50 protein-coding genes (1 of these 50 running past the window's edge) are annotated in these 57,671 nt (G+C 66.5%); 29 read left to right on the plus strand and 21 right to left on the minus strand.

All coding sequences use genetic code 11. The annotated features are described in order from the left end of the window. From VL15_RS15750 to VL15_RS15780, 7 genes are all read left to right on the plus strand, one after another. Positions 1-1,817, plus strand: a 1,817-nt coding sequence (locus VL15_RS15750; RefSeq protein WP_196319596.1) for a YadA family autotransporter adhesin, incomplete at its 5' end; no start/stop codon positions are given. 124 nt (positions 1,818-1,941) lie between these two features. Then, the gene (locus tag VL15_RS15755) at positions 1,942-2,604 is read left to right on the plus strand and encodes an OmpA family protein (RefSeq protein ID WP_048246583.1); all 663 of its coding nucleotides are present in this window, start codon (positions 1,942-1,944) and stop codon (positions 2,602-2,604) included. Between the two features lie 394 nt (positions 2,605-2,998). Further along, positions 2,999-4,144, plus strand: a complete 1,146-nt coding sequence (locus VL15_RS15760; protein ID WP_048246585.1) for a DUF2827 domain-containing protein — start codon at positions 2,999-3,001, stop codon at positions 4,142-4,144. A 14-nt stretch (positions 4,145-4,158) separates the two neighbouring features. Then, positions 4,159-5,313 carry a DUF2827 domain-containing protein gene (locus tag VL15_RS15765; RefSeq protein WP_048246587.1) on the plus strand — a complete coding sequence of 385 codons (1,155 nt, stop codon included), beginning with the start codon at positions 4,159-4,161 and terminating at the stop codon, positions 5,311-5,313. Positions 5,314-5,338: 25 nt separating this feature from the next. Beyond that, positions 5,339-5,806, plus strand: a complete 468-nt coding sequence (locus VL15_RS15770; protein WP_048246588.1) for a DUF4019 domain-containing protein — start codon at positions 5,339-5,341, stop codon at positions 5,804-5,806. Between the two features lie 31 nt (positions 5,807-5,837). Beyond that, entirely contained in the window at positions 5,838-6,974 is a 1,137-nt protein-coding gene (locus VL15_RS15775; RefSeq protein ID WP_048246590.1) for a DUF2827 family protein, read from the plus strand. 23 nt (positions 6,975-6,997) lie between these two features. Then, positions 6,998-8,971, plus strand: coding sequence for an FkbM family methyltransferase (locus VL15_RS15780; protein ID WP_048246591.1), 1,974 nt, complete (start codon positions 6,998-7,000; stop codon positions 8,969-8,971). An 81-nt stretch (positions 8,972-9,052) separates the two neighbouring features. Here the strand turns inward: VL15_RS15780 and VL15_RS15785 are convergent, their stop codons facing one another. The 3 genes from VL15_RS15785 to VL15_RS15795 form a co-directional block, all read right to left on the minus strand. Continuing rightward, positions 9,053-9,469 carry a hypothetical protein gene (locus VL15_RS15785; protein WP_048246593.1) on the minus strand — a complete coding sequence of 139 codons (417 nt, stop codon included), beginning with the start codon at positions 9,467-9,469 and terminating at the stop codon, positions 9,053-9,055. A gap of 88 nt (positions 9,470-9,557) precedes the next feature. Beyond that, on the minus strand, positions 9,558-10,361 hold the full coding sequence (locus VL15_RS15790) for an EAL domain-containing protein (protein WP_048246594.1): 804 nt from the start codon (positions 10,359-10,361) through the stop codon (positions 9,558-9,560). Between the two features lie 784 nt (positions 10,362-11,145). Beyond that, on the minus strand, positions 11,146-12,288 hold the full coding sequence (locus VL15_RS15795) for a DUF2827 domain-containing protein (protein ID WP_048246596.1): 1,143 nt from the start codon (positions 12,286-12,288) through the stop codon (positions 11,146-11,148). A gap of 297 nt (positions 12,289-12,585) precedes the next feature. Here VL15_RS15795 and VL15_RS15800 point away from each other — a divergent pair, with 297 nt between their 5' ends. Together VL15_RS15800 and VL15_RS15805 are read left to right on the plus strand one after the other, a co-directional pair. After that, positions 12,586-13,278 (plus strand): class I SAM-dependent methyltransferase, encoded by a 693-nt coding sequence (locus VL15_RS15800; RefSeq protein ID WP_053077660.1) that lies wholly within the window; start codon positions 12,586-12,588, stop codon positions 13,276-13,278. Continuing rightward, positions 13,275-14,597 carry a galactosyl transferase GMA12/MNN10 domain protein gene (locus tag VL15_RS15805; RefSeq protein ID WP_048246601.1) on the plus strand — a complete coding sequence of 441 codons (1,323 nt, stop codon included), beginning with the start codon at positions 13,275-13,277 and terminating at the stop codon, positions 14,595-14,597. The genes VL15_RS15800 and VL15_RS15805 overlap by 4 nt, the downstream gene beginning before the upstream one ends. Before the next feature lie 76 nt (positions 14,598-14,673). Here VL15_RS15805 and VL15_RS15810 read toward each other — a convergent pair whose 3' ends face one another. From VL15_RS15810 to VL15_RS15835, 6 genes are all read right to left on the minus strand, one after another. Beyond that, complete coding sequence (locus tag VL15_RS15810) at positions 14,674-16,788, minus strand: phosphocholine-specific phospholipase C (protein ID WP_048246603.1); 2,115 nt, start codon at positions 16,786-16,788, stop codon at positions 14,674-14,676. 42 nt (positions 16,789-16,830) lie between these two features. Then, positions 16,831-17,034 carry a hypothetical protein gene (locus VL15_RS15815; protein ID WP_048246605.1) on the minus strand — a complete coding sequence of 68 codons (204 nt, stop codon included), beginning with the start codon at positions 17,032-17,034 and terminating at the stop codon, positions 16,831-16,833. 322 nt (positions 17,035-17,356) lie between these two features. Beyond that, positions 17,357-19,354: an acetyl/propionyl/methylcrotonyl-CoA carboxylase subunit alpha gene (locus VL15_RS15820; protein ID WP_048246607.1), complete on the minus strand. Its 1,998-nt coding sequence runs from the start codon at positions 19,352-19,354 to the stop codon at positions 17,357-17,359. A gap of 39 nt (positions 19,355-19,393) precedes the next feature. Further along, complete coding sequence (locus tag VL15_RS15825; protein WP_048246610.1) at positions 19,394-20,179, minus strand: enoyl-CoA hydratase/isomerase family protein; 786 nt, start codon at positions 20,177-20,179, stop codon at positions 19,394-19,396. 17 nt (positions 20,180-20,196) lie between these two features. Next, positions 20,197-21,804: a carboxyl transferase domain-containing protein gene (locus VL15_RS15830; protein WP_048246612.1), complete on the minus strand. Its 1,608-nt coding sequence runs from the start codon at positions 21,802-21,804 to the stop codon at positions 20,197-20,199. 31 nt (positions 21,805-21,835) lie between these two features. After that, positions 21,836-23,017 carry an isovaleryl-CoA dehydrogenase gene (locus tag VL15_RS15835; RefSeq protein ID WP_048246614.1) on the minus strand — a complete coding sequence of 394 codons (1,182 nt, stop codon included), beginning with the start codon at positions 23,015-23,017 and terminating at the stop codon, positions 21,836-21,838. A 170-nt stretch (positions 23,018-23,187) separates the two neighbouring features. On the opposite strand from VL15_RS15835, the gene VL15_RS15840 reads away from it, so the two are divergent. Further along, positions 23,188-23,934 carry a TetR/AcrR family transcriptional regulator gene (locus VL15_RS15840; protein WP_080970850.1) on the plus strand — a complete coding sequence of 249 codons (747 nt, stop codon included), beginning with the start codon at positions 23,188-23,190 and terminating at the stop codon, positions 23,932-23,934. Positions 23,935-23,973: 39 nt separating this feature from the next. On the opposite strand, the gene VL15_RS15845 is transcribed toward VL15_RS15840, so the two are convergent. Next, a complete protein-coding gene (locus tag VL15_RS15845; protein WP_048246617.1) occupies positions 23,974-24,420 on the minus strand; it encodes a hypothetical protein in 447 nt (148 codons plus the stop codon). 414 nt (positions 24,421-24,834) lie between these two features. Here VL15_RS15845 and VL15_RS15850 point away from each other — a divergent pair, with 414 nt between their 5' ends. Then, complete coding sequence (locus tag VL15_RS15850; RefSeq protein ID WP_048246619.1) at positions 24,835-27,012, plus strand: TonB-dependent siderophore receptor; 2,178 nt, start codon at positions 24,835-24,837, stop codon at positions 27,010-27,012. 45 nt (positions 27,013-27,057) lie between these two features. Here VL15_RS15850 and VL15_RS15855 read toward each other — a convergent pair whose 3' ends face one another. From VL15_RS15855 to VL15_RS15875, 5 genes are all read right to left on the minus strand, one after another. Further along, on the minus strand, positions 27,058-28,350 hold the full coding sequence (locus VL15_RS15855; RefSeq protein ID WP_230684469.1) for an MFS transporter: 1,293 nt from the start codon (positions 28,348-28,350) through the stop codon (positions 27,058-27,060). 121 nt (positions 28,351-28,471) lie between these two features. After that, entirely contained in the window at positions 28,472-29,488 is a 1,017-nt protein-coding gene (gene yiaK / locus VL15_RS15860; protein WP_048246620.1) for a 3-dehydro-L-gulonate 2-dehydrogenase, read from the minus strand. An 89-nt stretch (positions 29,489-29,577) separates the two neighbouring features. After that, a complete protein-coding gene (locus VL15_RS15865) occupies positions 29,578-30,609 on the minus strand; it encodes a Zn-dependent oxidoreductase (protein ID WP_048246623.1) in 1,032 nt (343 codons plus the stop codon). Between the two features lie 29 nt (positions 30,610-30,638). Continuing rightward, positions 30,639-31,847: a D-mannonate dehydratase ManD gene (manD, locus tag VL15_RS15870; RefSeq protein ID WP_048246624.1), complete on the minus strand. Its 1,209-nt coding sequence runs from the start codon at positions 31,845-31,847 to the stop codon at positions 30,639-30,641. 21 nt (positions 31,848-31,868) lie between these two features. Continuing rightward, positions 31,869-32,597 carry a GntR family transcriptional regulator gene (locus VL15_RS15875; protein ID WP_048246728.1) on the minus strand — a complete coding sequence of 243 codons (729 nt, stop codon included), beginning with the start codon at positions 32,595-32,597 and terminating at the stop codon, positions 31,869-31,871. A 158-nt stretch (positions 32,598-32,755) separates the two neighbouring features. Between VL15_RS15875 and VL15_RS15880 the strand changes: the two genes are divergently transcribed. The 3 genes from VL15_RS15880 (at position 32,756) to VL15_RS15890 (ending at position 37,284) form a co-directional block, all read left to right on the plus strand. Further along, a complete protein-coding gene (locus tag VL15_RS15880; RefSeq protein WP_155420239.1) occupies positions 32,756-34,222 on the plus strand; it encodes a mannitol dehydrogenase family protein in 1,467 nt (488 codons plus the stop codon). A gap of 93 nt (positions 34,223-34,315) precedes the next feature. Further along, positions 34,316-35,590 carry an MFS transporter gene (locus VL15_RS15885; RefSeq protein ID WP_048246628.1) on the plus strand — a complete coding sequence of 425 codons (1,275 nt, stop codon included), beginning with the start codon at positions 34,316-34,318 and terminating at the stop codon, positions 35,588-35,590. A gap of 365 nt (positions 35,591-35,955) precedes the next feature. Beyond that, positions 35,956-37,284 (plus strand): multidrug effflux MFS transporter, encoded by a 1,329-nt coding sequence (locus tag VL15_RS15890; RefSeq protein ID WP_230684470.1) that lies wholly within the window; start codon positions 35,956-35,958, stop codon positions 37,282-37,284. A 33-nt stretch (positions 37,285-37,317) separates the two neighbouring features. On the opposite strand, the gene VL15_RS15895 is transcribed toward VL15_RS15890, so the two are convergent. After that, entirely contained in the window at positions 37,318-38,193 is an 876-nt protein-coding gene (locus VL15_RS15895; protein ID WP_048246630.1) for a LysR family transcriptional regulator, read from the minus strand. Positions 38,194-38,416: 223 nt separating this feature from the next. Between VL15_RS15895 and VL15_RS15900 the strand changes: the two genes are divergently transcribed. The 9 genes from VL15_RS15900 (at position 38,417) to VL15_RS15940 (ending at position 47,143) form a co-directional block, all read left to right on the plus strand. After that, a complete protein-coding gene (locus VL15_RS15900) occupies positions 38,417-40,252 on the plus strand; it encodes a thiamine pyrophosphate-binding protein (RefSeq protein ID WP_080970851.1) in 1,836 nt (611 codons plus the stop codon). A 38-nt stretch (positions 40,253-40,290) separates the two neighbouring features. Next, the gene (locus tag VL15_RS15905) at positions 40,291-40,728 is read left to right on the plus strand and encodes a cupin domain-containing protein (RefSeq protein WP_053077661.1); all 438 of its coding nucleotides are present in this window, start codon (positions 40,291-40,293) and stop codon (positions 40,726-40,728) included. A gap of 17 nt (positions 40,729-40,745) precedes the next feature. Beyond that, positions 40,746-41,036 (plus strand): putative quinol monooxygenase, encoded by a 291-nt coding sequence (locus tag VL15_RS15910; protein ID WP_048246632.1) that lies wholly within the window; start codon positions 40,746-40,748, stop codon positions 41,034-41,036. A gap of 149 nt (positions 41,037-41,185) precedes the next feature. Beyond that, positions 41,186-42,859, plus strand: coding sequence for an MFS transporter (locus VL15_RS15915; RefSeq protein ID WP_230684471.1), 1,674 nt, complete (start codon positions 41,186-41,188; stop codon positions 42,857-42,859). A 58-nt stretch (positions 42,860-42,917) separates the two neighbouring features. Beyond that, positions 42,918-43,337, plus strand: coding sequence for a DoxX family protein (locus tag VL15_RS15920; RefSeq protein WP_048246635.1), 420 nt, complete (start codon positions 42,918-42,920; stop codon positions 43,335-43,337). A 276-nt stretch (positions 43,338-43,613) separates the two neighbouring features. Next, complete coding sequence (locus VL15_RS15925) at positions 43,614-44,405, plus strand: transcriptional initiation protein Tat (protein ID WP_048246637.1); 792 nt, start codon at positions 43,614-43,616, stop codon at positions 44,403-44,405. Between the two features lie 8 nt (positions 44,406-44,413). After that, positions 44,414-45,469: a molybdate ABC transporter substrate-binding protein gene (locus tag VL15_RS15930; RefSeq protein ID WP_048246736.1), complete on the plus strand. Its 1,056-nt coding sequence runs from the start codon at positions 44,414-44,416 to the stop codon at positions 45,467-45,469. 64 nt (positions 45,470-45,533) lie between these two features. Then, entirely contained in the window at positions 45,534-46,220 is a 687-nt protein-coding gene (locus tag VL15_RS15935; RefSeq protein ID WP_053077662.1) for a c-type cytochrome, read from the plus strand. After that, positions 46,217-47,143, plus strand: a complete 927-nt coding sequence (locus tag VL15_RS15940; protein ID WP_048246638.1) for a c-type cytochrome — start codon at positions 46,217-46,219, stop codon at positions 47,141-47,143. Before VL15_RS15935 ends, VL15_RS15940 begins: the two co-directional genes overlap by 4 nt. Before the next feature lie 25 nt (positions 47,144-47,168). Here the strand turns inward: VL15_RS15940 and VL15_RS15945 are convergent, their stop codons facing one another. From VL15_RS15945 to VL15_RS15955, 3 genes are all read right to left on the minus strand, one after another. Continuing rightward, positions 47,169-49,094: an SMP-30/gluconolaconase/LRE-like region family protein gene (locus tag VL15_RS15945; RefSeq protein ID WP_048246640.1), complete on the minus strand. Its 1,926-nt coding sequence runs from the start codon at positions 49,092-49,094 to the stop codon at positions 47,169-47,171. A 469-nt stretch (positions 49,095-49,563) separates the two neighbouring features. Further along, positions 49,564-49,995 carry a GFA family protein gene (locus VL15_RS15950; RefSeq protein WP_048246641.1) on the minus strand — a complete coding sequence of 144 codons (432 nt, stop codon included), beginning with the start codon at positions 49,993-49,995 and terminating at the stop codon, positions 49,564-49,566. Positions 49,996-50,077: 82 nt separating this feature from the next. Next, entirely contained in the window at positions 50,078-51,271 is a 1,194-nt protein-coding gene (locus VL15_RS15955; RefSeq protein WP_048246643.1) for a porin, read from the minus strand. A 278-nt stretch (positions 51,272-51,549) separates the two neighbouring features. Here VL15_RS15955 and VL15_RS15960 point away from each other — a divergent pair, with 278 nt between their 5' ends. The 4 genes from VL15_RS15960 (at position 51,550) to VL15_RS15975 (ending at position 54,219) form a co-directional block, all read left to right on the plus strand. Then, positions 51,550-52,182, plus strand: a complete 633-nt coding sequence (locus VL15_RS15960) for a LysE family translocator (RefSeq protein WP_048246645.1) — start codon at positions 51,550-51,552, stop codon at positions 52,180-52,182. 12 nt (positions 52,183-52,194) lie between these two features. After that, positions 52,195-52,731 (plus strand): GNAT family N-acetyltransferase, encoded by a 537-nt coding sequence (locus VL15_RS15965; RefSeq protein WP_048246647.1) that lies wholly within the window; start codon positions 52,195-52,197, stop codon positions 52,729-52,731. Between the two features lie 89 nt (positions 52,732-52,820). Beyond that, positions 52,821-53,555 carry a metallophosphoesterase family protein gene (locus VL15_RS15970; protein ID WP_048246650.1) on the plus strand — a complete coding sequence of 245 codons (735 nt, stop codon included), beginning with the start codon at positions 52,821-52,823 and terminating at the stop codon, positions 53,553-53,555. Between the two features lie 52 nt (positions 53,556-53,607). Then, on the plus strand, positions 53,608-54,219 hold the full coding sequence (locus tag VL15_RS15975; protein WP_048246653.1) for an alpha/beta fold hydrolase: 612 nt from the start codon (positions 53,608-53,610) through the stop codon (positions 54,217-54,219). Between the two features lie 78 nt (positions 54,220-54,297). Here the strand turns inward: VL15_RS15975 and VL15_RS15980 are convergent, their stop codons facing one another. Further along, positions 54,298-55,620, minus strand: a complete 1,323-nt coding sequence (locus VL15_RS15980) for an ATP-binding protein (RefSeq protein WP_048246654.1) — start codon at positions 55,618-55,620, stop codon at positions 54,298-54,300. Beyond that, on the minus strand, positions 55,617-56,357 hold the full coding sequence (locus VL15_RS15985; RefSeq protein WP_048246656.1) for a response regulator: 741 nt from the start codon (positions 56,355-56,357) through the stop codon (positions 55,617-55,619). Before VL15_RS15985 ends, VL15_RS15980 begins: the two co-directional genes overlap by 4 nt. A gap of 238 nt (positions 56,358-56,595) precedes the next feature. Here VL15_RS15985 and VL15_RS15990 point away from each other — a divergent pair, with 238 nt between their 5' ends. Then, positions 56,596-57,168, plus strand: coding sequence for a thioredoxin family protein (locus VL15_RS15990; RefSeq protein ID WP_048246658.1), 573 nt, complete (start codon positions 56,596-56,598; stop codon positions 57,166-57,168). Between the two features lie 162 nt (positions 57,169-57,330). Next, positions 57,331-57,671, plus strand: partial view of a PAAR domain-containing protein gene (locus VL15_RS40175; protein ID WP_080970852.1) — the 5' portion only. It continues 241 nt past the right edge of the window; 341 of the gene's 582 nt are visible here — the first part of the coding sequence; the start codon lies at positions 57,331-57,333; its stop codon lies off the right edge, out of view.

The raw sequence follows: 57,671 nt of genomic DNA on the forward strand, positions 1-57,671 counted from the left end.
CGCTGTCGACTTCGACCTCGACCGGCATCAGCTCGTTGTCCACCGGCCTGAGCAGCACGGACAGCACGATCCTGTCGCTGTCCACGTCGACGTCGACCGGCATCGGCTCGCTGTCCACCGGCCTGAGCAGCACGAACAGCTCGGTGACGTCGCTGTCCACGTCGACCTCGACCGCGATCAACGCCGCGAAGACGCACTACTACAGCGTCAACGACAACGGCACGCAGCAAGCCAACTACGACAACACCGGCGCGACGGGCACCAACGCCCTCGCCGCAGGCGTGAACGCCAGCGCGGCGGGCGCAAGCAGCGTGGCAGTCGGCGACGGTTCGAACGCGCAGTCGGCAGGCGCGGTCGCAATCGGCCAGAACGCATCGGCGACGGGCGGCAAGGCCGTGTCGATCGGCTCCGGCAACACCGCGACCGGCGACGGCGCGGTCGCGATCGGCGACCCGAGCATCGCGACGGGCACCGGCGCGGTGGCGATGGGCGCGAACGACACGGCGACCGGCAACGGCGCAGTGGCGCTCGGCAACGCGAACACGGCAAACGGCGCCAGCGCGCTCGCCCTCGGCAGCTCGAACCAGGCCACCGCGGACAACACGATCGCGCTGGGCAACCAGTCCACGGCCAGCGCCACCGGCGCACAGGCCTACGGCTCGGCTGCCAAGGCCACGGCCGCCGACGCGCTCGCCTTCGGCACGAACGCGCAAGCCAACGTCGCCAACTCGATCGCACTCGGCGCGAACTCGGTGACGAGCGCCGCGAACCCGACGTCGAGCGCCACGATCGGCGGCGTCACGTACTTCTTCGCGGGCAGCTCGCCGGTCGGCGTGGTGAGCGTCGGCGCGCCGGGCCAGGAACGCCAGATCACGAACGTCGCCGCGGGCCAGATCTCGGCCACCAGCACGGACGCGATCAACGGCAGCCAGCTCAACGCGACGAACAACGCGGTCAACGCGCTGTCGACGTCCACCGCATCGAACGTCTCGTCGCTGTCGACCGGCATCGGCTCGCTGTCGACCGGCCTGAGCTCGACGAACAGCAACGTGGCCTCGCTGTCCACGTCGACCTCGACCGCGATCAACTCGCTGTCGACGGGCCTGAGCACGACGAACAGCAACGTCAACTCGCTGTCGACGTCGACCTCGACGGGCATCGGTTCGCTGTCCACCGGCCTGAGCACGACGAACAGCAACGTGGCCTCGCTGTCGAGCGGCGTGTCGAACATCAGCAACACGCTGAACTCGCTGTCGACGACGATCAACAACAACACGACGCGTACGGCGAACAACAACGGCGTCGCGGCCGACATGAACGGCAAGGGCACCGACGTCCCGACCGTCACCGCCGGCTCGAACTCGGTGGCGATCGGCGCGAATTCGACGGACGGCGGCCGCTCGAACGTGGTGTCGGTCGGCAGCGACACGCAGCAGCGCCAGATCACGAACGTCGCGCCGGGTACGCAAGGCACCGACGCGGTGAACGTGAACCAGCTGACGCAGGTGCAGACGACGCTGTCGACGGCACTGTCGGGCCAGCAGGCGCAGATCAACTCGCTGGGTTCGCAACTGCAGCAGACCGACCAGATGGCGAAGCAGGGTATCGCGGCCGTCGGTGCAATGGCCTCGATCCCGCAGCTCGATCGCGACGCCAACTTCGGCATGGGGGTCGGTACGTCGACCTTCCTCGGCCAGAAGGCGATGGCGGTCAACATGCAGGCCCGCATCACGGAGAACCTGAAGGCGTCGATCAACGGCGGTTTCAGCGGCGGTCAGAAGGTGATCGGCGCCGGCATGCTGTATCAGTGGAAGTAACGCGTCGCGCCGCCAGGCCGCCCGGCTCGCCAGCCGGACGGCCCGCGGCGGCCCCGACGGCAGGACGAGCCCGCCGCGCCACCCGCGGCGGACCTCGGTCAACCCAAGCTTTAAGGACGTAATCGTGAACAAACTCGCTCTTGCACTCGCGCTTTCCGCCATGACCCTCGCCGCGTGCTCGACCGCATCCGGCCCGACCTTCAGCGCCTCCGAACTGCAGCCGCGCGATGGCGTGCGCACGTTCCAGGTGGACTGCCACGGCCTTCTGTCGGGCCCGCAGACCTGCATGAAAGCCGCCCGCAAGATCTGCGGCGACCAGCCGGTGCGCACCGTCGACTCGGCCCGCGCGCTGCGCGACGGCTCCGACCCGGCATCGCTGGTGTTCCAGTGCGGCGCCGCGCCGGCGGAACCGGCCTCGGCCGCCGCGCCGGCGTCCGCCACCGTCGAACACGTGAACCTGTCGGGCGACGCGCTGTTCGCCACCGACCACGCGACGCTCGCGCCGACCGCGCGCGAATCGCTCGACCGGCTGCTGAGCGAGCACGCGGACCACACGTACTCGCAGGTGACGATCACCGGCTTCACGGATTCGGTGGGCAGCGACGACTACAACCTCGCGCTGTCGCAGCGCCGCGCCGAAGCCGTCGCCGCCTATCTGAAGGCGCACGGGCTGAAGGCCGACTCGATGACGGTCACGGGCCGCGGCAAGGCCGATCCGGTTGCCTCCAATGCGACGGCCGAAGGCCGCGCCAGCAACCGCCGCGTCGAAATCACGCTGCAGCACTGAGCAGGCGGCCGCCGCGCACGGCGGCCCGCTCCCGCCGGCCGCCAGCGGCGCGCCGGACACCCGCCGGGCACCCCGCGCGCCGCCTCGCCGACGCCCCGCTCCGGTTGGGCCGGCGACTATGTCAAAGTTCGTCACATCCCGCCACAAACCGGCGATTTCCGTGCCACAATCGCCGCAGACAGTCGCCGGGGCAGCCTGCCCGCATCGCGCGCCGTGCCAGGCGCGCCCGACGACACGCCGGAATCCGGCTGCCGCCCCCGCGATCCACGTTGCACGATTCGCCGGCCGCGGCGCACCGGCGCGAATGCAACCATGACAATCCACGGCGCGCCGCTTCCGGTCCACGCGTTCGACGCCGCGCCCGGACGCACGACGCCGCAGAGGAAACCAACCGGTGACGGACATCAATGAAGCCGCTTCGGGCGGCACCCGCAAGCAACGGCCGGCCGTCGGCATCTCGCTGTTTGCGCGGGACGGCCAGGCGATCTGGGAAAACGGCATTCACCAGAACATCGCGTTCCTCGCGATGATGCTCAAGCGCTCGGATCGCGTCGGCCCGGTCTATTTCCTGAACGGCGGCGACGCCAACGCGCTGCCGGCCGGCCTCGAACTCGACGGCCTCGACATCCCGCTCGTGAAACCCGCCGACGTCACGCACGAACTCGACGTCGTGATCGAAATGGGCGCGCAGTTGCCGGTCGAATGGCTCAGGCACATGAAGGCGCTCGGCAAGAAAATCGCCGCGTTCTTCTGCGGCCATGTCTACGCCGGCCTGTGCGAAACCCCAATCTTCGAAAAGCCGTCCGGGCACATCTTCAACGGCGCGCCGTTCGATGAAGTGTGGCTGCTGCCGCAATACGACAAGACCGCGGCGCCGATGCTGCAGACGATCCTGCGCGCGCCGGTGCACCTGATGCCGCACATCTGGTCGCCGTACTTCCTCGATCGCCGCATCGCCGCGCTCGCCGGCGAAGGCGCGACGTTCGGCTATCGGCCCGGCCGCCGTCCGTGGCACCTGGCGACGCTCGAACCGAACATCTCGGTCGTCAAGTCCTGCCACTACCCGATGCTCGCGTGCGACGAGCTCTACCGCGCGCGGCCGGACGCGGTACAGCACATGTTCGTCGTCAATTCGATGCACATGAAGGAGCATCCGACCTTCGTGCACTTCGCGAACAGCCTCGATCTCGTGCGCCAGCACAAGGCGACCTTCGAACCGCGCATCGACCTGCCGAGCTTCATGGCGCGCCACGCGGATGCGGTCGTGTCGCACCACTGGGAAAACGGGCAGAACTATCTGTATTACGACGTGCTGCACGGCGGCTATCCGCTGATCCACAACTCGACGCTGCTCGGCGACGCCGGTTATTACTACCCGGACTTCGACGCCGCCGCGGGCGGTCGCGCGCTGCTCGATGCGTGGCTGCATCACGACGAACGCCTCGACGACTATCGCGCGAAGGCCGGCCGGCTGCTGCAGTCGGTCTCGATCGACAACCCCGCGAACCTCGACGCGTTCGTCTCGCGTCTGGTCGCCTGAACCGGAGAATACGCATGTCGGACTCCAATGCCCGTCAAGCGCCCGGCGACGGCAAACGTCTCGTCGTCGGCGTGTCGCTGTTCGTGCGCGGCGCCGGCCAGTCGCTGTGGGAAAACGGCATCTTCCAGAACTGCCTGCTGCTGATCCTGCTGCTGCGCCAGTCGCCGCTCGTCGCGGAAGCCGTGATGGTGAACGGCGGCGAACAGGTCGCCGATCCGCAGATGATGCTCGGCGAATGGGACGTGCCGCTGCTGACGATGGACGAAGCGCTGCAGCGCTGCGACGTACTGATCGAAATGAGCGCGCAGTTCGGCGCAGACTACCTGCGCGCATTCCACGAGCGCGGCGGCAAGGTCGTCACGATGCGGGTCGGCAACGACTACGTGATCGACATCGAACGCGCGATGTTCAACAAGCCGTCGGGCTTCCTGTTCTCGGGCGCGCCCTACGACGCAGTGTGGACGATTCCCGAGTTCGAGCGCTCGTGCCTCCACTATTACCAGACCGGCCTGCGCGCGCCCGTCACGATCGTCCCGCACATCTGGCATCCGATGCTGTTCGACAAGGCACGCGCGACGCTCGGCGGCGGTTTGTCGTACGGCTATCAGCCGGGCAAACCGCGCTGGCGCGTGACGATGTTCGAGCCGAACATCTGCATGGTGAAGACGAGCATGATCCCGATGCTGGTCACGGAAGAGGCGTACCGCGCCGATCCGCGATTCCTGGAGTTCGTGCGCGTGTGCAACACGATCCACATCAAGGAGCACGCGACCTTCGTCCACTTCGCGAAGAGCCTCGACATCGTGAACCACGGGATCACGACGTTCGAGAGCCGTTATGCGGTGTACGAGTTCATGGCCGCGTACGGCGATGCGGTGGTGTCGCACACGTGGGAAAACGCGCAGAACTACCTGTATTACGAGCTGCTGTACGGCGACTATCCGCTGATCCACAACTCGCCGTTCCTCGGCAAGGCCGGGTATTTCTATCCGGACTTCGACTGCCAGGCCGGCGGCCGTGTACTGCTGCAGGCGTTCGCCGAGCACGACGCGAACCTGGAAGCCTACCGCGAGCAGTCGAAACACGTGCTGTCGTCGGTCAGCATCTACAACCCCGCGAACGTCACCGCTTACTCGGACGCGATCGCCGCCCTCTATCGCGACGCGTGACGCGCCGCCCTTTCCGGACCCCGACATGAACGCACGCTCGACCCTTACCCGCACGAAATGGCTGATCGGCTGCGCCGTCGCGTCGATCGCGATCGGCGCGCACGCACAATCCGCCGGCGAATCGGCCGACACGCTGCTGCGCGACTCGAACGCGGTGTTCAAGCTGCTCGACGCCGGCCAGTATGGTGCCGTGTGGAGCGATGCCGCCGCGTTCGTGAAGGCGCGCATCAAGCAGGATCAGTTCGCGGCCGACATGCAGCGTGCGCGCCAGTCCTTCGGCGCGGTCGACCATCGCGGCTGGGCGCAGATCACGCGCATCCGCTACACGAATTCGTCGACGACGCCGGATGGCCTCTACGCGAACGTCGACTACGCGACGACGCTCACGAGCGGCGCGACCGTGTTCGAGAAGCTGAGCTTTCGTCTCGACGACGACGGCCGCTGGCACCTGACAGGCTACGTGCCGCGCCAGTCGCAAGGCGCCGTGCAGTAAGCGAAGAACCGCCCGCCTCACCGGAGCCGATATGAAACTCAATGTCGCGATAACGATGAACGTGCAGCGCGACGCGACGCAGTCGATCTGGTACAACGGCGCGAACCAGCACTGCGTGTACCTGTACATGCTGCTGAAGCAGTCGCCGCTGATCGGCGAGGTCTGGCTCGCGCACGACGACGGCATCACCGACTATCCGCAGGCGCTGATGATGGACGCATTCGGCGACGCGCTGCGGCCGCTGTCGTCCGTCGTCCACCAGACCGACCTGTTGATCGAGATGAACGCGTTCGTCGATCCGTCGCACACGGAGGTCGTGCGCCGGCGCGGCGGCAAGTGCGTGTCGTACCGCTTCGGCAACGACTACGTGATCGCGGTCGAGACGATCAACTTCGAGAAGAACGACTGGCGGCCGAACCCGCACCGCGTGCAGTTCGACGAGATCTGGACCAACCCGCAGCACATGCACACGTGCGCGGCCTATTTCCAGGCCGTCTATCGCGCGCCGGTGATCGAGCTGCCGCACATCTGGTCGCCGTATTTCATCGAACGCAGCCTCGCGGCCGACCCCGAACTGAAGGCGCGCTTCGGCTATCGCAACCACGGCCCCGCGAAGCGCATCGCGTTCTTCGAACCGAACCTGAACGTCGTGAAGAGCTCGATCGTGCCGATGCTCGCCGCGAACGCGTGCTACGTCGAACACCCGGAGCTCGTCGAACACGTGTACATGACCAACACGTTCGACAAGAAAGAAAACGTCGCCTTCAAGCATCTCGCGCTCGGGCTCGAGATGGTGCGCGACGGCAAGGCGACGGCCGACGTGCGTGCGCCGTTCGTCGCGTGGGCCGCGCATCACACCGACATCGTCGTGTCGCACCACTGGGAAAACGGCCTCAACTACCTGCTGTACGACGCGCTGTACGGCAACTACCCGCTGGTGCACAACTCGCCGTTCCTGCGCGACGTCGGCTACTACTACCCGGACTTCGAGATCTTCGACGCGGCGCGCGCGATCGCGACCGCCGCGCAGACGCACGACGCGCGGCTCGACGACTACGCGACAGCCGCCCGCCGCTGCCTGCACCAGGTCGACACGCTCGCCGAACACAACGTCCGCGCCTATTCCGCGCAGATCCAGCACCTGTTTGCCGGCCGCGCACTCGGCTGACCTCTTTCGCCTGCCCCCCGCCCATGAATCAGACCGTCCGCAACTTCGTCGTGATCGATTCGATCCACGGCCCGTTCGTCATCAACCGTCACTGCGCTCTCCAGGCGGAGGCGCTGATCAAGACCGGCCGGCCGCATATCCAGGGCGAGCTCGACGTGATGATGTCGGTGATCGACCAGTTGCCCGACGGCGCGATCGCGGTGGACGGCGGCGCCAATGCGGGGCTCGTGTGCGTACCGCTCGCGCATCGGCTGCGCGAGCGCGGCGGCCGCGTCTATGCGTTCGAGCCGCAGCGCACGCTGTTCCACGCGCTCGGCGGCACCGTCGCGCTCAACCAGCTCGACAACCTCCATCTGCTGAACATGGGGCTCGCGAGCGCCAACGGCACGATGAAAGTGCCCGACGTCGACTACGGACAGGACGCCGACTTCGGTCAGGTCTCGCTCGTCGACGCACACGCGGCGGGCGGCACGCCGACGCCGGTCGTCAGGCTCGATTCGCTCGGCCTGCCGCGGCTCGACTTCCTGAAGCTCGACGTCGAAGGGATGGAGATCGACGCGCTGCGCGGCGCGCGCCAGCTGATCGAAACGCATCTGCCGTGGTGCTGGATCGAATACTGGAAGGTCGGCGAAGCGCCGATCATCGCGACGTTCGCCGGTCTCGACTACACGTTCTACCGGATCGACGGGCTGAACATGCTCTGCGTGCCGAACCCGCGCTGGGACCGGCAACGCCTGATCATCACGGGCGAACCGCTCGCCGTCACCGCGGCGGCCGAGAGCGGCGCGGACAGCCCGGCTGCCGCCGACGCCGATACCGACACGCCCGAAACGAACTGGAACCGAGCGCTCGACCACGAATCGCGCTGCGAGTGGGGGCGCGCGATCGACCGCTGGCAACGCGCGCGCGGCCGCGGGCTCGACGACGATGCGATCGCGCTGCAGCTCGCGTCGTGCTACGGCTTCGCCGGCGCGCCCGAGGCCGGGCTCGCGGCACTCGAGCGCTTCGGCGATCCGGCCGCACTGCCCGACGCGACGCGCGGCCGGATCGAACTGGCGCGCGCGGGGCTGCTGCTGCGCGCCGGCCGGCGCGACGAGGCCGCACGCGCCACCGTCGCCAGCGAAAACGTACTGACGGCCGCGCAGTTCGTACTGCCGACGGAACGGCTCTATCAGGGCCAGCCGCTGCAAGGCAAGCGGCTGCTCGTGCTCAGCTACGGCGGTGTCGGCGATCAGCTCCAGTACGCGCGCTACCTGCATGCGCTCGACTCGCTCGGTTGCGCGAGCGTGACCGTCGTCGTTCCGGACGCGCTGACGGGCCTGCTGCGCCATACGTTCCCGCGCATCGAGTTCGTCGGCACGCACGGCGCGTGGGTCGAGGCGCCGCAGATCGCGCACGACTACTGGTGCTCGTTCCTGATGCTCGCAGCGCGGTTCGGCTACGCACCGGCGCCGGAAGGCGTGCCGGCCGCGTACCTGTCGTGCCCGCCCGCGCACGCGGCTGCGTGGCGCGAGCGCGTATCGCGCGACGGCCACTCGGCCGACACGCGCCGCATCGGGCTCAACTGGCGGGGCCGCGACGACAGCGACGCGCGCTTCCATCGCGCGGCCAGCCTGCGTGACTTCGCGCCGCTGACCCGGATGCAGGGCCACGCCGCGTACTGCATCAACCGCGACCTGTCCGTGCAATCCGAGCAATCGGACCTGCCGGTGACGTTCCCGCATCAAGCAATCGGCGATTTCAGCGATCTCGCGGCACTGACGCTCGCGATGGACGCCGTGGTGACCACCTGCACCGCGCACATCCACCTCGCCGGCGCGCTCGGCGTGCCGGCCGTGCTGCTGCTGAGCCCGAAGGCCGACGCACGCTGGGAAACCGGCTCGCGCACCGCGCTCTATCCGGGCATCCGGATCGTGCGCGCCGCGCACGTCGGCAAATGGGACGACGCGATCGACCGCGCGATGGCGCTGGTGCTCGGCGGTTTCGGGAAGGATTGATCGATTTGCCGCGCGTCCGGGCTGCTGCGCGCGGACGATGTCGAAGCCGGCCGCACGCCGGCCGGCACGCGCATTGGCGCGCTACACCAGCACCCGATCGCCGCTTTGCGCGGCGAACACGCGGCCATGCCGCCGCCCCATGTGCGCGAGCACCGCGAAGCAACGGGCCACCGGCCGGCTGGCGCCGGCGGATTGCTTGACGAGGTTGTCGGATACGCCGCGCGCGATCGCCGAATCGTCGCCGCACGCGCCCGCGATGACGCCGGCGTAATAGTGCCGCGCCGCCAGCTCGCGGCCGCCGGCGTCGAGCGGCTTCATCCGCCGAATGCGACGCGCGACGGCTTTCAGGCCGTCGAGATAGGGCGCGACATCGATCGGCACGTCGGTCGATTCGGCGCCCAGTTGCCACAGCATGTCGGCCAGCTCGGCGAGCGCGACCAGGTCGCGCGCATCTGCCGCCTGCATGCCCGTTCCGACTCCGGCCTTCGTCTCCGCCATGCCCACGCCCCTTTTGTCATTCGTCCCGGCCCCGCGCCGGCCCCGCCCTGCACATCTCACGCGCGCCGTCACGCCTGTTCGCGCGCCGTCACGCGGCGGCCGGCGACCGCCATGAAAAGCGGATGCCCTGCGCCCATGCGACGCCGGCATCCACGACGATCTGCCGGTCGATCTCGGTCTCCACGCCTTCGACGACGACGTGCCGCGCACCTTCTTGCGCGAACGCGATCAGCCGGCGGAACTGGTAACGCCCGATCGAGTTGCGCTTGACCATCGACAGGATCGACCTGTCGAGCTTCACGATGTCGGGATTGCCGACCACCAGATTGTTCAATGCACTGAAGCCGACGCCGAAATCGTCGATCGCGACGCGGCATCCGGCCTGCCGGAAGCGGTTCACGAACGACCGGCCCGCGACGGGATTCAGCGGCCCCGTCTCCGTGATCTCGATCACCAGCCGCGCCGCAACTGACGGTTCGCGCTCGAGCCGCCTGAAAATAGCCAGCCACGCGTCGTCGACGACCGCGCTCGCCGCCGCGACGTTGCAACCGTAGACGGCGTCCGGATCGGCGCGCAGCGCGTCGATCGTCCTGCCCACCACGAGCCGGTCGAACCAGCGCATCAACCCGAGCGACTCGAGACGCGGCAGGAAGGCGAGCGGCGGCAGCACATCGCGCTCGCCCCATCGCAATCGCGCCAGGCATTCCCGGTACAGCACGCCACCCGACAGATCGGCCCGGCACACCGGCTCGTGCGCGAACCCGAGCCGGCTTTCCACGAAACTGCGTACCGACGCGAGGTCGGGGTGATCGTCGGGTGCGCCGAACACGAGATCGATTTCGTCACGATTCGCTTCCCGATTCGCCTCCAGGCGAGCTTCGACCGCATTCATCCGGCGCTCCGGCAAATGGCGAGCCCAGACCACGGCTCGACCTCAAGAAACATGCGGAGCAAGCCGATCCTGACGTGCTCCGCCGCCTACCCGGCCCATCCTGTTATGTCGATCTTTTCCGGGGGCGTACTGTTCGCTTCGGCGCGCCGTCAAATTCGATATTTTCGACAATATTCAGTATCTGGGAATACACCATGCGCACCCGATGCCGACAGTGCGACAGGTTACACAACATCAATTGCAGAACCCCGAATCGAAACCGTTTCTCTTTTTCGCCTAAACAGTTTTGTCCGAATCGATTTTTCCGCGATTTACTGGTCTCGAAAATCGGAAATTCGCCAATTAATATGACGAATAACGGTTCGTGAAGCATCGCCCTCTACTCATGTCCGGGCTTGCTGCACTGGCCTTCTGCACGGCTGCCATTCACCGGAATCCCGCCGCCGCGCATCATTCGATCGTCGCAGCATTCAATTTTCTCGTTTCAAACGATATTATGAATTCTCAAAGCAGAATCAAACCGCGTTGAATCAATAATAGCGCGCTTAATTATATGATGATTAACGATTGAAACATCTTTAACAATCTTCCGGACTTGTTAACCTATAAACTTATTTCCGACGGACTTCCCTCGGAGCCGTCAATTTCGTGCCTTCGAAAACCGTCGAACCGACCCGGTTCGGCGGTTTCTTTTTTTAACGGCATTATTTCGTCAGACATTAGGGTGGGACAACCCCGAGGGCGGCCGGCGGCGCAACGAATGTGCGCCGCGGAAAAACGGGCGTTATGCGGCCGTCGCGCCGACCAGGTTCGCGAGCAGCGCGTCGTACTCGGCGACGAGCGCGGGATTCGCCGACGTATAACGGCCGAGGATCTCGCGCTGGCGTCGCGTGTACGCTTCCCAGTCGTCGTCGTGCGTATGCAGCGCGCGCAGCAGCGCATCGGCGCCCTGCTGCACGTCGTTGTCCGGGTAGTAGTAGCCCAGATCGGGCGCGAGGCTCGCGTTGTGCACGAGCGGATAGCCCTGCCAGCACACGTCGAAATAGAAATAGTTGAGCGGGTTCGACCATTGATGCGACACGACGATATCGGTCAGGTCGGCCAGGAACAGCGGCGTGTCGAAGCGCCCGACGAAGCTCGCCTTGCCCGCACGCACGATGTCAAGGTAGTTCATCAGCATCACGAACTCGGGGCTGTCGTGCGCGAGGCGATCGGCGTTCGTCACGTGCGTGAAGCAGATCGCATCGGGGTCGCGCCGATACGCTTCGTCGATGATCAGCATCGGATACACGCAGAACTTCACGACGTTGTGGTTCGGCTCCATCACCGTCAACCGCTTGCCGGGCTCGCTGCGCGGCCGGTATTCGCCGTGCTCGGGCAGCGACTGCGCACGCGCGCTCAGGAACATCGGATCCCACACGAACGGCACGACGCGCCCCGGGCAGCGGCGCAGCGACTGCAGGAACGGCAGCGACGACGGCGCGATCTGCGGAATCGCCCACACCTCGTCGTAGCCGCGGTTGATGAAGAGCGCGTCCCACATCCGGCGGCCGAACAGCATCGACTCCATCGCGTTGATGTACTCGACGCCGCAGCAGTAGCTGACGATCTTCGCGCCGCGCGCTTTCAGGTAGGCCGTCTGCTCGCCGTCGATCTGCCCGCCGAGCTCGATCACCACGTCGAGCGCATCCTTCATGTCGGCGAACGCGCGCGTGTCGTACACGCCGCGATCCCACGGCAGCGCATCGGTAAGCGGCACGTCGGTGGTGTTGACCAGCGTCACGCGGTAACCGTGCGGCGACGCCATCAGCAGCTTCGCGAGAAACAGCGCGTTCTGCTTGATGCCGTTGATCCACAGGCTTTCGTCGGGGGCACGCAATCCGATCGTGATACCGATGCGCAGGCCGTTCAGGGCAGGAGACGTCATCGTCGGCGGGCTGGAAGGTTGGAAGAGGTGGAATGGACGCAGTGTAGCGCGCGAGGCGCCGCCCGCGTCAAGCGGCGGCGCACGCCGGCGCCAACCCGGCATTCTAGCGAAGCGCCGGCCCGCACACTGTCATGGATGGTTAGTGCCCGGCGCGCGGCGCGGGCTGGCCGCACAAATGCGCAAGGCCGTTATACGATACTCGGGCCGCCCGCCGCGCCGCCAGGTTGCGGCTTGTTTTTGGCATTCGAACGGACAACCCACGACCTCGCCGCAACACGATTGAAAAAGGCTGACAAAATGGAACACGACGCCGCGCAAGTCTTCCAGAAAATCCATGACGAAAAGGGGTGGCACTCTCAGGAGAGCGTGTCCGGGTGGGGTTCGGAGCTGAAGAACACCGCGCAGATCATTCGCGAGCTGCCCGGGTTGCTGCGCCGGTTCGGGGTACGTTCGATGCTCGATGCGCCGTGCGGCGATTTCAACTGGATGCGCCATGTCGACCTCGACGGCATCGACTACATCGGTGCGGATATCGTACAGAACCTCGTCACGGCCAACCAGGCGACCTGGACCGCGCCGAACCGTCGTTTCGTGCACCTCGACCTGCTGAAGGATCCGCTGCCGGACGCCGACCTGATCCTGTGCCGCGACTGCCTGTTCCACTTTTCCCATGCCGACGTGTTTCGCGCATTCGAGCGCTTCGCGGCCACCAACGCGCGCTACCTGCTGACCACGACCTTCATCTACCGCAGCTATCCGCGCAACGCGAGCATCGCGACCGGCCAGTGGACGCCGATCAACCTCGAAATGGCGCCGTTCGATCTCGATCCGCCGCTGACGCTGATCGTCGAAGGCAGCAACGAATGCATCATCTACGGCGGCGATCTCGGCACGGTGCCCATGTCCGATCGCTGTCTCGGGCTCTGGAGCATGGAGAGCGTTCGCGAGCGCCTGCGGCGCCCGCTTCCCGACCTTGCGGGCGCACGATGATCGTCCTCAGCCATTTCAGTCACGACGCACCCGCGAGCCTCGAGAATCACCGCCGCTACGCGCAGGCGCACGGCTATCGTCACGAGATCGTCGACGCAGCCGCGATGCCGCAGGCGCTGCCGCTGCGGCCGCTGTATCGCTACGAATCACTGCTCCACGTGCTGCGCGGCGCACAGCCCGACGAACTCGTGCTGCTGCTCAGCGAAGACGCGGCGATCGTCGAACCCGTCGCGCTGGATCGCCTGATGACCGGGCGCGACATGCTGCTCGTCGACGCCTTCGCCCACCCGCTGCCGCAAGTCGACGTGCAGGTCTGGCGCAACACGGCGGCCGTGCGGGCGATCGTGATGCAGCTCGTGCAGCGGTGCAAGCTCGGCAGCGAGCCGCGGCTCACGTCGGAAGCCGCGCTGTTCGCGGATCTGGACACGCATCACTACATGACGCTGATCGACGGGCTGTGCCCGGTGATGCCGACCGGCCCCAACCTCGATCCGATGTGGAGCCGCGTACCGACGTTCGCGATCAGCATCGACGACACGCCGCACGATCCCGAACGCAAAGGCGCGACGCCGCGCTTTCGGGACGCGCTGGTCGCGTATATCAACCGATGCCGCGCCGCCGGCCAGCCGATGTTCTCGTTCGATCACGACGCCGGCAGCGAGCCGGCCGACTCCGCCGAGCGCAACACCTACAATCCCGGCCGCTCGATTGCCGTGATGACGCTATACACGCCGAACATCGGCAACTACGCGCGCATCGCGGAACAGAATTTCCGGCGCTACTGCGACACACACGGCTACACGCTCTACGTGCATCGCGACATTCCCGGCGAGATCGGGCTGAACGCGACCGGCAACTGGTTCAAGCCGTGGCTGCTGCACGGTTATCTGCAGCACCATGACTGGGTGGTGTGGCTCGACGCCGACGTGCTGATCGCGGATCAGCAGAAAGCGCTGGAACCGCTGCTCGAAGGGCGCGACTGGCTGCTCGCGCACGACATCGGCCAGTGGGCGTTCAACTCGGGCGTGATGGCGTTTCGGCGCACCGAACGCAACGATGCGATGCTGCGCGACATGATGGCGACGATCACCGCGCTGCAGGACAGGTCGAGCGTCTATGCGAGCGATGGCGACCAGCTGCACTTCATTCGCGCGATGGAGCGCGACGGGCAGCTGGACGGGGAAGGCGTGGCCGATCTCGTCAGCTTCAACACGCCCTGGCTGTTCCGCCGCGCGGACAGCTACATCGTGCATTACTACGGAATGTGGTCCGACATGCGCGCGCTGATGATGGCGCACGACGACGGGCTGCTGCGCTGAAGCAGCCGATCCGGAATAAAAACCGCGAGCGACGGCGCCGGCTGGAGGCATACCAGCCGGCGCGCGTCGCTTGCCGTCAGATCGGCGTGGTGGTCGGCGCGACGGCGGCCGGGTCGGTCAGGCTGGCCTTGCCGGTTTCGACGTGCCCCGCGATGCGGCGCGTCCAGCCCGCATTCCCCGCGACCGCGAACTGCAGGTCGTACCAGTGGCTGCTGCACGACAGATCCCAGTGCGCTTCGATGCGCTGCCCCGGCGGAATCGTCAGCGTGCGCGCCGGCCCGCCGTACGCGACATCGGTCGCCGTGACCGTCAGCGCGCTGGCGCCCGCATTGGCGAGCGTCACGTAGACGTCGCCGTTGGCGGCGTCGTAGCACGGCGTGATTTCAGGCTTCGCGCCGGCATCCGCGGCGGCGGACCCCGCAAAGCGCCGGAAATAGCCGTTCGGGCCCCACACGCTCACCAGATAGTTGCCGTTCGCGTCGAGCGCCCACGTATCGGTCAGTTGCTTGCCGGCTTCGACCGTGTAGCGGCGCGGCATCGCGGTGGGGTCGCCCGTATAGACCCAAAAGTGCGCGCCTTGCGTGCCGGTGTTCGCAAACGTCACCGCGTAACCTTGCGCGCCGAGCTGGCCGGTGACGTGCAATTCGTACGGCAGCGCACGCGCCGGCCGCGTGCCGGGTTCCTGCGCCGTCACGACCTGCTGCGCGGTGCTGGCCGGCGCGGTCTGCGACGACGCGCGCGAGCATTGCAGATCCGCCTGCGCGACATACGCCTGCGTGCTCGGCAAGGTCGGCAACGTGGCATCCGATTTCGAGAAGTCGAGCGCCGACGTCAGGTCGCCGCAGATCGCGCGGCGCCACGGCGAGATGTTCGTTTCCACCACGCCGAAGCGCTTCTCGATGAATTGCAGCACCGACGTGTGATCGAAGACCTGCGAGCAGACAAAGCCGCCCTTCGACCACGGCGAGACGACGAACATCGGTACGCGCGGGCCGAGGCCGTACGGCAGGTTGTCGGCCGTGTACGTGCCCGTCTGCGTCGAGGTCACGACGTTGTGCCGCTCGAGCGACACGTCCACGGTGCTCATGCCGGAGCCCGGCAGCGTCGGTGCCGACGGCGGCACGACGTGATCGAAGAAGCCGTCGTTCTCGTCGTACATGATCAGCAGGACGGTCTTGCTCCACACGTCCGGATTCGATGTCAGCGCATCGAGAATGTTCGACAGGTAATACGCGCCGTAGAGCGGCGTGAACTTCGGATGTTCCGAATACGCGGCGGGCGGCAGCAGCCACGAGACCTGCGGCAGCGCGTTCGCCTGCACATCGGCTTTCAGCTGCGTGATCGAGCGCGTGCTCATCCCGCGCGTCTGCAGCGACGAACCGGCCGGCGCATTCACGAAGTTGTTGAAGCACGCGAGCATGTTCGTGCCGTAGTTGCCGGTGAAGTTGTCGAACCCGGTGCCCTGCTGGTAGATCTGCCACGAGATGCCCGCTTTCTCGAGGCGCTCCGGATAAGTCGTCCAGCTGAAGGGCGGCAACTGGATCTTGTCGAACTGGTTGTCGATGTAGTCGGTGTTGTCGAGCAGCGGGCCGCCGCCCGTGCCGAGCGGATCGACCATGCCCGTCATCAGGTACATCCGGTTCGGGTGCGTGTTGCCCGGAATCGAGCAGAAGTAGTTGTCACACACGGTGAACGCATCCGCGAGCGCGTAATGGAATGGGATGTCGTCGCGGACGTGGTAGCCCATCGTCATGTTCGACTTCTGCACCGCCCATTGGTCCGCGCGGCCGTTGTCGATCGCACCGTGCGTCGTCGCCCACGTATGCGGCAGGCCGCCGATGCACTGCGCGTTGACGCCCGGGATGGTCGTGTCGTAGCGGAACGGCGCGATCACGCTCGTCTTGTCTTCCTGTCGCGGCTGGAACCACACCGGCTTGCCGTTCGGCAGCGTGACCGGGAAACGGTCGTTGTAGCCGCGCACGCCGCTCAGGTGACCGAGGTAGTGGTCGAACGAGCGGTTCTCCTGCATGAACACGACGATGTGCTGCACATCCTGGATCGTGCCCGTCACGGTATTCGGCTCGATCGCAAGCGCCTTGCGGATCGATTCGGGAAGCAGTGCGGTGGCGGCGGTCGCGCCGGCGAGGCCGGCGGAGAACTTCAGAAAATCGCGTCGCGAATGGGTGGCCATGCTGGTTGCTCTTGATTGGATTTCTGGTGGGAACGGCCGGTATCAGGAAGCGGGCGAGGATGCAGGCGCGGTGAAACCCGGCGGGCAGTGCATCTGCGCGGTGGCGACTGCGGCGCCGCCGCACGCGGCCTTCTGCTGTGCGACGGGCGCGGGGTCGGTGGTCAGGTCATCACCGCAGGCGCTGAGGAGTGCGATCAGCGTGAGCGAGCCAACGACCGCGAAGGGCCGGAGGGCCGACTTTCGCATAACGTATCTCCGTGGATGTGATGACGTGACACGAGCGCGGACCCGCGCCGGTCATATCGTCGCCGCGATGCTAATTACCACGTGTTACACGACGGTGTCGCGTGCAGGCAGAGGTCGACGTGCTCGCGAACGGAGACACGTGAGGGTGTGACGGGATACATCGTGTGTGGCGCGTAATGCAATCGAAAGATTCGCACTGCTCACGCGTGCCGTGACGATCGATGCGGTGCGATAGCGACAACGCGCATGCGGTGAATCGCGAAGCGGTTCGCGCGGGCCGGCAACCGCAGCCGCCGGCCCGCGCACAACGAGAAAGCCCTACTCAGCCTTCCGCCATCATCAGCAACTGCGCGCCATCCGCGACCTGGTCGCCGACGCCGTACAGCACTTCGGCAACGACGCCCGCGCTCGGCGCGCCGATCGTGTGCTCCATCTTCATCGCTTCCATCACGATCAGCGGCGTGCCGGCCTCGACTTGCTGGCCGGGCTCGACCAGCACCGCGATCACCTTGCCGGGCATCGGCGCGGTGAGCCGCCCGCCGCCCTGCTCGACGTCGCCCGCATGCGCGATCAGGTTGCGCCATTCGAACGTCTCGGCCGCGCCCTGCGTGAACACATGGAACGTGTCGCCGTCCGCAACCACGCGGCCGCTGCTGCGCACGCCGCCGATCGTCACGTCGAAATCGAGCAGCGTGGCGCCACGCGCCCACACGAACGGCTGCGCGGCTTCGTCGCCGGCCGCGATGCGTGCGCCGGCGCCGTCGTCTTCATACACAACCGTCAGGTCCGCTTCGCGATCGGCCGCATGCCATTCGAGTGTGCGGCGATAGCCGCCGTTCAGCCGCCAGTCCGGCAGCGCGCCCCACGGCGATGCACGATGCGCGACCGCCCCGCGCTCGCGTGCGAGGAGCGCCGCGCAGGCCAGCGCGAGCATCGCGCGCGGCGGCTGTTGCGGCGCGAACAACGCGTCGTGGTTGCGCTCGATCAGGCCCGTGTCGAGGTCGGCCGTCGCGAACGGTTCGCACGCGACGATCCGCTGCAGGAACGCGGTGTTCGTATGCAGGCCGACCACCTCGCATGCGCGCAGCGCACGCAGCATCAGGCCCAGCGCTTCCGCTCGGTCGGTGCCGTGGACGATCAGCTTCGCGATCATCGGATCGTAGAACGGCGTGATCGCATCGCCTTCGCGCACGCCGCTGTCGACGCGCACCGATGCGCCGATGTCGAACTCGACGCCGGCCGGCAGCCGCAGGTGCTTCAGCGTGCCGGTGGACGGCAGGAAGCCGCGCCCGGGGTTCTCCGCGTAAAGGCGCGCCTCGAGCGCGTGGCCCTGCACACGCAGCTGGTCCTGCTTCAGCGGCAGCGGCTCGCCGGACGCGACGCGCAGTTGCCATTCGACGAGGTCGAGCCCCGTGACCATCTCGGTGACCGGATGCTCGACCTGCAGGCGCGTGTTCATTTCCATGAAATAGAACGCGTCGCCCGTCATGATGAATTCGACGGTGCCCGCGCCGACATAAGCGACCGCGCGCGCGGCCGCGACGGCCGCCTCGCCCATCGCGCGGCGCAGGTCGTCGGGCAGGCCCGGCGCCGGCGCTTCCTCGAGCACCTTCTGGTGACGGCGCTGCACCGAGCAGTCGCGGTCGAACAGGTACACGGTATTGCCGTGCGTGTCGCCGAACACCTGCACCTCGACGTGGCGCGGACGCGTCAGGTATTTCTCGATCAGCACACGGTCGTTGCCGAAGCTGCTCGCCGCTTCGCGCTGGCACGACGCGAGCGCCGCGGGGAAATCGTCGGAGCGCTCGACCACGCGCATCCCCTTGCCGCCGCCGCCCGCGCTGGCCTTCAGCAGCACCGGGTAACCGATCTCATCCGCTTCGCGATGCAGGTGGGCCGCATCCTGGTCGTCGCCGTGATAACCCGGCACGAGCGGCACGGCCGCCGCGTGCATCAGCGCCTTCGCGGCGGCCTTCGACCCCATCGCCGCGATCGCGTCGACCGGCGGCCCGATAAACGCGATGCCGGCCGTTTCGCACGCATGCGCGAAATCCTCGTTCTCCGACAGAAAGCCGTAGCCGGGGTGGATCGCCTGCGCGCCGGTCGCGCGCGCGGCTTCGATGATGCGCTCGATGCGCAAGTAGCTGTCCGCGGCGGCCGAGCCGCCGATGTGCACGGCTTCGTCGCACGCGGCCACGTGTTTCGCGTTCGCGTCCGCGTCGGAATACACGGCGACGCTCGCGATCCCGAGACGTTTGCACGTCGCGGCGACGCGGCACGCGATTTCGCCGCGGTTGGCGATCAGAATCTTGTCGAACATGGCTTCGGTGTCGTCCGGAAAGTGTGGGTCACGAGGGCGTCATTCACGCCACGACGGCGTGCGCTTTTCGAGGAAGGACGCGATCCCTTCGCGCGCTTCCGCGCCGGCGCGGGTCCGCGCGATCCACTCGGCGGTCTGCTCGATCAACGTCGCGTCGAGCGCGCGGCCGGCCACGTCGGTGACGAGCTGCTTGCATGCACGCACCGCGTCGGGGCCGTTCGCGACGAGCGCCGCGGCCAGCTTCGCGACCGTTTCGTCGAGCGCGTCGGCCGGCACCGCGTCGTGAATGAAGCCGAGCGACGCCGCGCGCGCGCTGTCGAACACCTCGGCCGTCGTGAAGTAGCGGCGCGCCGCGCGTTCGCCCATCGCCCGCACGACGTACGGCGCGATCGTCGCGGGAATCAGCCCGAGCCGCGCTTCCGACAGACAGAACTTCACGCCGTCGGCGGCGATCGCGATATCGGCCGCCGCGACGAGGCCCACGCCACCCGCATACGCGTCGCCATGCACGCGCGCGATCACCGGCTTGCCGCAGCGATGGATCGCCTCGAGCATCCGCGCGAGCTTGCGCGCGTCGGCACGGTTCTCGTCGTCCGAGTAACCGGCCATCTTCTTCATCCAGTTCAGGTCCGCGCCCGCGCAGAACGCAGTGCCTTCCGCCGCGAGCACGATCGCGCGCACGCCGGCGTGCGCATCGAGCCATTCGAACGCGGTGGTCAGCTCGGCGATCGTCGTCTCGTTGAACGCGTTGCGCACGTCGGGACGCGCGAGCGTGACGGTCGCCACGCGATTCGCTTCGACTACCTTGATGGTTTCGTATCGCATCGTCCGCTCCTTGCTCGTTACATCCGGAACACGCCGAAGCGCGTGTCGTCGATCGGCGCGTTCATCGACGCGGCGAGGCCGAGCCCGAGCACGTCGCGCGTCTGCGCGGGGTCGATCACGCCGTCGTCCCACAGCCGCGCGCTCGCGTAATACGGATGGCCCTGGCGCTCGTACTGGTCGCGGATCGGCTGCTTGAATGCTTCCTCTTCATCGGTCGACCATGCACCGCCCTTCGCCTCGATGCCGTCGCGGCGCACGGTCGCGAGCACCGACGCGGCCTGCTCGCCGCCCATCACCGAGATGCGGGCGTTCGGCCACATCCACAGGAAACGCGGCCCGAATGCGCGGCCGCACATCCCGTAGTTGCCGGCGCCGAACGAGCCGCCGATGATCACGGTGAACTTCGGCACCTTCGCGTTCGACACGGCCGTCACCATCTTCGCGCCGTGACGCGCGATGCCTTCGTTCTCGTACTTGCGCCCGACCATGAAGCCCGTGATGTTCTGCAGGAACACGAGCGGGATCTTGCGCTGGCAGCACAGCTCGATGAAATGCGCGCCCTTCACGGCCGATTCGGAAAACAGGATGCCGTTGTTCGCGACGATCCCGACCGGGTGGCCCCAGATGTGCGCGAAGCCCGTGACGAGCGTCGTGCCGTAGCGCGCCTTGAATTCGTCGAATTCGGAATCGTCGACGATGCGCGCGATCACCTCGCGCACGTCGAACGGCTTGCGCGTATCGACGGGAATCACGCCGTACAGGCTCTTCGCGTCGTAGCGCGGCGGCTTCGGTTCGCGCAACGCGACCGGCGACGCGATCTTCGGCGCCAGGTGATCGACGATGTTGCGCGCGATCGACAGCGCATGCGCGTCGTTCTGCGCGAGGTGGTCGGCCACGCCCGACAGGCGCGTGTGTACGTCGCCGCCGCCGAGATCCTCGGCGCTCACTTCCTCGCCGGTCGCGGCCTTCACGAGCGGCGGCCCGCCGAGGAAAATCGTGCCCTGGTCCTTCACAATGATCGACTCGTCGCTCATCGCCGGCACATACGCGCCGCCCGCCGTGCACGAGCCCATCACGACGGCGATCTGCGCGATCCCCGCCGCCGACATCGTCGCCTGGTTGAAGAAGATGCGGCCGAAGTGGTCGCGATCGGGGAACACGTCGTCCTGGTTCGGCAGGTTCGCGCCGCCCGAATCGACGAGGTACACGCACGGCAGCCGGTTTTCCGCGGCGATTTCCTGCGCGCGCACGTGCTTCTTCACGGTGACCGGGTAGTAGGTGCCGCCCTTGACCGTCGCGTCGTTGCACACGATCACGCACTCGCGGCCCGCGATCCGGCCGATTCCGGTGATGACGCCCGCGCCCGGCGCGTCGTCGTTGTACATGCCGTTCGCCGCGAGCTGCGACAGCTCGAGGAACGGCGCGCCCGGATCGAGCAGTTGCGCGATGCGGTCGCGCGGCAGCAGCTTGCCGCGCGACAGGTGCTTGTCGCGCGCGGCCTGGCCGCCGCCCTGCGCAAGCTGTTCGATCTTCGCGCGCAGGTCGGCGACGACCGCCTCGAGCGCCGCGGCGTTCGCGCGGAAATCTTCCGAACGCGGGTTCAATCTGGATTCGATGATCGGCATCGACGGGGCTCCGTTCGCGTGACGTGGGGCGTTACATCGTTTCCGCGAACAGCTCGCGGCCGATCAGCATCCGGCGGATCTCGCTCGTGCCGGCACCGATCTCGTACAGCTTCGCATCGCGCCACAGGCGGCCGACCGGGTATTCGTTGATGTAGCCGTTGCCGCCGAGGATCTGGATCGCCTCGCCGGCCATCCACGTCGCCTTCTCCGCCGTATAGAGGATCACGCCCGCGCAGTCCTTGCGCACCTGGCGAATGTGGTCGCTGCCCGCCGAGTCGAGATGGCGGCCGACCGCGTACAGGTACGCGCGGCACGCCTGGAACGTGGTGTACATGTCGGCGACCTTGCCCTGGATCAGCTGGAATTCGCCGATCGACTGGCCGAACTGCTTGCGGTCGTGGATATACGGCACGACCGCGTCGAGGCACGCGGCCATGATGCCCGTCGGGCCGCCCGACAGCACCGCGCGCTCGTAGTCGAGGCCGCTCATCAACACCTTCACGCCGCCGTTGAGCTGGCCGAGGATGTTCTCTTCCGGCACTTCGACATCCTGGAACACGAGCTCGCCCGTGTGCGAGCCGCGCATGCCGAGCTTGTCGAGCTTCTGCGCGACCGAGAAGCCCTTCATCCCCTTCTCGACGATGAACGCAGTGATGCCGCGCGAATTCGCTTCGATATCCGTCTTCGCGTAGACGACGAGCGTGTCGCAATCGGGGCCGTTGGTGATCCACATCTTCGTGCCGTTCAGCACGTAGCGATCGCCGCGCTTGTCGGCGCGCAGCTTCATGCTGACGACGTCGGAGCCTGCGTTCGGCTCGCTCATCGCGAGCGCGCCGATGTGTTCGCCCGACACGAGCTTCGGCAGGTATTTCTGCTTCTGGGCCTCGGTGCCGTTGCGGTGGATCTGGTTCACGCACAGGTTCGAGTGCGCGCCGTACGACAGGCCGATCGACGCCGATGCGCGCGAGATCTCCTCCATCGCGACCATGTGTGCCGTGTAGCCCATGTTCGCGCCGCCGTATTCCTCGGCCACCGTCATGCCGAGCACGCCGATATCGCCGAACTTCTTCCACAGATCCATCGGAAACTGGTCGGTGCGGTCGACCTCCGCCGCGCGCGGCGTGATTTCCTTCGCCGCGAACGTCGCGACGGCATCGCGCAGCATCTCGATGTCTTCACCGAGCATGAATTGCACGCCGGGCAGGTTGATCATGTCTCCTCCGTCTCCAGAAAGTGTGTTGCACTCACCGATTTCTGAGTTTCGCTCAGATCGAATGAATGCGCCGATTCATTGACCAATACAGCGGAAATTTTGCACAGTTTCGCGCCTCGCCGGGTTCGGCGTCAATAGTTTTTTGAGTGACACTCAGATATCATGCGGAGATGACAGCCGCTACCGCCGACACCATGACCGACACCGTCAAAGCCGACCGCGCCGACGCGCCGCGCGCGCCCGCCGGACGCAAATCCCAGCAGCGCGTGCAGGACATTCTGCGCGCCGGCCGTGAAGTGTTCGCCGAAAAGGGTTACGAGCATGCGACGGCCGCCGAGATCGCGCAGCGCGTGGGCGTGTCGGAGGCGACCGTGTTCAGCTACTTCCGCGGCAAGCGCGAGCTGTGCGCACGCGTCATCGCGGATTGGTACGACGAAATCATCGCCGCGTTCGAGCACGGGATGCCGCAGGAGGCGTCGGTGCAGCAGCAGTTCGCGTTCATCGTGCGCACCCACCTGCGGCTGATGCTCGTGAACGGTACGGGGCTGTGCGCGCTGGTGCTGTCGGAAGGCCGCGCGAAGCAGCATGCGCTGAGCGACGAGCTCACCGCGCTGCAGCGCCGCTACACGGCGCCGCTGATGGACGTGCTCGCGCGCGGCCAGGCGGCCGGGCAGGTTCGCGCGGACCTGCCGCTGAGCCTGCTGCGCTCGATGGTGTTCGGGCCGATCGAGCACGTGCTGTGGGATGCGATCCTCGGGCACCGCAAGCTCGATACGGAAACGACGGCCACGCAGCTGATCGACATGCTGTGGGCCGCCGTGCAACCGCCCGCGCCGGAGCAGGCGGCGCTCGTGCGCTTCAGGAACGAAGTGGCGGAAGCGGTGCGGCGGCTGGAAGGCGAAAGCACGCGCGCGTAACGCGCGGCGGTGGATTGTCGCGCCGCCGCGGCGCGCCGATCAGTTGGCGAGGCGGCAGTGCGCCAGCTTCAGCCCCGGCAACACCGGCGCGTCGATATAGCCTTCGTTCACGCAACTGAACCGGAACGCCGCCGACGTGACGAACGGCTTGATCTCGCCACCGGGAAATTTCGGTTTCAGCGCATCCTGGTCGGCCACGTCGAAATGCGTGTCGAACTGCTCGCCGTCGGCCGTCAGCGCGCCGAAATACGTGCCGCCCGGGTCGCCGCCCATCCGGATCACGGCACCGACGAACACGAGGCGCTTGCCGTCGTATTTCGTTTTCGCGGCGGCCATGTCCTGCGTATAGGCCTCGATCACGGCGCCGTAATGCGCGTCGATCGCGGGCTCGCCGTCCGGCGCCGCAAAAGCGGTCTGGTGAACGCCCGCCAGCATGGCGCACGCCGCGAGCGCGGCCGCCGCGAACGGCGCGAAAATCTTCTTCATTGGGTGGTCTCCCGTCTAGCTCGGTGGTTGAAGTGACTGAAGTCGGCGCTGCGCCGGCTGCCCGGCACAACGCCCGATGGATGCGTTGCCGTTTTTAATCGTTCGAATGGCGGAACACAGCTGCGATCACTTCACCACCCGCATGGTCGAATGCGGTGCGCAGCGTCGCGCTGAACGCGACGTGACAAGAAGATGACATGTGCGGCCCCCGGCTCTCTCGTTGAATTTCACTGCGTGTGATTTTGGCCGCTACGGTAGCAGACGGCCGACGGCCCGGCAACCAAGGCCCGTGCGCTGCCGATCGCCCCATTACAATTGCAAATGATTCTCATTACATATATCATGCGCATCCTGGTTGCGGCGACACGCTGCGGCCCGCAACCCGATCCTTAGTACTCCGTCCTGCATCGATTCATGCCATCCCGTCGAACGCCCCGCCGCGCCCGGACCCTTCGTCCGTGGCGCACGAGCCTGCCTGCCCTGATCACCCTGTGCGTCGCGAGCGGCACGCATGCCGCCGCCGCCGAACGCGCGGACACCGCGCCCGCCGCATCGACCGCCACGACGCCCGCCGAACACGAACTCCCGGCCATCAGCGTCAACGCGTCGGCGGCCGTCGATCCGACGATCGGCTATCAGCCGCGCACCACCGGCATCGCGGGCGGCGACGACCGTTCGCTCAAGGAGATTCCGCAGTCGGTCGCGGTGGTCAGCAGCGCCGTGATGCAGGACCAGCAGGCGCGCTCGCTCGACGACGTACTCGGCAACATCAGCGGCGTCACGCAGACCAACACGCTCGGCGGCACGCGCGACGCGTTCACCAAGCGCGGCTTCGGGTCGAACAACGACGGCTCGGTGCTCGTCGACGGCGTGCGCACGCCGGTGCTGCACAGCTATCTCGCGACGATCGACCGCGTCGAAGTGCTGAAGGGCCCCGCTTCGCTGCTGTACGGGATGCAGGACCCGGGCGGCGTGATCAACCTCGTCACGCGCAAGCCGGAAGACACGTTCGGCGGCTCGATCTCCGCATCGCGCACGAGCCACGGCGGCAGCAGCGCGCTGTTCGATCTCACCGGCCCGCTCGGCAAGCCCGGCCAGGTTGCGGGCGGCACGCTCGCGTTCCGGCTGACCGGCGAATACGACACCAGCCGCTACTGGCGCAGCTTCGGCCGCCAGCGCGATGCGCTGATCGCGCCCGCGCTGTCGTGGCACGACGCGAATACGTCGATCGACGTCAGCTACCAGTACGTCGACTACACGACGCCGTTCGATCGCGGCACCGTGCTCGTGAACGGCCAGCTCGACGATGCGCTGCGCTACCGCCGTTACGAAGAAGCGTGGTCGCAAAGCAGCGGCATCCAGGAAACGCTGCGCGCGCGCATCGAGCACCGCTTCTCCGACGCGTGGCGCATGCGTGCAACCTACGGCTGGGGCCGCGACCGCTACGACCAGACCATCACCCGCGCCACCGCGTTCAACAGCAAGACGGGCGCAATGACGCGCTCGTCCGATGCGAATCTCGGGCGCAACGATTCCGACCAGATCGCGACGCTCGGCCTGCTCGGCAACGTGACGCTCGCCGGGATGAACCACGCGCTCTACGTCGGCGGCGAATACGAGCGGCAGCGCAGCTTCCGCGGCGACACGATCCGCGGCAAGGCGACGACGGGCTTCAATCTCTACGATCCCGTGTACGGCCTACTTGCGCCGGGCGGCACGCCGAACCCGAAGCAAAGCGATTCGCGTTCGGTCGTGCATGCGTATTCGATGATCGTGCAGGACTCGGTGAAGCTCACCGACCGGCTGACCGCCGTGGGTGGGCTGCGCTGGGAAAACTGGCAGCAGGAATCGGGGATGGGCCGGCCGTTCGTGTTCGCCGACCGCTCGCGCGGCAATGTCTGGCTGCCGCAGTTCGGGCTCGCGTATGCGCTCACACCGGCGCTGACCGCGTATGCGAACGTGAGTCGCTCGTTCAAGCCGAACGTCGCATCGAATGTCGCCGCGCCGCTCGCGCCGGAATACGGCCGCGTGCTCGAAGCCGGCCTGAAGTTCAGCCTGAAGCCCGCGATCACGGGCACGCTCGCGGTCTACCAGATCGACAAGCGCAACGTCGCGGTCACGGTGGGCGACATCACGTCGACGATCGGCACCGCGCGCTCGCGCGGGATCGAGCTCGACGTCGCCGGGCAGATCACGCGCCACCTGAGCGTGATCGGCAGCTACGCATACACGAACGCGAACGATCGCGACAGCAACACGCCGCTCGTCAACGTCGCGCGCCATACAGGCAGCCTGTTCGCGGTGTACGACACGGCCATCGCGAACCTGCCCGGCCGCTGGCGCTTCGGCGGCGGCGCACGCGTCGTCGGCGCACGCCCCGGCGATACCGCGAACAGCTTCACGCTGCCCGGCTACGTGACCGTCGACGCGTTCGCGGCCTACGAAACGACGATCGGCAAGTTCCCGACGCGCCTCCAGCTCAACGTGAAGAACCTGCTGGACAAGACCTACTACCCGTCGAGCAACAACAACCTGATCGTCGCGGTCGGCGAACCGCGACTCGTCACGCTGACGACGACGGTGTCGTTCTGACGGCCGGGGCAGCCGGGGCAGCCGAAAACCGGGCTCGGCTCGACGTCATTCCGCCGTCGGCGGACAGACCCGGTAGAACACGACGCTGCACAGCAACAGGAAGCCTGCCAGGATCGCCATGCCGGTCCGAATGCCCGCATAACCGATGATCATCGCGCCGAGGATCCCGGACAGGCTCCCGCACGCGTTGATCAGCGCGAGGCCGGCCGCCGCGGCCGCGCCGGACAGCACGCGCCCCGGCAGCGTCCAGTAGATCGGCATCAGCGACAGGATGCCCGACGTCGCGACGGTCAGCATGACCAGCGCGAGCCAGAAGTTGTCGTGCGCCACCGTCGCGACGAACAGGCCGACGGCGGCCAGCGCGACCGGCACCACGCCGTGCCGGCGCAGCCGCCCGGACTTCTCCGCGACCTTCGCGTTCGCGTACATGCAGATCGCCGCGACGCCGAACGGGATGGCCGTGAACAGCCCGACATCCAGGCTGTTCGCGACGCCCGCGTCATGAAACAGCGTCGGCATCCAGAACGTCAGCCCGTAGAAAGCGGTGTTGAAGAGGATCATCACGACGATCAGCGCATAGATCTTCGGTGTCCGGAACGCATCCGCGACGCGATGCGACTTGAACGCCGCCTCCTTCGCGACATTCGCCTCGATGATCTGCTTCTCGCGCGGCGTCAGCCAATCGACGTCGGCCGGCCGGTTCCGCAGCAGCGCCAGGATCACGACGCCCAGCACCGCGGACGGCAGCCCTTCGAACAGGAACAGCCACTGCCATCCCTTGATGCCCGCCACGCCGTTCATCGTCTCCAGGATCGCGCCGGAAAGCGGTGCACCGAACACGACGGCAATCGGCAACGCCATCAGGAACAGCGAATACATGCCGCTCTGGCGCCGGGCGGGCAGCCACGTGTTCGTGTAATACATCACGCCCGGAACGAAGCCGGCCTCGCATACGCCAAGCAGGAAGCGCAGCGAATAGAACGCGGCCTCGTTCTTCGAGAAGATCATCAGGGTCGACACGATCCCCCACGTGATCATGATCCGCGCAATCCATGCGCGTGCACCGACGCGCCTGAGGATCAGGTTGCTCGGAATCTCGAACAGCATGTAGCCCCAGAAGAACACGCTCGCGCCGAGCGCGAAGGACGCATTCGTCAGGCCGAAATCGGCCGCCATCTGCAGTTTGGCAAAACCGATGTTCACGCGGTCCAGATAGGACATGATGAAGCCGAGGAAAAACAGCGGGACGATCCTCAGTACCACCTTCCGGTACAACGCGTCTTCGTGCAGTGTTTCGGTGCTTGCGCCGAGCGCAAGCGTGACGTCCGCCTTCATCATCAGTTCTCCCGATGAAAACAAGAACTTCGGCGGCGATGGATTCGATCCGTACGCCGGTTCGTTTCGCAATCCCGTTGCGGCCCGCGCTGCCTGCCGGCGCCGCGTCACGAATGCGCTGACCTCACCGCTCCGCCAGCGCGAGTACGTCGGCCCAGATGCCGTCGTCGACGGCAACGCCCTGCTGCCGCTGTTCGATGCGCGTCCGCAGCGCGCTTTGGCCGGGATACAGCACCTCGTGGCTGTCTTCCGCGAGTTCCGACGTATTCACGTAATCGGCCACGCCGTCGGCAACCTCGTTCGTGAACGCTTCGCCGCCCAGCTTGCGCGGGTCGATCACGATGAAGACCTGCGAGCAGCCGGTGCAGCTTCCCTGCTGCACGGCATCGATCCCGTTCGTCGCCAGCCCCTCCGACAGCACGGCGGCCAGCACGTCGAGCATGATCGCGAATCCCGAGCCCTTCCAGTAACCCATCGGCAGGATCCGCATCGACGCCTCGATCGGGCCGGGCTCCGAAGTCAGCTTTCCTTCGCCGTCGAAACCGGCCGGAAACGGCATGTTTTTACCCTTGAGGCGGGTCGCCTGCAGTTTTCCGTACGAGTACTGCGACATCGCCATGTCGAGCACGATAGGGCCTTTGTCCCGCGGCACCGCCATCACGAACGGATTGTTGCCGACGCGCGGTTTCCTGGCGCCCCAGCCCGGCATGCAGGATTCCGTATTCGTCCAGCAAATCGCGATGTAGCCGCGATCGGCCGCGTGCCAGCCATACGTGCCGCCGCGCATCCAGTGCGTGGTGTTGCGCAGCGCGACGATGCCGACGCCGTGCTCGGCCGCGATCGCCATCGCGCGCTCGGTCGCGGACAACGCATTGAGAATGCCGGGGCCGCGATTGCCGTCCAGGATCTCGATCGCGCCGAAGCGCTTGACCGGCGTAGGGACGCCTTGCAGATTCACCCAGCCCTTGCGGACGTAGTCGACGAAGCGCGCGACGCGATTGATGCCGTGAGAGTTGACGCCGTCGCAGGTCGCCTCGGCATGCACCCGTGCGCAGACGCCGGCGTCGTGCTCGTTCATGCCCGCATTCAGGAGCGCGAGATAAATGGCGCCCTGCAACTCCTCGAACGGAATTCGGATCATCTTGCCTGTCTCCTGAAGTTCTTGTGATGCGGTTCGATCCCGCACCGGATGCCGCCGCCCCGGCTCGCGGCGCGAGCCGGTATCGCTCATCAATCGCCCGCGAAATCGAGCAGGATCTTGCAGCTCTCGGCGGGCCGCTGCTCGGCCATCTCGAACGCCTGCGCGACATCGCGGAAGCCGACCTTGTGCGTGACGATATGCTCGGGCTGGATCAGGCCGCGGCCGATCCAGTCGATGACCTGCGGGAACATCGCGCAGTTCAGCCGCGACGCGGCGAGCGTGAGTTCCTTCTTCGTCAGTTCCGCCTGCACGATCGCCGACGGTTCCGACGAGAAACCGAGCACGCCGATCCGGCCCGCCGGCGCCGCGAGCCGCACGGCCTCTTCCAGAATCGACGGATGGCAGACCGCGTCGAAGATCAGCGTCGGGCCGCCATCGACGCCGCGCTGCTCCAGCGCGTCGGGAAGCGATTCGACGCTCGTGTTGATGATCTCGTCCTCCGCCGCGCCGCACTTGCGCGCGAGCTGCAGGCGCGTATCTAGCCGGTCGGTGATGAACGCGCGGATGCCGTACACGCGCTTGAGCACCTGCAGGATCGTCAGCCCCACCGTGCCCGCGCCGTAGATCAGCGCGACGTCGCCCGGCAGCACGCCGGTGCGCGACGTCGCATTCGCGGCGACCGCGAACGGCTCGACGATCGCCGCGCAGGTGTCGGCGATCTCCGCCGGAATCCGGTACGCGTTGCCGGCCGGCACGCAGGTGTACTCGCTGAAGCCGCCGTCGCGATGCACGCCGAGCACGGTCAGGTGCCGGCAGACGTTGCGCCGGCCGATCGTGCACGCATGGCAATGCCCGCAGCTGATCACGGGATCGACCGCGACGGTCTCGCCGAGCCGCGCGGCGTCGACGCCCGCGCCGACCGACTCGATCGTCCCGACGAATTCGTGGCCGATGATGCGCGGGTACGACACGAACGGATTCTTGCCGTGAAAGATGTGCAGGTCCGAGCCGCAGATGCCCGCATAACGGACCTTCACGCGCACTTCGCCGGCGGCGGGCACGGGCAGCGGCACATCGCGCACGCTCATGCTGTTCGGACGATCGACAACGACGCTCAACATTTCGGTTCTCTCCTTCGGATCTTCGCCGCTCACCAGTTCCACATCGACCCGTCGCGCAACCGGGCGACTGGCAGGTACGCACGCTCGTACGGATACTTCGCGGCCAGCGTCTCGTCGATGTCGACGCCGAGGCCCGGCACGTCGTCCATCACGAGATAACCGTCCTCGAAGCGGTAGCTGTGCGGAAACACTTCGTCGGTCAGCGGGCTGTGCGGCATCAGTTCCTGAATGCCGAAGTTCGGCGCCCACAACCCGAAGTTGACCGCCGCCGCCATGCAGACCGGCGACAGGTCCGTCGCACCATGAAAGCCCGTGCGCACCTGGTACATCGCCGCGTAGTCGGCGATGCGCCGCACGTGCGTGATCCCGCCGGCGTGCACGATCGTCGCGCGGATATAGTCGATCAGCTGATCGCGGATCAGGTCCTTGCAATCCCAGATCGAGTTGAACACTTCGCCGACCGCGAGCGGTGTCGTCGTGTGCTGGCGGATCAGGCGGAATGCGTCCTGATTCTCGGCGGGCGTCGCGTCTTCCAGCCAGAAGAGACGATGCGGCTCGAGATCGCGGCCGAGCCGCGCGGCCTCGATCGGCGTGAGCCGGTGATGCGCGTCGTGCAGCAGGTGCGGCGTATCGCCGACCGCGTCGCGCACCTTGCGAAACAGTTCCGGCGTATGGCGCAGATAGAGCGCGGTATCCCACGGCTCTTCAGGCGGCAAACCTTTTTCGGCGGGTTCGTAAGCGCCCGCGGTCTTGCCGACGCCGTACACCTTGTCGAGCCCCGGCACGCCCGACTGCACGCGGATCGCACGAAAGCCTTCCTCGATATGCGCGCGCACCGCATCGACCGCTTCTTCATGATCGCGCCCGTTCGCGTGGCCGTACACCATCAGGCCGTCGCGGCTCTTGCCGCCGAGCAGCTGGTACACCGGCATGCCCGCGAGCTTGCCCTTGATGTCCCACAACGCCATGTCGATCGCGGCGATCGCCGTCATCGTCACGGGCCCGCGCCGCCAGTACGCGCCGCGATACAGGTATTGCCAGATGTCCTCGATGTTGCGCGGGTCGCGGCCGACGAGACACGGGAACACGTGATCTTCCAGATACGCGCGCACCGCGAGCTCGCGCCCGTTGAGCGTCGCGTCGCCGAGACCGTAGACGCCTTCGTCGGTCACGATCTTCACCGTCACGAAGTTCCGGCCCGGACACGTGACGATGGTCTGCAAGCGTTCGATTTTCACTGCGCTCCTCCAGCAGGCGATTCAGTCGACAAAGTAATGGGGTGCACGGCTGCGCACGTCCGGCAGATGCGAGCCGATCCGGTCGACGTGCGACGCGACCGACGCGCCGAGCAGCGCCATGTTGCGCGACGCGATATGCGCGAGGATCTGCTCGTGTTCCTGCAGCGCGCGGCGCGCGTGATCCTCGACGCGGTCGAGCAGCAGCCAGCGCACGCGGTCGAACTGGCGCTTCATCGGCTGCAGCATTTCCCACACGTGCGGCCGGCCCGCGAACGCGAACATCCGGCCGTGCATCGCTTCGTCCAGTTCGAAGAACGCCTCGACGTCGTGCGCGGCCACCGCGGCGCGCTGCGCGTCGATGATCCGCGACAGCTCCGCGAGTTGTTCCGCCGTGATTTTCTGCGCGAGCTCGACGTGGTTCGCACATTCGAGCGTGCTGCGCGCGAAGCGCCCTTCCTCGAGGATCGACACCGGAATCGGCGCGACGAACGTGCCGACCTTCCGGTGGATCTGCACGAGCCGCTCGTCGGCCAGCTGCGCGAACGCTTCGCGCACGGGCGTGCGGCTGACCTTGATCGTCGTCGAGATCACGGCCTCCGACAGCGCGGTGTGCGGCGGCAGCGCGCCCCGCACGATCGCGTGGCGCAGCAGCGCATGCACCTGCTCCGTATAAGACCGGCTCTCGTCCAGCGAGAACCCTTGCAACGCCGTGACGACGACGTCTTCCTCAAATGCTGCCGTTTCGTTCATGTTTGCCGATGCTTCCGACTCGATATCGATGACTACCATGGTACAGAAAGCCATCCAATCGATCGATCTAGCGTTTACACCAATAACTTCCGGCAAAAACCCGCAATACCCTTCGTCCATCCAGATATCTACCATGGTACACACCGTTGCCGACCGTCATCCCACCTGCCCCCGATTTCCTGCGCACCGCGCCGCCCGGCACGCGCCGCCCCAGCTATGACCGGCACGCGGTCCGCACGGGCATCGTCCATCTCGGCCTCGGCGCGTTCCACCGCGCGCATCAGGCGATCCATACGGAGACCGTGCTCGAACAGGGCGACCTGCGCTGGGGGATCGTCGGCGTCGAGCTGCGGCGGCGCCATACCGTCGACCTGCTCGCCGCGCAGGACCACCTGTACACGGTGACCGAACGCGACGGCGGCGGCGCGCGCACCCGGATCGTCGGCGCCGTGCACGGCGCGCTGTTCGCGCCGGAAGCGCTGCCCGCGCTGCTTGCGCTGATTGCCGATCCGGGCGTGTCGATCGTCAGCCTGACCGTGACCGAGAAAGGTTATTGCCGCCTGCCGGGTGGCGGTCTCGATACCGACGATCCCGCCCTCCGCGCCGACCTCGCCGCTCCGGACACGCCGCGCACCGCGCTCGGCGTAATCGCCGCCGGCCTCCGGCAGCGGCCTGCCAGCGCGCCGCTCACCGTCGTCTGCTGCGACAACATGACGTCCAACGGCGACACGCTGCGCGCGCTGCTGCTCGACTACGCGGAACGCATCGACGACGGCGCGCTTGCACGACGCATCCGCGACGACGTCGCGTTCCCGAACAGCATGGTCGACCGGATCGTGCCGGCCGCCACGCCCGAGTCGCTCGACTGGGCGCAAGCGCACCTCGGCGCGCGCGACGCGGCCGCGATCGTCTGCGAACCGTTCTCGCAATGGGTGATCGAGGATCGCTTCGCCGGCCCGCGCCCGCGCTGGGAAGACGCCGGCGCGCGCGTCGTCGCCGACGTGCAGCCGTACGAAACGATGAAGCTGCGGCTGCTGAACGGCTCGCATTCGGCGATCGCGTATGCAGGACAACTGCGCGGCCACGCGACCGTGTCGGATGCGATGGCCGATCCGGCGATCGCGGCGTTCGTCGACGGCGTGATGACGCACGACCTGCTCGCGACCGTCGACGTGCCGTCCGGCTTCGACGCGCACGACTATTGCGCGACGCTCGTGCGGCGCTTCCGGAATCCGACGCTCGCGCACCGCACCGAACAGATCGCGATGGACGGCACGCAGAAGGTGCCGCTGCGCTGGCTGCCCGCGCTCGCCGACAGCGCGGCGGCGGGCGTCGAGCGCCCGTATCTGGAGCGTGCGCTTGCGCTCTGGCTGTATTACCTGAGCACCGCGCGCGACACCGCCGGCCAGCCGCTGACGATCAGCGATCCGGGCGCGGCCGCGCTCGCCACGACGCTTGGCGCTGCCGGCGACGCGAACGGCGCGGTGCGCGCGGCGCTCGCCAGTGCCACGCTCGCCGGCCCGGCCGCGTGGCCCGACGCGCTGGTCGCGCGCGTCGGCGCGCATCTGTCGACGCTGCGTGCGCACGGCACCGATACGCTGCTCGCGCCGCTGCACGCACGCTGACCGACCGCTCGACCGGTTCGCGCTGCGATGCGCGAACCGCATGACGCCATCACAAGACATGACGGCCGGCCCACCGGCACGAAGGAGACGAACATGAAGCAAAAGACCCAGGCGTGGTTCACGGTATTCCTGCTGTTTCTCGTGTACGGCATCAACTATCTCGACCGCGTCGCGCTGTCGATCGTCGCGCCGATCGTGCAGACCGATCTCGGCATCGACGCCGCGCAGATGGGTCTCGTCTTCAGCACGTTCTTCGTCGGTTATGCGCTGTTCAATTTCATCGGCGGCCTCGCGTCCGACCGGCTCGGGCCGAAGCTCGTGTACGTGCTGTCGGTCGGGCTCTGGTCGATCTTCTGCGGGATGACCGCGCTGACCGTCGGCTTCGTGAGCCTGCTGATCGTGCGGCTGCTGTTCGGCATGGCCGAAGGCCCGCTGTGCTCGGCCGCGAACAAGATGGTCAACAACTGGCTGCCGCGCGACGCCGCCGCGACCGCGATGGGCCTGCTCAGCGCGGGCTCGCCGCTCGGCGGCGCGATCGCGGGGCCGATCGTCGGCCTGCTGGCCGCGCAGTTCGGCTGGCGGCCGGCGTTCTGGATCGTCTGCGCGATCGGGCTCGCGTGGGTCGTGCTGTGGATGGTGTCGACGTCGGATCGTCCCGCCGCACCGGTGAACGACGCGCCGCTCGTGACGGCCGCCGCCAGTACGAGCGACGGCGACGCATCGGCACCCGCGCGCACGCTGTCGCACTACGTGCGCCAGCCGCGCATCCTCGCCACGGCGGCCGCGTTCTTCAGCTACAACTACGTGCTGTTCTTCTTCCTGAGCTGGTTCCCGAGCTATCTCGTGCGCGCGCATCACCTCAACATCAAGGAGATGAGTGTCGCGACCGTCGTGCCCTGGCTCGTCGGCACGGTCGGCCTCGCGTGCGGCGGCGCCATCTCGGATGCGCTCTACCGGCTCACCGGCAACCTGCTGCTGTCGCGCCGGATCGTGCTCGTCACCTGCCTGCTCGGCGCGGGCGCCTGCGTCGCGATCGCGGGCACCGTGCAGTCGACGCAAGGCGCGGTCGCGCTGATGTCCGTGTCGCTGTTCTTCCTGTACGTCACCGGCGCGATCTACTGGGCGATCGTGCAGGATGTCGTGCACCCGTCGCGCGTCGGCGGCGTGAGCGGCTTCCTGCATTGCATGGGCAGCCTGTCGGGTGTGATCGGGCCGGCCGTGACCGGCCTCATCGTCGAACGCAGCGGCTCGTTCGCGGCCGCATTCGTGCTGGCCGGCGCGATCGCGCTGACGGGCGCCGTGCTCGCAGGCGTATTCGTACGCAACAGCCGGCCGTCGGAAGTTTTGCGCGAACGCGCGGCGCATTGACGCTGCGCGGCTACGTGACCGTCGAAGCGTTCGCAGCCTGCGAAACCGCGATCGACAAGGTCACGACGCGCTGACAACGGTGTCGTTCTAACGTCCTGACACGCGTGGGCCGACCCGCAAGCGGCGGCCCGCGCGCACCCCCCGCCTCGGTGCGCCGCCCGCTCTACGCGGCGGCTCGGCCCATCCTCTGCGCAGCATCCCGGCCGCGTCATGATCGGTCACGGCAGGCGCATACGCGATGCGCCGGAAAATCGCTCGATATAGCGCCGGAATCCTGTTGACAGCCGGCCCGCGCGACACCTGACGCCGTCATTCGCATGCGTCCCCGGCAACAACTCCGATGAACGCGAAAATGCATCCCAGCGATGCAATTCCGTCTGATCGCGAACCGCATCGTACGCCGTATGATCCCCTCGCCGTTTCTCAAGGCCGCCCAATGCGCGCCGCCATCTTCATCCGCTTACGCGTTTCGCCACAACAACCCAGCGAATATGTCCAACTTCTCACTGATACTCGTCGTCTCAATGTTGAGCGCCTTTGGCCTGATCGCGTCCGACGTCTACCTGCCCGCCATGCCATCGATGGCCCATGAATTTTCGATCGGTGCATGGCAGATGCCGCAGACGGTATCGGCCTACCTGATCGCGCTCGCCTGTGCCCAGCTGTTCTACGGCCCCCTCTCCGATCGATGGGGGCGCAAACCCGTGCTGACGGTCGGGATCCTTCTGTACATTCTTGGCTCGATCGGCTGCGCAAGTGCCGGCGGCTTCGCGAGCTTTCTCGGATGGCGAGTGCTCGAGGCTCTCGGTGCGGCTTCCGGTCTCGTGATCGGCCGCGCAATCATCGCCGACACCTGCGATAAAAAGGAATCCGCAAAGGTCTACAGCATCGTGTATCCGCTCGTTTCGCTGTCTCCGGCGATCGCCCCGGCGATCGGCGGATATCTGGCCGCCTGGTTCGGATGGCGGAGCGATTTCATTTTCGTCGCCGTGTTTGGCGCAGTCGCGCTCGCGCTGGTCCAGCTTCTTCTGAAAGAAACGCGGCCGCCCGTCGCGCCGGGCCAACATCGCGCGGTTCCGCTGGCCGGTTTCTCCGACGTGCTCGGAGATCGCGTGTTCATCCGGTATACGCTCGTCGTCTGCGCAATCTATTGCGCGTGGTTCGTCTACCTGACGCAATCGCCCTTCATCTTTTCCGGCCTCGGTCTTTCGGAACAGCAAAGCGGCTGGCTTTATCTGCCGCTGACCGCCGGCATCATTTCCGCGAACATGATCTCGCGCCGCATGCTCGACCGGATGTCCTACGATTCGATCGTCGTGGCCGGGGTGTGCTGCTTCGTCGCCGGCGGCGTTGCGTTCGCGTTGTGCGAGTCGTGGCAATTCAAAGGCATCATCGCAATCGTCTTGCCGATGTTTCTCGTCAGCCTGTCAAACGGATCGTCGCTGTCACTCGCCGTCTCGGGCGCCATCGCGAGTGAACATGGGCGCGCCGCCACGGCGTCCGGACTGGTCGGCTTCTTCCAGATCGGCAGCGCGTCGCTCGCAGCCACCGTGTCCAGCGGACTGCTCGGTACCGGAAGCCACGTGCTGGCGACGGCGATTCCGTTCTTCGCGATCGTCGCCGCGGTCGCGATTGTCCCCCGCTGGTATGCCGCGCGGCGCACGCTCTCGATGCGCAAGACCCTGCCACGTTAAACACTCGGCCTTGCACCGACGAGATCCCGGCCGTTATCGATACCGGTCGAACGAAGCAGCGATCTCGTCGGTGACCGCCCGAACGCGCGCCGTCCGGTTCAGGTCCGTATGCGATACGAGCCAGACCTGGTACGGCACGGTTCGAGTCCTGTCGGGCCAGATGCGCACGAGCGAATCGTCCGCCTGCGCCATATATACCGGGAGCTCGCCTATTCCGATGCCCGACCGGATCGAGGTCGCCAGCATCAGGCTCGAACTCACTTGTGCGACGACGCGCCCTTGTTCCATCGACTCGCCGCATAGCGAGAGCCCCTGGTTGGACGTGATGGAGGGCTGGTAGACCACCAGATCATGGCCTTCGAAAGCAGCCCCGATCGCGGGGGCACCACGCGCATCCAGATACTCGCGACTCGCGAACAGCCCGACCTCCCATTCGGCCAGCTTCCGGCGGACAAGATCGGGATTTTCCGGCATCACGGTTCGAATCGCGAGATCCGCATCACGTCGCGTCAGGTTGAGCACCTGCACGGAAGTCGTCAGGACCACGTGTATCCCGGGATATTTCCGCCGTAACGCCCGTATTGCGGGAACGACAAAATCCATCGCCAGGGAATCGGTTGTCGTCACCCGAACCTCGCCTTCGAGCCGGTCGTCCGAGCCATGCGCCCGGCGCTCGAACTCGCATGCCGCTCGCTCCATCTCTTCCGCGGCCTGCAGCGAATGCTCGCCGATCTGCGTCACGACATAGCCGGACGACGTCTTGAGAAACAGCTTCGCACCCAGCGCCTTCTCGAGTGCCGTCAGCCGCCGCCCCACGGTTGCCTGATCGACATCGAGAAAAACTGCAGCCTCGCGCAGCGTCCCGGCGCGATGAACTGCCAAAAAGACGCGTGCATCGTCCCAATTCATGAATAACGTTCTCTCTCGGTAAAGCACTTTTGCATTCTTTGGATGCAATTATACAAGTTGAGCCCATGCTCTCCAACAGAGATAATCAGGCCCCCGTATCAAACGGTATATCGCGGCATTCCGGCAACCGTGATTTCCCTCGCCATATCGAGGGATTTAAAAATACAGCCGGTGTATTCGACTCGCATAGATCGTTTCAGATCGAAAGAACAAGCATAAAAAGATGGAAAAGGCAACTCACATTCCGGCCCGATGCGACGTTTCGGGAAGCGTTATGAATCTCCTCCGGTCGCTGCACATCGACCACATTTTTCTGGTCCCCGGAAAGATGGTTTATCCGTTGCTTGACGCGATGGACAAGACGCCAGAAATTCGTGGCATCGTTGCCGCGCACGAGACCGGCAGTGCCTTCATGGCCGACGGTTACGCACGAGCCAGTCGCAAGTTCGGTGTGTGTCTCGCCATCTCCGGGCCCGGCACGATGAATCTCGTTCCCGGCATGGCCGCCGCCCTCGCCGATCGGATCCCGGTTCTCTATCTTGCCGGCGGCATATCGTCCAACGCCGAGGGAAAAGGTGCGTTCCAGGACGGTACGCTGGGAGGCATCGCCGAAAGCAGCGTGGTGCAAAGTCTCGTCGACGACATTGTCGAACTGAAAAACAAGCACAACCTTCTGGCGGAAATGCGTCGGGCTACCGACGGTCTGAACTGGATGCGACGTGCCCGTTCGTTCATCAGCATCCCGCTCGACGTTCAGCAGCAACCGGTGCCGGTCCCGCTCGATCGAATGCAACGCCCCTACGCCCAAAGCATCGTGGACGTGAACCACGTCCCGGCCAACCCGGTCGCGGTGCAAGCACTTTGCAAGCAATATCTCTTTCAGGAAAAAAAGGTCGCATTTCTCGTCGGTGGTCGCGGAAACGATCCGGAAACTGCCCAGGTCCTGCTCAAGGTTGCCGAACGATTCAATATTCCGGTTGCGACAACTCTGTCCGGAAAAGGCGCCTTTCCCGAGCGGCACCCCCTTGCGTTGGGTGTTTATGGATTTTCCGGGCACACGCGAGCGGTACAACTGATCAACTCAAACGATCTCGATGCACTCGTCGTACTTGGTTGCGATCTCAATCAACGCGACAGTCTGAATTGGAGCGACAAGCTGAGCGCCGGCAAGGAGCTCATCATTTTCGACGACAGCTTCGATGCGCCGGCAACCGGCCACGTTCCGAGTCGAAGCATTTTCTCCGGCATTACCGCGACCATTCGAATGCTCGCGCATATGCCGGCGGGATCCGCACAGGAATTCCAGGCGGCATTCGCCCACCGGGATGCGTGGCTCGAGCGTGTCAGGCACGTTCCGCTTTACGATCATCGCTTCGAACCTACGTCGATCGGAAGCGCTTCCGATTCACTTTCTCTCTATCCGGGTGACGTCGTCCGACGGCTCTGCAACCTCGTGCCCGACGACACCAACGTTGTCGTCGATTCAGGCGCGCATCGGATCTTCATGGCGCACTACTGGCTCTCGTCAGGCCTCGGAAACTACTTCTCGTCGAGCGCGCTTGCCCCGATGGGTTGGGCAGTCGCAGCCGGGATTGGTGTCAAGCTCGCCGCCCCGCATCGCCCCTGCCTCGTGGTCACCGGGGACGGCTGCATGCTGATGCACGGAATGGAGATTCAAACCGCAGCCCGTTACGGGATCAAGGTGATCTTTATCGTCCTGAACAACTCCGCTCACGGTGCGATTCACATCGACGCCATCACCAAGCGAACCGTCGCGGAGCAGTTCAGCAAGTTGCCTCGCCACGACTGGACACGGTTCGCCGAATCGGTGGGCGTGCCGGCACGCCAGGTCGATTGCCTGGCCGGGCTCGAGCAGGCCGTCGGCGACGCATTGGCATGCGACGGGCCCTTCGTCATTGAAGTGGCCGTCGGTGTCTTCCCTTCGCCAAACCGTTACTACGCCGAATCCTCGACGGCAGCACAAACGAAGCACGAGAAGGTCGACGCATTTGCCACTTCGCCTGCCGCAGCAATCGACACCCCCGAGTGCATCGATTGATGTTGAAAGAACCTGAACGATACGGGACGTTGGAAAGAATGAACCAGACGAAGTGGCCCATCCGTTTTCTGGCGGCTGCAATCAGTGCGCTGTCACTCGCATCCGGCGCGCAAGCGTCCGAGGAAGGGGTGACGGTCGTGCCGCTCGCGCACACATCGCAATCATGGGATGGTGCCTACTACACGCATTATCCGGAAGGTACGCCGCTCATCGACGTGCAGCACGTGCGAATCCCTGCTCACACGACGCTTCCGTGGCATAGCCACGGTGTGGTCAACGCCGTCTATCTGTTGAGCGGCAAGCTCACTGTCGAGAAAAAGAACGGTGAATCCCGGACGACGTTTACCGCGGGACAGGTCATCGCGGACACCGTCGGAACAATTCACCACGGCTATACGACCGACGAACCGGCCGAGATGGTCGTGTTCTTTGCCGGCGCCAAGGGGCAACCCCTGCGCACCCTGGAACAAAACTGACTCAAAGAGCATAGAGCATGTCTGAAATCGTCGTTATCTCCATCAACGTAGCGAAGACCGGAAAGGAAGCCGAGCTCGAAGCGCTACTGAGCAGCCTCGTCGCCCCGACCCAAAGCGACCCGGGCATGATCCGCTACGAACTCAGTCGCGACCTGCGGAATCCCGGCATCTTCGTCTTCCACGAGATCTGGGAAAGTCAGGAAGCGCTCGACGGGCACCTGAATACGCCGCATATCGCCACCTACCGCGCGCTTGTTCCGGATCTCGTCGAGCGCAAGGAATTGCTCATCACCAGAAAGGTCCAGTAACGCATACGGATGTGTGAAGGAACGCCGGTTCCGGAGACGGCTCGGCTTCCTTGCATCCTCTCTCGCTTCCATCGGGTTGTATCTCCCTCCCCGATCTCCATCGCGTCAACCCGCTATCCCGGACCGCGACCGATCCGAATCAAAGCACCATGCAATCCCCAGCCAAAACGCCGGCTACCGTCGGCGCGTCGTCTCTTGTTCCGGCAGAACTGCCCTCCGTCTCCGCCATACCCACGCCATCCGCATCGCCACGCCCGTTCGGTCAGTCGCTGGCCGCCATGACAGGTATCGGGATCGTCAATATGCTCGTCGCGCTCGATCAAACCACCGTCAGCACGGCGCTGCCACAGATCGTCGCAACATTGGGCGGCTTCGAGTGGTACACGTGGATAGCGACCGCGTATCTGTTGACGTCGTTGATTACCGTACCGATTTTCGGTCGACTGGGTGACTACTACGGCCGCAAACCATTCGTCATCGGCGCAATCGCGACGTTTACCGCGGCCTCCGTCCTGTGTGCATCCGCCCCGAACATGGCTGCGCTCGTCGCCGCACGAGCGCTTCAGGGCATCGGTGCCGGGATGATGACGGGGACCGCGTTCGCCTCCATACCGGATCTGTTTCCCGCGCCACTGGAACGCGCCCGATGGCAGGTCGTACTCGCTGCGGCATATGGCATCGGTACCGCCGCGGGGCCGTCTCTTGGCGGATGGCTGACCGATCAATACGGCTGGCGCTCGACATTCCTGATCAACTTGCCGGTCGGGTTCGCGGCGCTCTACTTCACACAACGCTATCTCCCGCGCCTCGCCCCGTCGTCGGGAACGCGAATCCGTATCGACATCGCCGGAGCGCTGGTGCTCTCCTTGTTGCTGGGATGCATGTTGTTCGCGTTCAGCAGCGAGCTTGGCGAAGCGTCGACACAACTGCGCTGCATCGCAATCGCCAGCCTGCCCGTGCTTGTCGCATTGTTCGTGCGTTGCGAACGACGCGCAGCAGCACCGCTGGTACCCCTCGACCTGCTGCGCAATCGACGCATCCTGACGTTGCTCGGGCTTTCGTTTCTGACCGGCGCGGTGATGTTTTCGACGATCTTCTATGCGCCATTGCTGCTCCAGAGCGGCTTCGGACTGTCCGCTACGGCGGCAGGCAGGCTATCGACGCCGCTCGCCGGGTCGATAGCCGTCGGCAGTCTGTTCAACACGGCAATCGTCACACGCGTCGAGCGTCCTGCGATCATCGTGCTCACCGGCTTCTCGATGCTCGTGCTCGCCTGCTACGGCTTGTCGCTCGTCGCGCTGACGAACACGCATGCGCTTCTGATCGTTTCGTTGTTCGGGGCGGGCGTCGGCCTGGGGCTTATCCTCAACAACGTCAACATCTTCACGCAGGAGATCGCGGGAAAAACACGTGTCGGTATCGCGACATCGCTCATCCAGTCCACACGGATGATCGGCGGGATGGTGGGGCTATCCACGCTCGGCGCCTGGGTATCGGCCCACTACAAGGTCGGTACGGTTCAAGCACTGAACACCCTGGGCGTGACGACTGTCGACCAGCACCTGAACAGCCTGCTGGGAGACCCCCAACTGCTCATCGACCCAAAGAAGCAGTCCGCGATCATCGATTCGATGGCCGGCGCGCCGTTCGCTGGCCAGCACGTCATCGACGCGTTGCGCAGTGTCTTCAGCGACGTCCTGCACACCGGATTCCAACTGACCGCAGGAGCCGCCCTCGTCGCCCTTCTGACCACGCTCACCATTCTCGAAGTCCGGTTCGGCTCAGCGCCGAACAACGACGATGCGCGTCACAACGCAACGTAAAACATCTGCGACCTGCACGCTCCCGAGTGTGCGCCGGTCGCTTGCGCCTTCTTGAGCCATGACAACCCGACCACAACTGCCAAACACATTCCAGGATTTCCTGCTGTTGATCGCCCGTGTGCTGATCGTTGCACTTTATTTGAAAATCGGAATTCCAAAGTTGATGGATTTCGGCGGAGCAATCGCCTACATGACCCGCATCGGCGCACCCATGCCAATGCTGGCAGCGGCGATCCTGATCGCAATGGACGTCGTCGTTGCGATCGCGATTCTGATCGGATTCCATACCCGACCCGTCGCGTTGCTGCTCGCACTCTATACGCTCGCCGCCGCGATTATCGGTCACCCATTCTGGTTGGCGGATGGCTCCCAGCAGATGAACAACATGATTCATTTCTACAAGAACCTGTCGATCATGGGGGGGCTTCTCGCGCTCTGTGCCGCGGGCCCGGGACGCTTTTCGGTCGACCGCGGCTAACAGTTCGCCGGACCGGAGGCCAGGCGCAAATGCGCTGGACACACCCGCTGAAGGCAATTCACGTACGCAGGCCGGCGGCGCAAGCCGTAGCCCGCGCACGATACCGCGTCAGCCGGTGCCCTCCCGCCCAACCATCAGACCCCCGAATATCTCCCATCCGATATCGCGATTTCCGGTATCGATCGCGCGCCTCTAGACTGGCTACGCAATCGCGCCGCCACGCCGCCGCACGGCAACGCGACACGCCCCCACAATAACGATTCCGGGAGATAAGCCATGTCGGACCGGCACGCGCGCCGCGGCGCGCTCAAGACCCTCGGCCTCGCGGCCGGCACCGCGCTGCTCGCCGCCGCGCGCCACGCCCAGGCCGCCGCGCCCGAAACAGGCGCCTTGCTGCCCGGCGGCGCCGCGCACCTCGCCGACCTCACGCGCCGCCTCGCGGCCGCGCCGAGGCGGCGCGACTTCAAGACGGTGCCGATGATTCTCGAACGCCCCGACCAGTGGGATCACGCGGCGCTCGCCGAAGTGACCGGCTATCGCGGCGGCCCGAAGCAGGTGTGGGACAACACCGAGCTCGGCGGCCCGTGGCTGAACCTGATGCGCAATTCGCTGAACGCGCAGATCTGGTCGTACGGTCATCCGGATTTCCTCGTCGTGTCGGCCACGCACGGCAGCGCGCATCTCGCGCTGTTCGACCAGGCCGCGTGGGACAAATACGGCCTCGCGCAACTGGCCGGCGCCGCGTTCCCGACCAACACGCTGCTCGATGCGAAACTCGCGCAATCGAAAGGCGCGCAGGATCACGAGCTGCCCGACGGCGCGTTCTCGTCGCACGACAACAGCATCGCCGCGCTGCAGCAGCGCGGCGTCGTGTTCCTGTCGTGCCACAACGCGATCTGGGAACTCGCGGAGCGGCTCGACGGCGCGAACGCGAATCCCGACAAGCTGCCGCTCGACGCGCTCGCGGCCGACTTGACCAACCACGTGATCCCGTCGGCGATCGTCACGCCGGGCGCGGTCGGCACGCTGCCCGAATTGCAGCAGGCCGGTTTCACGTACGCGAAATGACGCACACCATGACCTCGATCCCCACGAAACGGCAATCGCCATCGCGCCGCCAGCGCACGCTGCACGCCGCGCTGGCAGGCTGGCTGTGCTGCGCGTCGGCGCTGTCGCTCGCCGCGCCCGCCGACACCGCCACCAGCATCTTTCCGCCCTGGCAGGACGGCCGCAACAATGACGCGACGCAACGCGGCCTCGAATTCACGGTGCCGCAGGTGGACGTGCTCGCCGATTTCCACGGCGACCTCACCGCGCCGAAGCTCGTGCTGTACGTCGGCGGCAACTACTTCTTCGCGATGGCGCCGCTCGTCGCGAAGTTCGAGGAAGACCATCCCGAATACCGCGGCCGCATCTACTGGGAAACGATCCCGCCCGGCCTGCTCGTGAAGCAGATTCACGCGGGCGGCACGATCACGGTCGGCAACATGACGTGGACGGTCAAGCCGGACGCGTATTTCGCCGGGCTCGGCAAGATCGACGGGCTGATCGCGGACGGTACGCTCGCGGGCCCGGCCGTGCCGTACGTGACGAACCAGTTGACGATCATGGTGCGCGCCGGCAATCCGAAGCGCATCGCGTCGCTGAACGATCTCGCGCGGCCCGACGTGAAGCTCGCGATGCCGAACCCGGCGTTCGAAGGCGTCGCGCGGCAGATCCGCGCGTCGCTCGTGAAAGCCGGCGGCGATGCGCTCGCACGCACCGTCTACGACGACAAGGTGCGCGCCGGCACAACCGAACTCACGCACATCCACCACCGCGAAACCGCGCTGTTCCTGATGCAGGGGCGCGCGGACGCCGGCGTGCTGTGGCAATCCGAAGCGGCATTCCAGGAACAGGTCGGGCATCCGCTGATGCACATCGACATTCCGGCCGCGCAGAATACAACGGCGATCTACGCGGGGGCGATGGTGAAGGACGCGCCGCATCCGGAAGCCGCGCGCGCATGGCTCGCGTTCATCCGGTCGCCGGAAGCATTCCGGATTTTCCAGCGCTACGGCTTCGGCCAGTACGATGCGGCGACTCCGGCGCAGCACCTCGCGCCTGCGGAGGACGGGCCCGCCGCAGGCTGACGGCCCGGGCTGAACGCGAGGCTGAGCAGCGGCACGCACGCGAACGACAACAAGGAGGGGACACGTGAACGACAAGATCGACACACGGCGACGCCGGTTCGCGCCGCTGCTGTTTGCTGCGGCCGCGCTGCTGGCCGGCCACGCGCGCGCGGACGACGCAACGCTCGGCAAGACGCTCGCGACACAGGGCTCGGCGACGGGCGTCGCCGCCTGCATCGGCTGCCACGGCAGCCAGGGCGAAGGCAACGCGGCGGCCGGCTTCCCGCGCCTCGCGGGCACGAATGCCGCGTATCTGTCCGCGCAGCTCGCCGCGTTCGCGGACGGCAGCCGCCAGAACCCGGTCATGCAGCCGCTCTCGAAACTGCTGTCGCCGCACGAGCGCGACGCGGTATCCGCGTACTTCGCGAGCCTGCCCGCGCCGGCCGGCGTGGTTCCCCCCGACGACACGTCGATCGATCCGGCGAACACCGGCGCGTGGCTCGCGACGCGCGGGCGCTGGTCGCAGAGCCTGCCTGCGTGCGCGCAATGCCACGGCCCCGCCGGCCTCGGCGTGGGCACCGCATTTCCGCCGCTCGCGGGCCAGCCGGCCGCGTATATCGCCGGCCAGTTGAACGGCTGGAAACACGGCACACGCCCGCCCGGGCCGATGGCGCTGATGCCGATGATCGCCGGCAAGCTGTCCGACGCCGACATCGACGCGGTGGCCGCCTACTATGCGCGCGGCGGCGCCGCACAAGGAGACAAGCGATGATCGACCGCACGACGCTGATCCGCCGCGCCCGCGCGACGCTGCTCGGCGCGGCCTGGATGCCCGCGCTCGCGTTCGCGGCGGCGCCGGACGCACCGGCCGCCGCTTCCGCATCGGCGGCAACGACATCGGCAGCCAGGCCGTTCGCGCCGCCCGCCGAATCCGCGATCCCCGCCGACGGCTTCGGCAAGACCGTGAAGCTCGGCGAGCAGATCTTCCTGCACACGCCCGAGTTCGCGGGCAAGTACGTCGGCAACAAGCTGACCTGCGCGAGCTGCCACCTAGACGCGGGCCGCCGGCCCGATTCGAGCCCGATGTGGGCCGCGTACCTGCTGTATCCGGCCTACCGCAGCAAGAACGGCCACGTGAACACGTTCGCCGAACGTTTGCAGGGCTGCTTTCAGTACAGCATGAACGGCAAGGCGCCGCCGGCCGGCGACCCGATCCTCGTCGCGCTCGAAACGTATTCGTACTGGCTCGCGAAGGGCGCGCCGGTCGGCACGAAGCTGCCGGGGCAGGGTTTCCCGAAACTGCCGCCGCCCGCGCAGAAGGCCGACTACGCGCGCGGCGCCGCCGTCTACACGCAGCACTGCGCGCTGTGCCACGGCGCGGACGGCCAGGGCCAGTCGAGCGGCGGCAAGCCGGCGTTCCCGGCGCTGTGGGGCGCGCGCTCGTTCAACTGGGGCGCGGGGATGGGCGACATCCGCAATGCGGCCGGCTTCATCAAGGCCAACATGCCGCTCGGGCTCGGCGGCACGCTGACCGATCAGGACGCGTGGGACGTCGCGACCTTCATGGACAGCCACGAACGTCCGCAGGACCCGCGCTTCACCGGCTCCGTGCAGGACACACGCGCGAAGTTCCACGATTCGCCCGACTCGATGTACGGGCTCAGCGTGAACGGCCGCGTGCTCGGCGCGCCCTGACGTTCGGCCCGCGCGGCCGGCGCGGTCACGGATGCCAGCGATATACGACGATGCTCGACCCGTTGTAGTTGTCCTTCGTGATCACGTACTCGCCGGTCGAGCGCAGGTAGGCACGGACGCCGTACATCGAGTCGACGTCGTTGCCGACGTCCATCGCCGACGTGTTCGAATTCGTCAACGTGGTGACGAGCGCGCCGCTGTTCAGGTCGAACACGTCGATGTTCGGCACCGTGTGCACGTAGCCGACGAACAGGTAGTGGCCGGCCGCCGCGATCGACTTCGGATTCGCGCTCGTCAGGTTGATCACCGGATTCGGCGCACTCGTGTTGCCGTTCTTCCAGCCGTGATAGACCTCGATGTGCCCGTTCATCGCGGTCCAGTCCCAATTGCCCGCGAGGCCCTGCGCGAGGATCATCGTGTCGCTGTCCGCCTGGTAGATGATGCGCGTGATCGGCGCCACGGTGCTCGGCACCGGCGTCGTCGTCGGCTTGCCCCATGACGGCTTGCCGGTCGCGTCGAAGCCCGTCATCGGGAAGCGGGAAATCACGTTCGATCCGTTCAGCCCGGCCCACACGTCGCCGTTTCCGTCGATGTCGAAACCGGCCGTCACCTGGAGCGTCGTATTGAACGGCTTGCCGGGCAGCGAGCCGGCCGGAATCGCGATATAGCCGCTCGCCGTGTTGAAGTAATAGAAGTTGAAGTTGCCCGGGTTCTGCCCGGACGCGACGAGGATCCGGTTGCCGCCGACCGTCACGAGCTGGCCGAAATGCTGGCCGCGCTGATAGTCGTTCATGTCGAGGCGCGGGTCCTTCGGATAGGTGAACGGGTCGACCGTGTTCGCGACGAACGTGCCGCCCGCCCCTCCCGTGTACACGTTGTTGCCGCTGTAGAAGAATGCGCCGTCCGTCGCCGGATCGGGCGCGGCGACGCCCTCGAAGTTCAGCGCCTGCAGCTTCCATTGCAGCGCGCCCGTCGGGCTGTACGAATGGAGATCGGTGCTGCCGTTGCGGCCGAGATCCCAGCCGCCGCCCCACGCGTTGTTCAGCACGTACAGGTTGCCGGCCGAATCCTTGCCGAGCGCCGCGACGCGCGTGAAGCGCTTGTCGCCGACCTGCCCCTTGATGCCGGTCGTCGTGTCGAGATAGCCGCCCTGCACGCCGAACGTGCCGACCTGCATCGGCAGGCCGAGCAGCCCGCTGTAGACCTTGATGTTCATGTCGGGCCCTTCGTCGCCCACCATCAGCTGGCCCATCGACGCATCGAAATACAGCGACGCCGGCCGCGCGCCGGCCGCCATCTGGATCGTGTTCATCGCGGTGCCGGTCGCGCTGAACTGCGCGACGACGCCCGCGCTCTTGCGCGCGACCCACAGGTTGCCGGCCGCGTCGAGCGCCAGCGCGCCCGGCCCCGAGACGCCGATGTCGCGCTGCCAGACACCGTCCGTCGTGTAGACGCGCACGCGGTTGCCGTAGAAATCGCTCACGTACAGCAGGTTGCCGGCCGTCGCGAGCCCCGTGATCACGTCCGCGTACTGGATGCCCGTCCACGTGCTGACCGGGATGCGCAGGTCGCGCAGGTTCGTGCCGCGGTTGTAGCGGCCCACCGAGCCGCTGCCGAACGTGCGGTTGTAGCCGAGCGCGACGAACAGCGACGTCGAATTGCCGGTGATCGCGCCGCCCTGGAATTCGTCGTGGATGCCGAGCGTGCCGATCGGCTGGCCGTTCTGGTACATCGCGACGCCGCCCGCGTTCTCGTCCCAGCGCGACGCGGTATAGATCACACCCTCGGGCGCGACCCACATCGAGCGTGCGCCGTTGCCCACGTGCGCGGCCAACGTGCCGAACGTGTTCGCGAGCCAGTCGGTCGAATATTGCACCTGCGCGTGACTCGCGGGCGCCAGCATCGCCATGCACATTCCCAGCAACGCCGCGCGAATTTGTTTCATTGACATGAATAATGCTCCCAGACGATTGTTTGTCGACACTGTAAATCGCCGCGCATGAAATATTGGTGATTCCGGCAAAAGCGCATTCGCCGTTACCCCGAATTATTCACCCCGCGCTTTATTGCCGTCCGGCGCTTTTTCGTCAACGATGGTCAAACCCGATCACCGCGCCGTAACGGCCCGCCGGCAGCGCGATTCCGGCGCTTTTCTCCGGCACTTTCTTCCGGGTCGCCCAATGCGAATGCGTCATTTTTTCTGATATGCCGCATTGCCTTTCAATTCCCCGGAAATCGTTTCAATGATTACAAATCGAAATTAAAATGAAAGAGAAAAAATATTATCCGGCGCGATCGTCTTTTCACGAGCTTGCGGATCGGGTGTGTCGCGCGGGCGGCGACAGGAAGCGAGGAAGGGGGAGGATGAATGCGGCGGAGAAAGCCGCGCGCCGGCCGTGCCGGCACGCGGTCGCGATCGTTCAGTTCGCGTCGTCGAGCGTCGGGCCGTCCCAGCCGTCGAGGTATTTCGGCAGCGCGTCGGTGACGTCGAGCACGCGGTGCCGGTAGAACAGATGCATCGTCGGCTGCAGGTCGCCGGGCAGTTGCCCGCCGTGCGCACGCGCGGTCAGGCTGTTCGGCACGACGCGCATGCCGAGCCGGTTCGTACCGAACACGATCTCGCCGCACGACACGCACCACGTGCGCGACATCGACTTCTCCGGATGCGGGAACGTCGCGCCGGCACCGTCGACGGCAACCTGCTCCGGCGGCCACGCGGTCGCGGACAACATCGGCGTGCCGTAGAAATCGCGGCAGGTCGCGCAATGGCAGTTCGCACGCGCCGCCGGCTCGCCGCGCAGCGTAACGGTGATCGCACCGCACAGGCAGCTCGCGGATTGCGTTCGGGTCATGTCGCCTCCTCGAAACAGGGAGGCGACAGTATAGGAGCATGCCTGCAACGTTGCGACCGCAACGACTGCTGCGTCAGCCGCGTCAGAACTTCTGGCGCAGCCCGAGGCTGACGATCGCCTGCGAGCGCGAGTCGGACGAGTGGCCGTTCGCCTTGTCGGACACCGACGCGGTCGCGGCCACCGGCCGGCCGAGCGCATCGAGCGTCATGCCCGATGCATGCTGGTACGCGCCGAGCAGGTAAACGCTGGTGCGCTTCGACAGGTCGTAGACGGCGCCGAGCGTGACGTTGTGGTACTGCGCACGGTCGTCGACGCCATCGACATCGCTGCCGCGCGTGTAGCTGTAGCCTGCGAACAGTTGCGTCTGCGGCTGCACGTTCCAGCGCGTGAACACGCCCGCGACGTTGAACGTCGCGTGGCCCGTGAACAGCGATTGACCGCCGCTGCGGTACTGCACGTTGCTGTAGTTCACGCCGACGACGGCCGGCCCGAAGTCGTATGTCGCGCCGGTCGCGATGACCTGCTGCGATTGCGCGCTCGCATAACCCTCGTTGATCGACGAGTTGAACAATCCGTCGTCGGTGCCCTGCCACTTGCCTGCCGTCGGGTCGGTCGCGCCCGTCTTGCTGTTGTCCGAGCGCTCGTAGCCGACGCCGACACGCAGCGGACCCGCCGCGTACGCCGCGCCGACGCTCCACGTGTTGCGCTGCTTCATGCTGCCCGGCTGGCCGCCGAAGCCGTACAGCGCGCCGAACGTGAAGCCCGAGTAATTGGCGCTCGTGTACTTGATCGCGCTGTCCACACGCGCGGTCTGGTCGAGATCGTCGATGTCGCCCGGGTGCGCGCCGAACCCGCCGATGAACGACGACGGGCCGACCGGGCTCACGAAGTCGTCGAGTGACGTGTATTGGCGGCCGAGCGTGACCGAGCCATAGCGGTCGCTGCCGATGCCGACGAACGCCTGGCGGCCGAACTGGCGGCCGCCCTGTCCCGACGTGCCGTTCGTGATGTCGAAGCCGTTCTCGAGGACGAACAGCGCGCGCATCCCGCCGCCGAGATCCTCGGACCCCTTGATGCCCCAGCGGCTGCCGGACAGGTTGCCGGTCGTGAGCCCGACGCTCGAATGCCCGGTGTACGCGCCTGCCGAGCCGACCCGTTCGTTGCTGCGATAGGTCACGCCCGCATCGACGATGCCGTACAGCGTGACGGAGCTTTGCGCGGACGCGATGCCCGCGAGCGAGAGCAGCAGCGGCGCTGCGATCAGTTGCTTGTTCATGGTTTGTGTCTCCGGGCGGTGAACCCGTTGTTCTGGCTGGCGGTTGCGAGTAGCGCGCGGGCGGCGAGATCCGCCGGCCGTGCGAGGCCGGCGGGCATGCCCGCTGCGGCCGCCATCGTAATTGGAACCGGTTCCGTTCGAAACCGGAATAATGAAAACAGTTTCTTGCCAAAATCGAGATAGTCGAAAACGCGGCCGGGCGCACAACTGTCGTGCCTGTACAGCGCGGGCCGGCGCACCCGATAATCGAACGCACGCCTACCGTCGGGAGTTCCTCCATGAATGAAACGACCCTGCTGATCTTCGCCGCCGTCGCATTCGTCGGCATCGCGACACCCGGCCCGACCGTGCTGCTCGCGCTGACCAACGGCTCGCGTTACGGCGTGCGCCGCGCGGCCTGGGGTTTCGCCGGCGCGATGCTGTCCGACTTCGTGCTGATCGTGGCGGTCGCGCTCGGCCTCGGCGCGCTGCTGATGGCGTCGGCGTTCTGGTTCTCGGTGGTGAAATGGCTCGGCGCCGCGTACCTCGCGTATGTCGGCATCCGGCTGCTGATGTCGAAGGGGTCGCTCGACGTCGCCGCCGCGCACGGCGGCGCGGCGCCCGAGCGCAACGCGTCGATCTTCGCGAAGAGCTTCCTGACCGCGGTGACGAACCCGAAGGGTTATCTGTTCTTCTCGGCGTTCCTGCCGCAGTTCCTCGATCCGTCCACGCCGCTCGCGCCGCAATACGTCGCGCTCGCGGTCACGTTCGCGCTGCTCGACGGCGTCGTGATGTTCGGCTACGCGCTGCTCGGCGCACGCGCGGTGCGGCTGCTCAAGCGCGCCGGCGCGCTGTGGCTCGAACGTACGTGCGGCGCGATGCTGCTCGCGCTCGCCGGTTCGCTGGCGTTGTATCGGCGTCATGCCGCGTAGCGGTCGGTTCCGATGAGAATCGCCGCACCGCCCCGCTCCGGCTTTCCCGGCCTGTCGCTCAGGCAGCTCGAACGCACCGATCTCGACGCGTGGTACGCGTACCTGTCGAACCCCGACGTCGTCCGCCACACGAGCTGGAACCTGCGCTCGCGCGACGATCTGCTGCCGCTGTTCGACAGCATCGAATCGGCCAACCCCGATTCGGTCCGGCGTCTCGCCGTGACCGACGACGCATCGGGCGCGCTCGCCGGGACGATCGGGCTGCATACCGTGTCCAGCGCGAACCGCTCGGCGGAGATCGCGTACGATCTCGCGCCATCGCACTGGGGGCGCGGAATCGCGAGCGCGCTGTGCGCGGCCGTCACCGCATGGGCGTTCGCGGAGGGCGGCTTCATGCGGATGCAGGGTGTCGTGCTGACCAGCAACGCCGGCTCCGCGCGCGTGCTGCAGAAGTGCGGCTATCGCTACGAAGGGTTGTTGCGCGCGTACAAGATGGTGCGCGGCACGCCGGGCGATTTCGCGATGTACGCGCGCCTCGCGACCGACTGACGCGCAACACACGGCATCACCCGCTGGCGCCATTGGACGGGCCGCGCCGAATTGGCGACAATCGCCGTTCCCCTCCTCGACGCCCCGCCATGAAAATCGCCGCGCTCTCCGACATCCACGGCAATCTCGCCGCGCTCGACGCAGTGCTCGATGACGTCCGCCGCCGCGGCGCCGACGTGATCGTCAATCTCGGCGACATCGTGTCGGGCGCGCTCCATCCGGCCGAGACGGCCGACCGCCTGATCGCGCTCGACCTGCCGACCGTCAAGGGCAATCACGAACGGCAGTTGCTCAGCGGCGATCGCGAGTCGATGCGGCTGTCGGATCGCTGGGCGCACGACACGCTGCGCGCCGATCATCTCGCATGGATCGCCACGCTGCCCGAACGCGTGACGCTCGACGACGACGTGCTGATGGTGCACGGCACGCCGGCCAGCGACCTCATCTACTTCCTCGAAACGGTCACGCCCGGCGGCTGCCGCGCGGCAACGCCCGATGAAATCGCGCAGCGCGCGGGCGACGAGCCGGCATCGCTGATCCTGTGCGGCCACACGCACGTGCCGCGCACGGCGAAGCTCGACGACGGCCGGCTGATCGTCAACCCGGGCAGCGTCGGGCTGCAGGCGTACACGGACGATCTGCCGCATCCGCACCGCATCGAGACGGGCTCGCCGCATGCACGCTACGCGATGGTGTCGCGCACGGCGGCCGGCTGGAACGTCGAATTCCACGCGGTCGAATACGACTGGCAAACGGCCGCCGCCACCGCGGCATCGCGCGGGCGCGACGACTGGACCATCGCGCTGCGCACCGGCCGGTGCTGACGCGCTCGCGCCGCCCCGTCACCCCGCTTCATCGATCGAAAACCGACTCGCCATGCCCGTTCCGTCGCAACTGCTCTTCCTGCCCGGCGCGTCGGGCAGCACCGCCTTCTGGCAACCGCTGGCCAGCCTGCTGACGCATCCGGCCGAGCGGCGGATCGTCGCTTATCCGAGCTTCGGCGACACGCCGCGCGATCCGGCCGTCGACGAATTCGACAGCCTCGTCCGTCATGTGCTCGAGACGATCGACCGGCCGACCGCCGTGATCGCGCAATCGATGGGCGGCGTGATCGCGATGCGCGCGGCGCTCGACAAGCCGGATCTCGTCACGCATCTGGTGCTGACGGTCACGTCCGGCGGCCTCGACATGGCGGGGCTCGGCGCGCAGGACTGGCGCACCGGCTTCGCCGAAGCGAACCCGCAATTGCCCGACTGGTTCATGACGTTCCGCGCCGACCTGTCGCAGGACATCGGCCGCATCGCGCAGCCGACGCTGCTGCTGTGGGGCGACGACGATCCGATCAGCCCTGTCGCGGCCGGTCGGCGCTTGCTCGAACGGCTGCCCGATGCGCAGTTGCATGTCGTATCGGGCGGCCGGCACGATCTCGCGGCCGTGCATGCGCAGGCACTCGCACCGCTCGTCGATGCGCATCTGCTGCGCGTGTGACGGAACGCGCTGTGGCTTCAGCCTCGGCTTCGCCCGAGGTATGAACCCGAAACCGCGACGCGTACACGCCACGTCGCATCACCCCGCATTCCTGAGCGTCAGCCTGGCCTCCAGCCCGCCGCCATCCGGCCGATTGGTCAACGTGAGCGTGCCGCCCATCGCAAGCGCGAGTTGCCGCGCGATGGCAAGACCGAGCCCCGTGCCGCCCGTCTCGCGATTGCGCGACGTCTCCACACGCCGGAACGGTTCGAACACCGCGTCGAGCTGATCGTCCGGGATGCCGGGCCCGCGATCGAGCACGGCGATGACCGCGCCGCCGTCCGGTGCGGTCTGCACGTCGATCTCGGCCGCGCCCGCGAACTTCAGCGCGTTGTCGACGAGGTTGCCGACGATGCGGCGCAGCGCCTTCGGCCGCGTGACGAGCGCGAGCGGCGCGCGGCTGTGCAGCGCGACGTCCTGCCCGGCATCCGTGTAGTCGCACACGATGCTGTCGAGCAGCGCATCGAGATCGATGCGGCGCGCGGCCTCCTCGGTGCCGTGCAGCGTGCGCGCGTACGCGACGCCCTCCTTCACCAGGTGCTCCATCTCGATCAGGTCCTGGCGCATCTTCGCGCCCTGCGTGTCGTCGTCCATCACGTCGACACGCAACCGCATCCGCGTGATCGGCGTCTGCAGGTCGTGCGAGATCGACGCGAGGATCTGCATGCGCTCGGCCATGTACTGCGCGATGCGGTCCTGCATCGCGTTGAACGCCCGGGCGGCGCGCGCGACCTCGGACGGCCCGCCCTCGTTCAGGCGCGCGCCCTTCAGGTCGGGGCCGAGCGCGTCGGCGGCCTGCGCGAGCTGCTTGAGCGGGCGCGTCGCGAGCCGCACCGCGAGCCAGCAGCACGCGGCCAGCACCGCGAGCTGCAGCACGAGCACGACAGGCAGCCAGCCCGACAGCGGCACCGTCGACATCGGATGGATGTCGATCGTCAGCGGCGACCCGTCGGTCAGGCGCAAATGCACCTGCAGATGCTCGCGGTCGCCGGGGATCGCGTTCGCGGTCAGCGGATAGTCGCCGCCGATGCCGTCGGAAATCGACCGCTCGACACGCGCCGACAGCCGCGCTTCCGGCGGCGTGCCGGTCTCGCCGGGCCCGAGGATGAACGCATAGCTGCGCCGCCCGAGGCGCGGCAGCCACGCGGCCCGCTCGGCGGGCGACAGGTGATCGAGCAGCGCGACCGAGCTCGCGACCTCGCGCTCGATGTAGCCCATCATCAGGTTGGTGGTCGCCTGGTCGCGCTCGGTCATGGTGAGCCAGAACGACAGCGTCTGCGCGAGCGCGAGGCCCACGCACAGGATCAGCGCGAGCCGCGCGAACAGCGAGCGCGGCCAGTGCCACGGCGTGCGCGCGCTCATGGCGTACCGTCGACGGCGGTCACGGCCGACGAGAACACATAACCCTCGTTGCGCAGCGTCTTGATGTAGCGCGGCTCGCGCGCGCCGTCGCGTAGGCGCTGGCGCAGCCGGCTCACGAGCAGGTCGATCGAGCGGTCGAACGGATCGGACTGCCGCCCCTGCGTGAGGTTGAGCAACTGGTCGCGCGTCAGCACGCGCTGCGGATGGTCGAGGAACACGCGCAGCAGCCGGTATTCGGCGCCGCTCAGTGCGACCAGCGTGCCTTCGGTATCGAGCAGGTGGCGCCCCGTCGTGTCGAGCCGCCATTCGCCGAACGCGAGCATCTCGGCCGTTTCCGTCACCTGCATGCCGGGCGGCAGCATGCGCGCGCGGCGCAGCACCGAGCGGATCCGCGCGAGCAGCTCGCGCACCGCGAACGGCTTGGCGAGGTAGTCGTCGGCGCCCATCTCGAGGCCGATGATGCGGTCGGTTTCCTCGCCGCGCGCGGTCAGCATCAGCACCGGCACCGTGCGGAACTTGCCGGCGCGCAGGTCGCGGCACAGCGTGAGGCCGTCCTCGCCCGGCAGCATCAGGTCGAGCACGATCAGGTCGGGCGCGCCGTCGTCCAGCACGTTGCGCATCTCGCGGCCGTTCGCGGCCAGCGACACGCGCATGCCGTTCTTCTCCAGGTAGTCCGCGATCAGTTCGCGGATCGCGCGATCGTCGTCGACGATCAGCACGTGGTCGATCTTGTCCATGAGTCGGTATCGGGTATCGGTGTCGTGGTGTTCGGGCTGGCGATGTCCGCTTTTATACCGCACGGCGGGCACGCGTTTGTATCCCAATGTATCGCGCCGCGGTGACGACACACAACATTGCACACGCGTGGCTCGCCGGACACATCGCAGATACGTCGGCGCAGCTTAATGGGGCCTGTCGAACGAAACCCGTCCGGCCGCCGCGCCCGAGCGGCGGCCTCCCGATCAGGAGAACGCCATGCTGCCCCGACTCAAGACCGCCGCCCTCGTCATCGCCCTCGCCGCCACGGCCGGGCTTGCCGCCTTCGCGGGCACCCGCGACGACGCGGGCCCGCAGGCGTCGATGCCCGGCACGTCGGCGCCCGACTTCACGGGCATCGACCGCTGGCACAACAGCGCGCCGCTGACGCTCGGCCAGTTGCACGGCAAGGTCGTGCTCGTCGATTTCTGGACGTACTCGTGCATCAACTGCATTCATACGATTCCGTACGTGAAAGACTGGTACCGGAAGTATCGCGACCAGGGGCTCGTCGTGGTCGGCGTGCATACGCCCGAATATCCGTTCGAGCGCGACGCGGGCAACGTCGCCGATGCGATCAAGCGCTTCGGCATCCAGTATCCGGTCGCGCAGGACAACCGCTACGACACGTGGCGCGCGTACGGCAACCAGTACTGGCCCGCGCTGTACCTGATCGATGCGAACGGGAAGGTCGTCTATACGCGTTATGGCGAAGGCGAATACGACAAGACGGAGGCGGCGATCCGCGGTGCGCTCGCGCAGGCGGGAACCGCGGTGGAACGGACGCAGTAGAAGGCAGCTGAGGCCTACGGAAAACGATTCGGCAATTGCAGCACGCTGTTTTGCCCGCAACAGTCGATGGCTGAAACGTTTCATCTCAAATCATCCTATCAATATCGAGATGCGTTATGGCGCCGCACAGCTACGATTACTGCTTTCGGAGAGGGCCAAACAATGAATAGAAGAATTGCAGTTGTTGGCGATCGTCTTTCTAGCGGCGGGACAATTAGCCCATACGGTGGCCCGCAATTCCTCGTGCACGGCCATCAGGCAGCCCTGATTGGGGGAAGTGCATTGTGCACCGCATGCCAAAGCATTGGCACCATCGCAAAAGCAGGCGGCCCGTATCGACTCAAGTTCCGGGGAGAAGTCGCGCTAGACGACGATGTCGTCCTGTGTGGTTGCCCGACTCCACCTCGCATCGTTGCATTGCTTGCCGGTGAAGCGTGGTGCTGTGATGGGCTAAAGAGCCTCGGTGAAGTCGTTTCGAGCCGCACGACAACGGGAGGCGTCGC

It is taken from the genome of Burkholderia cepacia (genome assembly GCF_001039005.1).
GTDB classification, from domain to species: Bacteria; Pseudomonadota; Gammaproteobacteria; order Burkholderiales; family Burkholderiaceae; genus Burkholderia; species Burkholderia theae.

What these genes read in the sequence shown, in the direction of transcription:
- VL15_RS15785 (WP_048246593.1), bottom strand. Translation starts at nt 9,469, where the DNA reads ATGGCGGAGACGAAGGCCGGAGTCGGAACGGGCATGCAGGCGGCAGAT.
- VL15_RS15810 (WP_048246603.1), bottom strand. Translation starts at nt 16,788, where the DNA reads ATGGCCACCCATTCGCGACGCGATTTTCTGAAGTTCTCCGCCGGCCTC.
- yiaK (WP_048246620.1), bottom strand. Translation starts at nt 29,488, where the DNA reads ATGATCCGAATTCCGTTCGAGGAGTTGCAGGGCGCCATTTATCTCGCG.
- VL15_RS15855 (WP_230684469.1), bottom strand. Translation starts at nt 28,350, where the DNA reads ATGATGAAGGCGGACGTCACGCTTGCGCTCGGCGCAAGCACCGAAACA.
- VL15_RS15800 (WP_053077660.1), top strand. Translation starts at nt 12,586, where the DNA reads ATGGAACACGACGCCGCGCAAGTCTTCCAGAAAATCCATGACGAAAAG.
- VL15_RS15945 (WP_048246640.1), bottom strand. Translation starts at nt 49,094, where the DNA reads ATGTCAATGAAACAAATTCGCGCGGCGTTGCTGGGAATGTGCATGGCG.
- VL15_RS15900 (WP_080970851.1), top strand. Translation starts at nt 38,417, where the DNA reads ATGGAAAAGGCAACTCACATTCCGGCCCGATGCGACGTTTCGGGAAGC.
- VL15_RS15830 (WP_048246612.1), bottom strand. Translation starts at nt 21,804, where the DNA reads ATGCCGATCATCGAATCCAGATTGAACCCGCGTTCGGAAGATTTCCGC.
- VL15_RS15805 (WP_048246601.1), top strand. Translation starts at nt 13,275, where the DNA reads ATGATCGTCCTCAGCCATTTCAGTCACGACGCACCCGCGAGCCTCGAG.
- VL15_RS15845 (WP_048246617.1), bottom strand. Translation starts at nt 24,420, where the DNA reads ATGAAGAAGATTTTCGCGCCGTTCGCGGCGGCCGCGCTCGCGGCGTGC.
- VL15_RS15965 (WP_048246647.1), top strand. Translation starts at nt 52,195, where the DNA reads ATGAGAATCGCCGCACCGCCCCGCTCCGGCTTTCCCGGCCTGTCGCTC.
- VL15_RS15985 (WP_048246656.1), bottom strand. Translation starts at nt 56,357, where the DNA reads ATGGACAAGATCGACCACGTGCTGATCGTCGACGACGATCGCGCGATC.
- VL15_RS15890 (WP_230684470.1), top strand. Translation starts at nt 35,956, where the DNA reads ATGCAATTCCGTCTGATCGCGAACCGCATCGTACGCCGTATGATCCCC.
- VL15_RS15980 (WP_048246654.1), bottom strand. Translation starts at nt 55,620, where the DNA reads ATGAGCGCGCGCACGCCGTGGCACTGGCCGCGCTCGCTGTTCGCGCGG.
- VL15_RS15770 (WP_048246588.1), top strand. Translation starts at nt 5,339, where the DNA reads ATGAACGCACGCTCGACCCTTACCCGCACGAAATGGCTGATCGGCTGC.
- VL15_RS15835 (WP_048246614.1), bottom strand. Translation starts at nt 23,017, where the DNA reads ATGATCAACCTGCCCGGCGTGCAATTCATGCTCGGTGAAGACATCGAG.
- VL15_RS15825 (WP_048246610.1), bottom strand. Translation starts at nt 20,179, where the DNA reads ATGCGATACGAAACCATCAAGGTAGTCGAAGCGAATCGCGTGGCGACC.
- VL15_RS15775 (WP_048246590.1), top strand. Translation starts at nt 5,838, where the DNA reads ATGAAACTCAATGTCGCGATAACGATGAACGTGCAGCGCGACGCGACG.
- VL15_RS15970 (WP_048246650.1), top strand. Translation starts at nt 52,821, where the DNA reads ATGAAAATCGCCGCGCTCTCCGACATCCACGGCAATCTCGCCGCGCTC.
- VL15_RS15780 (WP_048246591.1), top strand. Translation starts at nt 6,998, where the DNA reads ATGAATCAGACCGTCCGCAACTTCGTCGTGATCGATTCGATCCACGGC.
- VL15_RS15960 (WP_048246645.1), top strand. Translation starts at nt 51,550, where the DNA reads ATGAATGAAACGACCCTGCTGATCTTCGCCGCCGTCGCATTCGTCGGC.
- VL15_RS15950 (WP_048246641.1), bottom strand. Translation starts at nt 49,995, where the DNA reads ATGACCCGAACGCAATCCGCGAGCTGCCTGTGCGGTGCGATCACCGTT.
- VL15_RS15895 (WP_048246630.1), bottom strand. Translation starts at nt 38,193, where the DNA reads ATGAATTGGGACGATGCACGCGTCTTTTTGGCAGTTCATCGCGCCGGG.
- VL15_RS15765 (WP_048246587.1), top strand. Translation starts at nt 4,159, where the DNA reads ATGTCGGACTCCAATGCCCGTCAAGCGCCCGGCGACGGCAAACGTCTC.
- VL15_RS15885 (WP_048246628.1), top strand. Translation starts at nt 34,316, where the DNA reads ATGAAGCAAAAGACCCAGGCGTGGTTCACGGTATTCCTGCTGTTTCTC.
- VL15_RS15975 (WP_048246653.1), top strand. Translation starts at nt 53,608, where the DNA reads ATGCCCGTTCCGTCGCAACTGCTCTTCCTGCCCGGCGCGTCGGGCAGC.
- VL15_RS15820 (WP_048246607.1), bottom strand. Translation starts at nt 19,354, where the DNA reads ATGTTCGACAAGATTCTGATCGCCAACCGCGGCGAAATCGCGTGCCGC.
- VL15_RS15795 (WP_048246596.1), bottom strand. Translation starts at nt 12,288, where the DNA reads ATGACGTCTCCTGCCCTGAACGGCCTGCGCATCGGTATCACGATCGGA.
- VL15_RS15815 (WP_048246605.1), bottom strand. Translation starts at nt 17,034, where the DNA reads ATGCGAAAGTCGGCCCTCCGGCCCTTCGCGGTCGTTGGCTCGCTCACG.
- VL15_RS15930 (WP_048246736.1), top strand. Translation starts at nt 44,414, where the DNA reads ATGACCTCGATCCCCACGAAACGGCAATCGCCATCGCGCCGCCAGCGC.
- VL15_RS15865 (WP_048246623.1), bottom strand. Translation starts at nt 30,609, where the DNA reads ATGTTGAGCGTCGTTGTCGATCGTCCGAACAGCATGAGCGTGCGCGAT.
- VL15_RS15875 (WP_048246728.1), bottom strand. Translation starts at nt 32,597, where the DNA reads ATGAACGAAACGGCAGCATTTGAGGAAGACGTCGTCGTCACGGCGTTG.
- VL15_RS15925 (WP_048246637.1), top strand. Translation starts at nt 43,614, where the DNA reads ATGTCGGACCGGCACGCGCGCCGCGGCGCGCTCAAGACCCTCGGCCTC.
- VL15_RS15850 (WP_048246619.1), top strand. Translation starts at nt 24,835, where the DNA reads ATGCCATCCCGTCGAACGCCCCGCCGCGCCCGGACCCTTCGTCCGTGG.
- VL15_RS15990 (WP_048246658.1), top strand. Translation starts at nt 56,596, where the DNA reads ATGCTGCCCCGACTCAAGACCGCCGCCCTCGTCATCGCCCTCGCCGCC.
- VL15_RS15910 (WP_048246632.1), top strand. Translation starts at nt 40,746, where the DNA reads ATGTCTGAAATCGTCGTTATCTCCATCAACGTAGCGAAGACCGGAAAG.
- VL15_RS15940 (WP_048246638.1), top strand. Translation starts at nt 46,217, where the DNA reads ATGATCGACCGCACGACGCTGATCCGCCGCGCCCGCGCGACGCTGCTC.
- VL15_RS15840 (WP_080970850.1), top strand. Translation starts at nt 23,188, where the DNA reads ATGACAGCCGCTACCGCCGACACCATGACCGACACCGTCAAAGCCGAC.
- VL15_RS15915 (WP_230684471.1), top strand. Translation starts at nt 41,186, where the DNA reads ATGCAATCCCCAGCCAAAACGCCGGCTACCGTCGGCGCGTCGTCTCTT.
- VL15_RS15955 (WP_048246643.1), bottom strand. Translation starts at nt 51,271, where the DNA reads ATGAACAAGCAACTGATCGCAGCGCCGCTGCTGCTCTCGCTCGCGGGC.
- VL15_RS15920 (WP_048246635.1), top strand. Translation starts at nt 42,918, where the DNA reads ATGACAACCCGACCACAACTGCCAAACACATTCCAGGATTTCCTGCTG.
- VL15_RS15790 (WP_048246594.1), bottom strand. Translation starts at nt 10,361, where the DNA reads ATGAATGCGGTCGAAGCTCGCCTGGAGGCGAATCGGGAAGCGAATCGT.
- VL15_RS15905 (WP_053077661.1), top strand. Translation starts at nt 40,291, where the DNA reads ATGAACCAGACGAAGTGGCCCATCCGTTTTCTGGCGGCTGCAATCAGT.